This window comes from Sandarakinorhabdus glacialis, from assembly GCF_014643455.1.
GTDB lineage: Bacteria > Pseudomonadota > Alphaproteobacteria > Sphingomonadales > Sphingomonadaceae > Sandarakinorhabdus > Sandarakinorhabdus glacialis.
In genome coordinates this window covers 54196-95426 of record NZ_BMJM01000010.1, presented here as the reverse complement: position 1 = coordinate 95426, position 41231 = coordinate 54196, and the positions used below count along the sequence as shown (strand labels likewise).

The 41231-nt window shown below is 65.9% G+C and carries 43 protein-coding genes, 1 tRNA gene and 2 pseudogenes (1 of these 46 running past the window's edge); 22 read left to right on the top strand and 24 right to left on the bottom strand.

Translation table 11 applies throughout. The features are described from left to right. Window positions 1-431 precede the first annotated feature (431 nt). The 5 genes from IEW98_RS13300 to IEW98_RS13280 all read right to left on the bottom strand — a co-directional run bounded on the left by IEW98_RS13300 (window position 432) and on the right by IEW98_RS13280 (window position 2850). Window positions 432-508, bottom strand: a tRNA-Arg gene (locus IEW98_RS13300). Between the two features lie 46 nt (window positions 509-554). Beyond that, complete coding sequence (locus IEW98_RS13295) at window positions 555-995, bottom strand: DUF1178 family protein (RefSeq protein ID WP_188763506.1); 441 nt, start codon at window positions 993-995, stop codon at window positions 555-557. After that, on the bottom strand, window positions 992-1807 hold the full coding sequence (locus IEW98_RS13290) for a carbon-nitrogen hydrolase family protein (protein ID WP_188763528.1): 816 nt from the start codon (window positions 1805-1807) through the stop codon (window positions 992-994). The genes IEW98_RS13295 and IEW98_RS13290 overlap by 4 nt, the downstream gene beginning before the upstream one ends. A 2-nt stretch (window positions 1808-1809) precedes the next feature. Further along, the gene (gene grxC / locus IEW98_RS13285; RefSeq protein WP_188763503.1) at window positions 1810-2067 is read right to left on the bottom strand and encodes a glutaredoxin 3; all 258 of its coding nucleotides are present in this window, start codon (window positions 2065-2067) and stop codon (window positions 1810-1812) included. A 54-nt stretch (window positions 2068-2121) separates the two neighbouring features. Continuing rightward, window positions 2122-2850, bottom strand: coding sequence for a ComF family protein (locus IEW98_RS13280; protein WP_188763502.1), 729 nt, complete (start codon window positions 2848-2850; stop codon window positions 2122-2124). A 167-nt stretch (window positions 2851-3017) separates the two neighbouring features. Here IEW98_RS13280 and IEW98_RS13275 point away from each other — a divergent pair, with 167 nt between their 5' ends. Together IEW98_RS13275 and IEW98_RS13270 are read left to right on the top strand one after the other, a co-directional pair. Continuing rightward, entirely contained in the window at window positions 3018-3860 is an 843-nt protein-coding gene (locus tag IEW98_RS13275) for a methyltransferase domain-containing protein (protein ID WP_188763500.1), read from the top strand. A 76-nt stretch (window positions 3861-3936) separates the two neighbouring features. Then, complete coding sequence (locus IEW98_RS13270) at window positions 3937-4407, top strand: globin (RefSeq protein ID WP_188763498.1); 471 nt, start codon at window positions 3937-3939, stop codon at window positions 4405-4407. Here the strand turns inward: IEW98_RS13270 and pgeF are convergent. Genes pgeF through lgt form a run of 4 tightly spaced genes read right to left on the bottom strand, consistent with a single transcriptional unit; the run spans window position 4404 to window position 7574 of the window. Further along, the gene (pgeF, locus tag IEW98_RS13265) at window positions 4404-5159 is read right to left on the bottom strand and encodes a peptidoglycan editing factor PgeF (protein WP_243450762.1); all 756 of its coding nucleotides are present in this window, start codon (window positions 5157-5159) and stop codon (window positions 4404-4406) included. The two genes, IEW98_RS13270 and pgeF, sit on opposite strands and share 4 nt — an antisense overlap. Next, window positions 5156-5671 carry a GNAT family N-acetyltransferase gene (locus IEW98_RS13260; protein WP_188763494.1) on the bottom strand — a complete coding sequence of 172 codons (516 nt, stop codon included), beginning with the start codon at window positions 5669-5671 and terminating at the stop codon, window positions 5156-5158. The genes pgeF and IEW98_RS13260 overlap by 4 nt, the downstream gene beginning before the upstream one ends. Continuing rightward, window positions 5668-6657, bottom strand: coding sequence for a class I SAM-dependent methyltransferase (locus IEW98_RS13255; protein ID WP_243450761.1), 990 nt, complete (start codon window positions 6655-6657; stop codon window positions 5668-5670). Before IEW98_RS13255 ends, IEW98_RS13260 begins: the two co-directional genes overlap by 4 nt. Continuing rightward, window positions 6654-7574 (bottom strand): prolipoprotein diacylglyceryl transferase, encoded by a 921-nt coding sequence (gene lgt / locus IEW98_RS13250; protein WP_188763491.1) that lies wholly within the window; start codon window positions 7572-7574, stop codon window positions 6654-6656. The genes IEW98_RS13255 and lgt overlap by 4 nt, the downstream gene beginning before the upstream one ends. 39 nt (window positions 7575-7613) lie before the next feature. Between lgt and IEW98_RS13245 the strand changes: the two genes are divergently transcribed. The 5 genes from IEW98_RS13245 (at window position 7614) to IEW98_RS13225 (ending at window position 12717) form a co-directional block, all read left to right on the top strand. Further along, the gene (locus IEW98_RS13245) at window positions 7614-8792 is read left to right on the top strand and encodes an acyl-CoA dehydrogenase family protein (protein ID WP_188763489.1); all 1179 of its coding nucleotides are present in this window, start codon (window positions 7614-7616) and stop codon (window positions 8790-8792) included. 3 nt (window positions 8793-8795) lie between these two features. Continuing rightward, on the top strand, window positions 8796-9935 hold the full coding sequence (locus tag IEW98_RS13240) for an acyl-CoA dehydrogenase family protein (protein WP_188763487.1): 1140 nt from the start codon (window positions 8796-8798) through the stop codon (window positions 9933-9935). Between the two features lie 92 nt (window positions 9936-10027). Then, a complete protein-coding gene (locus IEW98_RS13235; RefSeq protein WP_188763485.1) occupies window positions 10028-11755 on the top strand; it encodes a class I adenylate-forming enzyme family protein in 1728 nt (575 codons plus the stop codon). A 1-nt stretch (window position 11756) separates the two neighbouring features. Continuing rightward, on the top strand, window positions 11757-12302 hold the full coding sequence (locus IEW98_RS13230; RefSeq protein WP_188763483.1) for an HD domain-containing protein: 546 nt from the start codon (window positions 11757-11759) through the stop codon (window positions 12300-12302). Window positions 12303-12339: 37 nt separating this feature from the next. Beyond that, window positions 12340-12717: a VOC family protein gene (locus IEW98_RS13225; protein ID WP_188763481.1), complete on the top strand. Its 378-nt coding sequence runs from the start codon at window positions 12340-12342 to the stop codon at window positions 12715-12717. Between the two features lie 31 nt (window positions 12718-12748). On the opposite strand, the gene IEW98_RS13220 is transcribed toward IEW98_RS13225, so the two are convergent. Beyond that, window positions 12749-14245 (bottom strand): replicative DNA helicase, encoded by a 1497-nt coding sequence (locus tag IEW98_RS13220; protein WP_188763479.1) that lies wholly within the window; start codon window positions 14243-14245, stop codon window positions 12749-12751. Window positions 14246-14410: 165 nt separating this feature from the next. Between IEW98_RS13220 and nusB the strand changes: the two genes are divergently transcribed. The 4 genes from nusB (at window position 14411) to IEW98_RS13200 (ending at window position 18602) form a co-directional block, all read left to right on the top strand. Beyond that, window positions 14411-14863: a transcription antitermination factor NusB gene (nusB, locus tag IEW98_RS13215; RefSeq protein ID WP_188763477.1), complete on the top strand. Its 453-nt coding sequence runs from the start codon at window positions 14411-14413 to the stop codon at window positions 14861-14863. 3 nt (window positions 14864-14866) lie between these two features. Further along, window positions 14867-15820, top strand: a complete 954-nt coding sequence (gene thiL / locus IEW98_RS13210) for a thiamine-phosphate kinase (protein ID WP_188763476.1) — start codon at window positions 14867-14869, stop codon at window positions 15818-15820. Further along, a complete protein-coding gene (locus IEW98_RS13205) occupies window positions 15820-16374 on the top strand; it encodes a cysteine hydrolase family protein (protein WP_188763474.1) in 555 nt (184 codons plus the stop codon). Before thiL ends, IEW98_RS13205 begins: the two co-directional genes overlap by 1 nt. 101 nt (window positions 16375-16475) lie before the next feature. Further along, window positions 16476-18602: a sodium-translocating pyrophosphatase gene (locus IEW98_RS13200; protein WP_188763472.1), complete on the top strand. Its 2127-nt coding sequence runs from the start codon at window positions 16476-16478 to the stop codon at window positions 18600-18602. A 31-nt stretch (window positions 18603-18633) separates the two neighbouring features. Here IEW98_RS13200 and IEW98_RS13195 read toward each other — a convergent pair whose 3' ends face one another. Continuing rightward, the gene (locus IEW98_RS13195; RefSeq protein ID WP_188763470.1) at window positions 18634-19071 is read right to left on the bottom strand and encodes a hypothetical protein; all 438 of its coding nucleotides are present in this window, start codon (window positions 19069-19071) and stop codon (window positions 18634-18636) included. Window positions 19072-19324: 253 nt separating this feature from the next. Between IEW98_RS13195 and IEW98_RS16555 the strand changes: the two are divergent. Next, window positions 19325-19969, top strand: a pseudogene (locus IEW98_RS16555) (6TM ABC transporter family protein); the annotation flags it as partial. A gap of 313 nt (window positions 19970-20282) precedes the next feature. Beyond that, window positions 20283-20810 (top strand): annotated as a pseudogene (locus tag IEW98_RS16550) (ATP-binding cassette domain-containing protein); the annotation flags it as partial. A gap of 303 nt (window positions 20811-21113) precedes the next feature. Here the strand turns inward: IEW98_RS16550 and IEW98_RS13185 are convergent. Together IEW98_RS13185 and IEW98_RS13180 are read right to left on the bottom strand one after the other, a co-directional pair. After that, a complete protein-coding gene (locus IEW98_RS13185) occupies window positions 21114-22664 on the bottom strand; it encodes an ABC transporter permease/substrate-binding protein (protein WP_188763468.1) in 1551 nt (516 codons plus the stop codon). Continuing rightward, window positions 22661-23422 carry an ATP-binding cassette domain-containing protein gene (locus IEW98_RS13180; protein WP_188763466.1) on the bottom strand — a complete coding sequence of 254 codons (762 nt, stop codon included), beginning with the start codon at window positions 23420-23422 and terminating at the stop codon, window positions 22661-22663. Before IEW98_RS13180 ends, IEW98_RS13185 begins: the two co-directional genes overlap by 4 nt. 157 nt (window positions 23423-23579) lie before the next feature. Here IEW98_RS13180 and lnt point away from each other — a divergent pair, with 157 nt between their 5' ends. Then, window positions 23580-25124, top strand: a complete 1545-nt coding sequence (lnt, locus tag IEW98_RS13175; protein ID WP_188763464.1) for an apolipoprotein N-acyltransferase — start codon at window positions 23580-23582, stop codon at window positions 25122-25124. Window positions 25125-25348: 224 nt separating this feature from the next. After that, entirely contained in the window at window positions 25349-26599 is a 1251-nt protein-coding gene (gene metK, locus IEW98_RS13170; protein ID WP_188763462.1) for a methionine adenosyltransferase, read from the top strand. A gap of 109 nt (window positions 26600-26708) precedes the next feature. Here the strand turns inward: metK and IEW98_RS13165 are convergent, their stop codons facing one another. The 6 genes from IEW98_RS13165 to alr all read right to left on the bottom strand — a co-directional run bounded on the left by IEW98_RS13165 (window position 26709) and on the right by alr (window position 31340). Beyond that, the gene (locus IEW98_RS13165) at window positions 26709-27287 is read right to left on the bottom strand and encodes a fasciclin domain-containing protein (protein ID WP_188763460.1); all 579 of its coding nucleotides are present in this window, start codon (window positions 27285-27287) and stop codon (window positions 26709-26711) included. 142 nt (window positions 27288-27429) lie between these two features. Further along, window positions 27430-28179: an anti-sigma factor gene (locus IEW98_RS13160; RefSeq protein WP_188763458.1), complete on the bottom strand. Its 750-nt coding sequence runs from the start codon at window positions 28177-28179 to the stop codon at window positions 27430-27432. Beyond that, window positions 28176-28754, bottom strand: coding sequence for a sigma-70 family RNA polymerase sigma factor (locus IEW98_RS13155; protein ID WP_243450759.1), 579 nt, complete (start codon window positions 28752-28754; stop codon window positions 28176-28178). Before IEW98_RS13155 ends, IEW98_RS13160 begins: the two co-directional genes overlap by 4 nt. Continuing rightward, window positions 28751-29509: an ABC transporter ATP-binding protein gene (locus IEW98_RS13150; protein ID WP_188763456.1), complete on the bottom strand. Its 759-nt coding sequence runs from the start codon at window positions 29507-29509 to the stop codon at window positions 28751-28753. The genes IEW98_RS13155 and IEW98_RS13150 overlap by 4 nt, the downstream gene beginning before the upstream one ends. Next, on the bottom strand, window positions 29506-30303 hold the full coding sequence (locus IEW98_RS13145) for an MlaE family ABC transporter permease (protein WP_188763454.1): 798 nt from the start codon (window positions 30301-30303) through the stop codon (window positions 29506-29508). Before IEW98_RS13145 ends, IEW98_RS13150 begins: the two co-directional genes overlap by 4 nt. After that, window positions 30300-31340 (bottom strand): alanine racemase, encoded by a 1041-nt coding sequence (alr, locus tag IEW98_RS13140; RefSeq protein WP_188763452.1) that lies wholly within the window; start codon window positions 31338-31340, stop codon window positions 30300-30302. The genes IEW98_RS13145 and alr overlap by 4 nt, the downstream gene beginning before the upstream one ends. A 122-nt stretch (window positions 31341-31462) precedes the next feature. Between alr and IEW98_RS13135 the strand changes: the two genes are divergently transcribed. Next, window positions 31463-31681, top strand: coding sequence for a hypothetical protein (locus IEW98_RS13135; RefSeq protein WP_188763451.1), 219 nt, complete (start codon window positions 31463-31465; stop codon window positions 31679-31681). An 83-nt stretch (window positions 31682-31764) separates the two neighbouring features. On the opposite strand, the gene IEW98_RS13130 is transcribed toward IEW98_RS13135, so the two are convergent. The 5 genes from IEW98_RS13130 to trmB form a co-directional block, all read right to left on the bottom strand. Continuing rightward, window positions 31765-32700 carry a ribose-phosphate pyrophosphokinase gene (locus IEW98_RS13130; protein WP_188763449.1) on the bottom strand — a complete coding sequence of 312 codons (936 nt, stop codon included), beginning with the start codon at window positions 32698-32700 and terminating at the stop codon, window positions 31765-31767. Between the two features lie 67 nt (window positions 32701-32767). After that, on the bottom strand, window positions 32768-33130 hold the full coding sequence (gene mutT / locus IEW98_RS13125; RefSeq protein WP_243450764.1) for an 8-oxo-dGTP diphosphatase MutT: 363 nt from the start codon (window positions 33128-33130) through the stop codon (window positions 32768-32770). A gap of 122 nt (window positions 33131-33252) precedes the next feature. Further along, the gene (locus IEW98_RS13120; protein ID WP_243450758.1) at window positions 33253-34677 is read right to left on the bottom strand and encodes a M48 family metalloprotease; all 1425 of its coding nucleotides are present in this window, start codon (window positions 34675-34677) and stop codon (window positions 33253-33255) included. A 141-nt stretch (window positions 34678-34818) separates the two neighbouring features. Beyond that, a complete protein-coding gene (locus IEW98_RS13115) occupies window positions 34819-35808 on the bottom strand; it encodes an acetyl-CoA carboxylase carboxyltransferase subunit alpha (RefSeq protein WP_188763447.1) in 990 nt (329 codons plus the stop codon). Window positions 35809-35840: 32 nt separating this feature from the next. After that, the gene (gene trmB, locus IEW98_RS13110) at window positions 35841-36557 is read right to left on the bottom strand and encodes a tRNA (guanosine(46)-N7)-methyltransferase TrmB (protein ID WP_188763446.1); all 717 of its coding nucleotides are present in this window, start codon (window positions 36555-36557) and stop codon (window positions 35841-35843) included. A gap of 108 nt (window positions 36558-36665) precedes the next feature. On the opposite strand from trmB, the gene IEW98_RS13105 reads away from it, so the two are divergent. The 6 genes in view from IEW98_RS13105 to IEW98_RS13080 are tightly spaced (at most 41 nt apart) and all read left to right on the top strand, a layout consistent with a single transcriptional unit that may run on beyond the window. Beyond that, window positions 36666-37109: an SUF system Fe-S cluster assembly regulator gene (locus tag IEW98_RS13105; protein WP_308785504.1), complete on the top strand. Its 444-nt coding sequence runs from the start codon at window positions 36666-36668 to the stop codon at window positions 37107-37109. A 41-nt stretch (window positions 37110-37150) separates the two neighbouring features. Further along, a complete protein-coding gene (gene sufB / locus IEW98_RS13100) occupies window positions 37151-38632 on the top strand; it encodes a Fe-S cluster assembly protein SufB (RefSeq protein ID WP_188763517.1) in 1482 nt (493 codons plus the stop codon). After that, window positions 38629-39042: a hypothetical protein gene (locus tag IEW98_RS13095; RefSeq protein WP_188763444.1), complete on the top strand. Its 414-nt coding sequence runs from the start codon at window positions 38629-38631 to the stop codon at window positions 39040-39042. Before sufB ends, IEW98_RS13095 begins: the two co-directional genes overlap by 4 nt. Next, window positions 39042-39782, top strand: coding sequence for a Fe-S cluster assembly ATPase SufC (gene sufC / locus IEW98_RS13090; RefSeq protein WP_188763442.1), 741 nt, complete (start codon window positions 39042-39044; stop codon window positions 39780-39782). Before IEW98_RS13095 ends, sufC begins: the two co-directional genes overlap by 1 nt. After that, complete coding sequence (locus IEW98_RS13085; RefSeq protein WP_188763439.1) at window positions 39779-40522, top strand: SufD family Fe-S cluster assembly protein; 744 nt, start codon at window positions 39779-39781, stop codon at window positions 40520-40522. The genes sufC and IEW98_RS13085 overlap by 4 nt, the downstream gene beginning before the upstream one ends. Window positions 40523-40524: 2 nt before the next feature. Further along, window positions 40525-41231, top strand: partial view of an aminotransferase class V-fold PLP-dependent enzyme gene (locus IEW98_RS13080; protein WP_188763515.1) — the 5' portion only. Its footprint extends 514 nt past the window's final position; 707 of the gene's 1221 nt are visible here — the first part of the coding sequence; the start codon lies at window positions 40525-40527; its stop codon lies beyond the right edge, outside the window.

The window sequence follows — 41231 nt, the reverse complement described above, 5'->3', positions numbered from 1 at the left end:
GTCGTCCAACCAAAACTCGCCTGCCATGCCGCGCTCCCGATGCCTCGGAAGCTTGAATCACACCTCAGACCAGATGTGAATCCTGTTTATGGGTCCCAACCCTAGACCGAGACCCTGTCGTGCGCTCATACTGTTCGCGCAGGGAATGCGATCAATGATCACCATGAGGCTTCGAGCCGCTATGAAGGCTGCGATCCTTTCAGAAACAAGGCGCCCGAAGGGCCTTATCTAAGGGTCTGTGACATCGAACAACGACTCGGCTGGCGGATACGTGTTTGGGGCCAGGGCTGCGGTGACCTTGACGGTTATCGATCGTCCGATCCTGACCGCCAGTGACCGATCCTCACCTATCTGCTTCTGCAGCCAGCAAGCTGACGAAGCGCAGGCATCTGCAAAAAAAGCGCATGCTTCATGCAAACGGACAAAAGCGGTGGTGCACCCGGCAGGAATTGAACCTGCGACCTCCGGTTTAGGAAACCGTTGCTCTATCCTGCTGAGCTACGGGTGCGGTTCACTTGCCATCGCCGCGCCGCGCCGACAGTTCAAGCGAAAACTCACGCGTCCGATCGGACCAGCGGCGTGAACGGCAGCGGCATCACCGCGATTCCGTCCTCCGCCAATGCTCGTGCCTCGTCGATCGTCGCTTCGCCGTAGATGCCGCGTACCGGCGCATCGCCCGCGTTTTTGGCACGCTCGGCGTCGCCGAACCGCGCCCGCGCCGCCACCGCGAAATTTCCGCCGACATAGTCCGACGCCGCCTCCATCGCCCGCTGCGCCGCCAGCATCTCGGCGCGCCCGGACGGAGACACTGCAGAAGCCGCGCGATTGCCCTTGGCCCCCACCGCCGGCGCCATCACTGCCTTGGAAATCCCGCCATCGCCGCATAACGGGCACGCGATCAGCCCCCGCGCGCGCTGCGATTCATAGTCGTCCGACGACCCGAACCACGCCTCGAAAACATGGGCTTGCCCGCACAGCAGGTCGAACACGATCATGCAGGCAGGCTGAACCGGCGCGCATGCTCCAGGGCCGGCACCTTGCCGCGCGCCTCGCCGACCGCGTCCAGGTCGATCTCGACCAGCGCCGTGCCCGCTGCCTCGCCCATGTCGAGCAATATCTCGCCCCAGGGCGCAATCACCAGCGAATGGCCATAGGTGGCGCGCCCATCGGCGTGGATGCCGGTCTGCGCCGCCGCGATCACGAAACATCCGGTTTCGATCGCCCGCGCCCGCAGCAATATGTGCCAGTGCGCCGCTCCTGTCGGCCGGGTGAACGCCGCCGGCACCGACAGCATCACCGCCCCGGCCTCGGCCAGCGCCCGGTGCAGCGCCGGAAACCGCACGTCGTAGCAGATCGTCAGCCCCAGCCCGCCCCACGGCGTCCCGGCAACGACAGCGGCCTCGCCAGGACGATACGCCGATGATTCGCGATAGCTTTCGCCGCCCGCCAGCGTCACGTCGAACAAGTGGATCTTGTCGTAGCGCGCCCGGATCTCGCCTTCATCGTCGATGACGAAGCTGCGATTGGCAAACAGACTCGTCTCCTGTCGCAGCGCCAGGCTGCCCAGCTGCACCCAGACCTTGTGCTCGCGCGCGGCGTCGCGCACCGCCGTCAGCACGATATCATCGGCCTCGAAACCGATGTTACCCGCCGCACGCTTGCGATCGCGATCGAGATAACCGCTCATTTCCGGAGTGAAGACGATCTGCGCGTCCTGCGCCGCCAGCGCGCCGATCGCGTCGGACAAGGCCCGCGCCTCCGCCGCCGGGTCGATCCCCGTCGTCGCCTGCACGATCCCTATGCGCAGCATCAGGCCGCCAGCAATTCGTCCAGCTTGCCGGCCTTTTCGAGCGCCGCGAGATCGTCGCTGCCGCCGATATGCGCGCCATCGATGAACACCTGCGGCACCGTCGACTTGCCGCCGGCGCGCTCGAGCATCTCGGCCCGCAGGGGGCCGCCCATCGAGATGTCGTACTCCTCGAACGGCACGCCCTTGGCGCTCAGCAGCGACTTGGCGCGCGAGCAGTAAGGGCAGAGGAACTTGGTATAAATCTCGATCTTGGCCATGACTCGTCCTCGATATCTTTGATCGGATATGGGGCTGCGCCGCCGATCCGCCAACTACAAGCTGCCAGCATCTCGCACGACCCGCGCAAACGTCAATACATGAACTTCCCGGGCGCCCGCCCGCCGCAGCACGCGCGCGCACGCTTCGGCCGTCGCCCCGGTGGTCAGCACATCGTCGACCAGCACAACGCAGGCGCCGCGGATGCGGTTGCGATCCTTGACCCGAAACGCGCCGCGCACATTCTTCGCCCGCGCCCGGCGGCCCATGCCCGCGCTGCTGCCCGTCGGCTTGGGCCGCTCCAGCGCATCGATCGCCAGTTCAGCGCCGCTGATCCGCGCCAGCGCCTGCGCCAGCAACGCCGCCTGGTTGAAGCCCCGCCGCCACAGCCGCCGCCAGTGCAGCGGCACCGGCACCAGGATCGTGTCGGCGGTCAGCAGCGCCGCCCCGGCGCGGGCCATGTGCGGCGCCATTACCCGTGCCAGATGCTGGCGATCGCCATGCTTCAACGCCAGCAACACCGTCCGCGCCGGCCCGCCATAGGCCAGTGCCGCCCGCGCCGAATCGAACCGCGGCGTGTCGGCGAGGCACGGGCCACATTCCGCCCCCGCACCGCGATCGTGGTCGAAGGGCGTCCCGCACCGCGCGCACACCGGCTCCGTGATGAACACCAGCTCCTGCCAGCATTTAAGGCAGAACCGCCCGTCATCCGCCACGATCACCCGGCAAGCCGGACACCGCGGCGGCAACACCAGGTCGACCACAGCTTGCAAAGGCCTGAACATGCGCGACCCTAGACGAAGTCGAGCCTTTCTACCCTCTCCCTTTAAGGGAGAGGCGACTCGCCCCTGAGGCGAGCGGGTGAGGGTAGCCCGCACGTCCCGAATGAAGCCCACTCTCCGCGACCACACCCCGCCTTCTCACCCGCCCCCCGATCCGCTACCTCCCGCCCATGTCCGCCGCCCCCGAACCCTTCGACCGCAGCCTGCGCCGCCGCCGCCACGCCGCCGCGCAAAGCAGCTTCGCTACCGCCGATTTCCTCCACGCCGCCATGGCCGACGAAATCCGCGAGCGCGTCGCCGCCATCAAGCGCGACTTCACCGCCGTCCTCGATCTCGGCGGCCCGGCCCCGATCTGGCCCGGCGCCACCCGCCTCGCTCTCGCCCCCCGCGCAATCAGCATCGTCGCCGACGCCCCAGATGTCGTCGCCGACGAGGATCGCCTCCCCTTCGCCGACGCCAGTTTCGACCTCGTCGTCTCCGCGGCCGGCCTCGCCAGCGTCAGCGACCTGCCCGGCGCCCTCGTCCAGGCCCGCCGCGTCCTCAAGCCCGACGGACTGTTCGTCGCCGCCTTTGTCGGCGGCATGACCCTTCACGAGATGCGTGCCGACCTCATCGAGGCCGATATTGCTGGCACAGGAGGAGCAGCAGCCCGCCTCGCCCCGATGGTCGAGGCCCAGGCTGCCGCCGCCCTCCTGCAACGCGCCGGCTTCGCCCTCCCCGTCGCCGACGTCGATCGCCTGACGGTGCGCTACAGTTCGCTGTTCGCGCTCTTCGACGACCTCACCGCCATGGGCGCCCGCTCGCCTTTATCGTCGCGCACACCCCTGCGCCGAGACGTCCTCGCCGAAGCCGCATCGCGCTTCGCCGCCCGCGCCGCCCCCGACGGCAAGACCGCCATAACCGTCGAAATCATCCACCTAGCCGGCTGGGCCCCCGCCCCGAGCCAGCAGGTCCCCCTTAAACCCGGCAGCGCCACCAACAGCCTCGCCAAAGCCCTGGGTAGCAAAATCTAGTCTTCCCTCTCCCCTTGAGGGAGAGGGCGACTCGCACCCTTGTGCGAGCGGGGAGAGGGGTGCTTACTTGCCTAAGATGCCAGACCCCGCCGCAATCGAGTCCAGCCTGACCCTCGCGGCCGACCGCGCCGGCGACCCGACCCCCCTCGTCTACGCCCGTCTTTTCGCCCAGCACCCCGAAATGGCCGAACTCTTCTGCCAGGATCGCAGCAACGCCGTAAAAGGCGAAATGCTCACCCGCGTCTTCGAAGCCATCCTCGATTTCATCGGCCCGCGAAACTACGCCGACCACCTCATCCGCTCCGAAGGCGCCGCCCACGACGCCTATGGCGTCCCGCCCGCCGTCTTCACGACTTTCTTCAAGGTCATCGCCGACACCCTCAGCGACACCCTCAGCGACATCCTCGGCCCCGACTGGACCCACGAGTTCGAAACCGCCTGGCAATCCCTACTGCTGGACCTCGAAGCCCTGACTCCTTCCGTCACCCCGGCGAAGGCCGGGGCCCATCTCCCGCCCTCCGAAAACCAGGCCCAATCTTCGCGCTAAAGCGAAATCACCGAAACCTGCCGCCCGTAATCCAGCTCCCCCCGATGCGTCTTGCGCCGGAAACTGAACCACCGCCCATCGTCCGGACAGGTATCGATCCCCAGCGCCGCCACCTGCCGCACCCCCGCCGCCGCCAGCCGCATCGCCACGAACCCTTCCAGATCGAACTGAAACCGGTCCCCGCGCCCCCGCGCAAAAAACCCGTCGTGCGCCGCATCCTGCTCGGTGAACCGATCCCGAAACCCGCCATCGACCTCATAACTCGCCCGCGCGATGCAGGGCCCGATCGCAGCCGCGATCCGCTCGCGCCGCGCCCCCAACGCCTCCATCGCCGACACCGTCGCTCCGGCAATATCGTTCAGCGCACCCTTCCACCCCGAATGCGCCGCGCCGATCACCCCGGCCTCGGCATCACAGAGCAAAATTGGCGCACAATCGGCAGTCAATATCCCCAGCGCCAGCCCCGGCGTCGCCGTCACCATCGCATCGGCATGCGGGCGCTCGGCGTCGGGGAATGCCGCGGTCACCGGCACTGCGATATTCGAATGGACCTGGTGGAGCGTCACCAACACCGCGCCCGGCGCCACCGCCTCGACCGCGCGGCGGCGGTTCTCGCGCACCGCCTCGGCATCGTCCGACGACCCCAGTCCGACGTTCAGGCTCTCGAAGATCCCGGCCGAAACGCCGCCCTGCCGCCCGACGAAGCCGTGGCGCACGCCGATCAAAGGCGTCGTGACAAAATTAAGGCTCACAGCATCGCCCGGCACAAGATATCGACGTCGGCCTGCTTGCCGACCATGAATTCATACGGCGCCACCTCGGCAAACCCATGCCGCGCATAAAACCGCCGCGCCCGGTGATTGTCAGTGAACACCGACAGCCACAGTTCCGACGCCCCCCGCGCCCGCGCCGCATCCTTGGCCCAGTCGGTCAGCACATCGGCAATGCCGACCCCATGCCAAGGCCGATAGATATACAGCTGCCGCAGTTCCGCCGCATCGGCACTGGCGCCATGCTCATCGGCCGGCAGCTTCAACCCGCCGATCTTGGCGAACCCGACCTGCGCGGTCCCGGCCTCGGCAAACCGCACCGCGATATCGGGATCGGCCAGCTCGTCGGCATAGGCCGCGTCGCTGCCCTTGTTCACGAACGCCGTCAAATCCTCGAGCGAGTAAAGATTGCCGAACGTCTCGATGAACGTCGCCCGGGCAATGCCGCCCAGGATCGCGCCATCTGCCGGCGCGGCATCACGGTAAGTAATCATGCGTCGAACCCCGCCGGTACCGGCCAATCGCGCGACGACAGCGCCATGACCTTGAATAACGCCCCCATCGTCGTCGGCGCCGTCAACCGGACCAGCGCCGCCTCGATGCCCGCCGCCTGCGCCGGCGTCGCCCGCCGCTTGAGCGCCGCCGCGCGCGCCTCGATACCCAGCCGCCCGAGCCAGACGCCTTGCGGCAACGGCCCCGAAACCCGCACATCGCCGGCCGCCCGCGCCAGCGCGGCAAAATCGACATGCGCAGTCAGATCGCTCTCCCCCGGCGCCGCGAAAGGATCGGCGCTTTCGTGATGCCGCAGCGCCTGCAGGCTGTCGACGCCTTGCGCCTGCCAATAGCCGTAATCGATAATGAGCGCCGCGCCGCCATGCCTCCGCAACCGCTCGCCGACCAATGCCATGATCGCCAGTCCCGGTTCGCAGACTTCCCCCGGCGGCGCGTCGGACGGCAACGTCGCCGCGACGAAACCGTCGCCGTCGACATCCACGACCCGCTCCGCTCCGCCCAGAAATTGCCGGATCGGCAACGCATCGAAAAACTCGTTGGCGACGACGATCATCGGCTTGTCATCCGGCAAATCCTGGACTCGGTCATGCCAGGTCGCCGGCAAATGCGTCTGTGCTGCGCGCAAAACCGGGCTGGTTTCGACCAAATGCAGGTCCAATGTCCCCGGACCTGCCGGCAAAGTACCGAGGACTCGCTGCAAATCGCCCATCAAAGTCCCGCGGCCGGGTCCAAACTCGCTCAGCACCGCCTCCGGACAGCCCGCCCGTGTCCACAAATCCCCCACCCAGCCGCCGATCAGTTCGCCGAACATCTGGCTGATCTCGGGCGCCGTGACGAAGTCTCCTGCCGCCCCGAACGGGTCGCGGCCGGCGTAATAATGGCCGTTGCAAGCCGCCATCCAGTCATCGAGCCGCAGCGGTCCGCCAGCTGCGATCCGCCCCCGCAGCGCCTCCGCCAGCCCGCTCACGCCGCCAGCGGCGCCGTTAGTGGCAAGGGCGGCCGCGATACCGCCCGCAGGATCAGGATACCCCCGATAATCACCATCGGGATCGTCAAGGTTTGCCCCATCGTCAGCCCCGACGACAGGAACCCGAGCTGCCGGTCCGGCTCACGGAAAAACTCGACGATGAATCGCGAAATCCCATAGCAGACCCCGAAAACGCCAGCCAGCAGCCCCGGCCGCAACCGCGCCCGCGTCCCCCAGAACAGCGCCAGCATGACCGACAACAGGATCGCGCCCTCCAGCGTTGCTTCAAACAATTGAGAGGGATAGCGCGGTTCTGGCCCCGCATCGGGAAAGATCACACCCCAGTTGGTCCCCGTCGGTCGGCCCCAAAGCTCGCCATTGACGAAGTTCGCCAGCCGCCCGAGCCCGAGCCCGAGCGGCGACACGACAGCGACGAAATCGAGCGTCCGCAGCCCCGAAACCTTGTTCGCCCGGCCAAAACCGAAACATGCGATCAACACCCCGGCAATGCCGCCGTGCGACGACATCCCGCCATCCCACAACCGCAGGATCGACAGCGGTTCGGCCATATATTGATCGGGATTATAGAACAGCACATAGCCCAGCCGCCCGCCGATGATGACGCCCAGGGTCGCCCAGGTGATGAAGCTGTCGAGCTGTTCCGAATTCATCGGGCTGCCCGGCAATTTGATCATCTTGGCCAGCATGCACCAGCCGAGCACGATCGCCGCGATATAGCTAAGGCTATACCAGCGCAGAGAAAATGGCCCCAGCTCTCGCCCGAAAGCGACGAAGGCGTCGATCGTGAAAACATCCGGCCGCAGCGGCAAGGTGGTGAAATCGACCGCGATCTGTAGTTCACCGAGCAATGCTTCACGCCTTTTTGTCAGCTTGCCGTCCCCGGCTGGCCGCACCATAAAGCGACAAGACAAATACACCAGTGGGGAGACAGGCACATGGCCGATCTGGAACAATTCCGCGCCGAAACGCGCGCCTGGCTGGAGGCCAATTGCCCCGCCGAAATGCGCCTGCCAATCGCCCGCGACGCCGATGTCTGCTGGGGCGGCCGGGGCGTCCAATTCACTGGCGAAGCACAGAAAACCTGGCTCGAACGCATGGGCGCAAAGGGCTGGACCGTCCCCGAATGGCCCAAGGCCTATGGCGGCGGCGGCCTCACCAAGGACGAAGCCAAGGTGCTCGGCTCCGAAATGCGCCGCATCAAGGCGCGCTCGCCTTTGTCGTCGTTCGGCATCTGGATGCTCGGGCCGGCGCTGTTGAAATACGGCAACGAAGAACAGAAGCTCGAGCATCTGCCGAAAATCGCGCGCGGCGAAATCCGCTGGTGCCAAGGCTATTCCGAACCCGGCGCCGGCTCCGACCTCGCCTCGCTGCGCACCTCGGCCGAGGACAAGGGTGATCATTATCTCGTCAACGGCCAGAAGGTCTGGACCAGCTATGCCGACAAGGCCGACTGGATTTTCTGCCTGGTCCGCACCGACCCGGCCGCGGCCAAGCACCTCGGCATTTCGTTCTTGCTGTTCGACATGGCCAGCCCCGGCGTCTCGACGTCGCCGATCAAGCTGATCTCGGGCGCCTCGCCGTTCTGCCAGACGTTCTTCGACGATGTAAAAGTGCCCAAAAACAACCTCATGGGCGAAGCCGGCAAGGGATGGGACATCGCCAAATACCTGCTCACTCACGAACGTGAGATGATCGGCGACACGGAGATGGGCGGGCGCGATTCGGTCAGCGACATCGCCCGCAAAACGCTTGGCCTGGAGAATGCGATTCTGTCCGACACCGGCCTGCGCACCGATGTCGTCCGCCACGAAATCAATGCCTGGGCGTTCGCGCTGACCATGGAGCGCGTCAAGGACGAGGCCAAGGCCGGGCAGGGGGTCGGCGCCCTGTCGTCTATGCTCAAATATTTTGGCACCGAGCTTAACAAGGACCGCCAGCAGCTGCTGATGAGCATCGCCGGCTCGGATGGCCTGACCTGGGCCGGCAAGACCGAGGGGGAGGGAGACCTCGCTCGCGGCTGGCTGCGCAGCCGCGCCAATTCGATCGAAGGCGGCACGTCCGAAATCAACCTCAACATCATCGCCAAGCGCGTGCTTGAATTGCCGGGAGCCTGACGCGTGGCACTAGTCCTTACCGACGACCAGAAGATGATCCGCGATTCAGCGGATGGCTTTTTCAAGACCGAGGCGCCTGTCGCCCAGCACCGCAAGCTGCGCGACGACCATGACGCCACCGGCTTCGACCGCGGCACCTGGGCCAAGATGGCCGAGATGGGCTTTGCCGGGGTGCTGGTGCCCGAGGAGCACGGCGGCGCCGGCTTCGGGCATGTTGCCGCCGGATTGATCATGGAGGCCATCGGGCGCAATTTGTCGGCGGCGCCGATGCTGTCGACGGCGGTGCTCGGCACCACGGCGCTGGTCACCGGCGGCACCCCGGAGCAGCAGGCGAAATATTTGCCGCTGATTGCCGAGGGCAAGCGGCTGTTTGCGCTGGCGGCCGACGAGGCTTCGCGGCATTCGCCGGCGCAGGTCGCGACGACGGCGACGCCTTCGGGTAATGGTTTCAAGCTGAATGGTACCAAGGGCTTCGTGCTCGATGGCCATGTCGCCGACACGCTGATCGTCGCGGCGCGTACTGCCGGCGAGACCAGCGACAAGGACGGCATCACGCTGTTCCTCGTCGATGCCAAATCGGCGGGTATCAGCACCGAGCGCCGCTCGCTGATCGACAGCCGGAATGCCGCGCGGGTGACTTTCGAAGACGTCCAGGTCGATGGTGCCGATGTGCTCGGCGAGGTCGGTGGCGGCTTTGCCATCCTCGAGAAGATGCTCGATGCGGGGCGTGCCTGCCTGGCCGCCGAAATGCTTGGGGTCAGCTCGGAAAGCTTCACGCGAACAATCGATTACCTCAAGCAGCGTGAGCAGTTCGGCCAGAAGATCGGCAGTTTCCAGGCGTTGCAGCACCGTGCCGCGCACCTGTTCTGCGAAGTCGAACTGGCCCGCTCGGCGACGCTGCGTTCGCTGGTGGCGCTCGACGAGAAGGACGAGCGGGCGTCGTTGTTCGCCAGCCTTGCCAAGGCGAAATCGGGGGAAGTTGCCAAGCTGGCCACCAACGAAGGCGTCCAGATGCACGGCGGCATCGGCATGACCGACGATTTCGATATCGGTTTCTACATGAAGCGGGCCCGCGCCGCGCAGGAGACCTTCGGCGACGTCGCTTTCCAGGGGGACCGGCTGGCGCGGATGATGGGATATTAGGGGCGCACCGTTGCAAATGGCGCGGAGCCTGTCATTTAGGCGAGCAACAAGAGGCGAATAAAACGCCCGTGTAACTGGCCCTGGGGATTGTCATGAAGTCTGCGCTCGATACCGCACTCGATTCCGTCGTCGAGGGCATCACCGCCCCGGGCGGCCAACTCGGGATCGGCACCGCCACCGTCCGGGGTGCCGTCTTGCCGGTCTTCACCGCCGCGCCGCCATCGATGCGCGAATATTTCGCTTTCTTTTTCACTGCCAATGGCCCGCGCGAATTCCTGGTGTTCGGCGAAGAGCGAGCGACCTTCGCCGACGTCTATGCCCGCGGGCTGAAGATGGCCGCCATGCTCCAGCATCGGCACGGCATCGCCAAGGGCGACCGCATCGCCATCGCCATGCGCAACTATCCCGAATGGATCGTCGTCTATGTGGCGATCCTTCATCTGGGCGCCGTCGCCGTGCCGATGAACGCTTGGTGGACCGCCGAGGAACTTGATTACGGCCTCAAGGATTCGGGCGCGCGGATGGTCATCGCCGATGAGGAACGCGCCCGGCGGATGGCCACCCTGGGTTGCCACGCCGTCGTGCTGACAGTGCGGACCTCCGCCGACGTCGCCGCCGGTTTCGGCTTCGCCCGCGTTGAGGACGAGGTCGCCGCATCCCCCGATACCATGTGGTACCAGCCTGAAATCGCGCCCGAAGACGATGCGACGATTATGTACACATCCGGTTCGACGGGCAGCCCGAAGGGCGCGGTCTCGACACACCGCGCGCTGGTTTCCGGATCGATGAACTATCTCGTCACCGGGCTCGCCCTGCTCGAACTGTCGGCGCAAGCCGGGGCCCCGCCCGCCGACCAGCAGGTCATGCTGCTCAATGTGCCGCTGTTCCACATCACCGGTTCGGTGCCGGTCCTGCTTGTCTCGATCGCCATCGGCCGCAAGATGGTGATCATGCACAAATGGGATGCCGGCGAAGCCCTGCGGCTGATCGAGAAGGAGCGCGCCACCTATTTCGTCGGCGTGCCGACGATGAGCCTCGAGCTGATGCAGCATCCCGACCACGACAAATACGACCTGTCGAGCCTCGTCGATATCGCCAGCGGCGGTGCCCCGCGCCCCCCCGAGCACGTTGAGCGCCTGGCCAATACCTTTGTCGGCAAGAACCCTGTCCAGGGCTATGGCCTGACCGAGACCAACGGTGTCGGCGCCGGCAACATGCGCGATAACTACCGCGCCAAACCGGCTTCGACCGGTCGCGCTGCAGCACCCCTGGTCGAATTGCGTATCGATGCGGGTGATGGCCCGGTTGGGCCGGGCCTGCCATCGGGCAGCGTCGGCGAAGTCTGCATCCGCACGGTGTGCAATTGCCGCGGTTATTGGAACAAGCCCGACGCGACTCTGGCGGCGTTCCCCGGCGATGGCTGGTTTCGCTCGGGCGATCTTGGTTACCTCGACGAGGAAGGCTATTTGTTCATTGTCGATCGCAAGAAGGACATCATCATCCGCGGCGGCGAAAACATCAGCTGCCAGGAAGTCGAATCGGCGCTCTACACCCACCCGGCCGTTGCCGAGGCCAGCGTCTTCGGCCTTCCCGACGAACGACTCGGCGAAATCGTCGGCGCGGTCGTTTACGTCAAGCCGGGAGCGCAACTCGAACCCGATGCGCTGCACGATTTTGTCGCACGCGACCTGTCCGCCTTCAAGGTGCCGGCGCGAATCTGGATTTCCGCCGAGCAATTGCCGAAATTGGGCTCGGGAAAGATCGACAAAGTCACGCTCCGGACGCAATATCGCGCAATCCACGCAGGAAAGGCGGTCTGAAATGTTCACGACCATGCTCGAAGGCACGAAGGAAGACTGGGGCCATATCGCCCAGGAACATATGAAGCACCAGGTTTCGGCTGCGCCGGCGCAGATCATGGAATCGCTCCGGCGACTCGAGGCGATCGAAGTCGGTTTCGGTGCCAACCAGCTCGAACACAGCCTGATGACGGCGACACTGGCGCGGCAGGACGGCGCCAGCGACGAGGAGGTCGTCGCGGCACTGTGCCACGACATCGGCAAGCTGATGAGCATCCCAAACCACGGGGCGATCGCTGCCGAGATTTTGAAGCCCTATGTCTCCGACGAACTCTATCATGCCGTCAAATGGCACCAGGATTTCCAGGGCCGTTATTATTACGAATATCTCGGCAAACCCACGGACATGCGCGACCGGTTCAGGGACGAGCCATGGTTCGCGACAGCCGAAAAGCTCGTCGATCGCTGGGATGCGCCGGCCTTCGATAAGGACTTCAAGGCCGATAGCCTCGAGAGTTTCGAGCCGGAAATCGTCAAGGTGTTTTCACGGCCGGTACGCGCATACTGAAACGCGCGGTTGGTACTCAACAAGGGGAGGACGACAGATGTTCAGCCATATCATGGTTGGAGCGGACGATATCGCGGCATCGAAAGCGTTTTACGATGCGACGCTGGGCGCTATCGGCGTGGCGCCGGGGTCGACCGACTCGCACGGCCGCGTCTTCTACATGACCCCAACCGGCGTCCTCGCCATCACCAAGCCGATCAACGGCGCCCCGGCATCATGCGCCAACGGTGCCACGATCGGCTTTGCAGCTGTCTCGACCGAACAGGCCGACGCCTGGCATGCGGCGGGTGTCGCGGCCGGCGGCACGACCTGCGAAGATCCGCCGGGCGTGCGTGAAGGCGAGATGGGCAAGCTGTATCTTGCCTATCTGCGCGATCCCGCCGGCAACAAGCTGTGCGCGTTGCACCGGATGTAGGACGAGGGGAGGGGCACGCGGCCCCTCCCGTTTATTCGCCGATCTCTTCCGGCATATATTCGCCCTCGGCACGGTCGGCGAACTTGGTGATCGACTTGTGGAAGGTCAGCGGCACGCTGCCGGTCGAACCGTGGCGCTGCTTGGCGACGATGACTTCGGCGAGCCCGAAGATCTTTTCGGCCTTTTCGCGCCATTTCAGATGCTTGTCGGCTTCCTCGGGGTCGGGCTGCTTGAGCGCGTGGTAATATTCCTCGCGGTAGACGAACAGCACGATGTCGGCGTCCTGCTCGATGGTGCCCGACTCGCGAAGGTCCGACAGCTGTGGGCGCTTGTCCTCGCGGGCTTCGACGGCGCGGCTGAGCTGTGACAGCGCCAGCACCGGGACTTGAAGCTCCTTGGCGAGCGTCTTCAACCCGCGGGTGATCTCGGAGATTTCCTGGACGCGGTTTTCGGCGCCGTTCTTGGCCGACCCCTGCAACAGCTGGAGATAGTCGACGACAATCAGCCCGATATCGCGCTGGCGCTTGAGCCGCCGGGCGCGGGTGCGCAGCGCGGCGATGCTCAGCGCCGGGGTGTCGTCGATGAACAGCGGCAGGTTGGTCAGGTCGCCGGCAGCGCGGGCGAGGCGGTTAAACTCGTCCTGGCTGATCTTGCCCATGCGCAGGCTTTCCGAATTCACCCCCGACTGTTCGGCGAGCACGCGCGTCGCGAGCTGGTCGGACGACATTTCGAGGCTGAAGAAAACCACCGCGGTGCCGCTCGACTTGCCTGGCTCGATGCCGTGCGCAGCGTCCTGGACCAGCCGCTGGGCGCAGGCAAAGGCGATGTTGGTCGCCAGCGCGGTCTTGCCCATGGCCGGACGGCCGGCAAGGATGACCAGATCCGACTTGTGCAGCCCGCCGATCTTGGCGTTCAGCGCGTTGAGCCCGGTGGTGTAGCCCGACAAATGCCCGCCGGATTTCATCGCGCGATCGGCCATTTCGATGGCTTCGCGGGTGGCCTGGCCAAAGGTCTTGACGGCGCCGGCGACTTCGCCTGCCTCGGCGACCTTGTAGAGCGCCATTTCGGCGGTTTCGATCTGGGCCAGCGGCGCAACGTCGGTCGAGGTATCGGCAGCGCTGACCGCCATTTCGCGGCCGACGCGGATCAGTTCGCGCAGCAAGGCGAGGTCATAGATTTGCTGGGCGAAGTCCCTTGCTGCGATGAGCGCGCCCGAATGTTGCGTCAGGCTAGCGAGATAGGCGGGGCCGCCCATCTCGATCATGGCAGGATCAGCCTCGAACAATGGCTTCAGGGTGACGGGGGTTGCGGCCATCTTGCGGTCGCCGAGGCGCAGGATGGCGTCGTAGATGCGGCCGTGCAGCGGTTCGGCGAAATGATGCGAAGCCAGCCGCATCATCACGTCTTCCACGAGCCGGTTATCAATCATCAGCGCGCCGAGCAGCGCCGCCTCGGCCTCGAGGTTCTGGGGAAGGGTGGCGGCGTCGGCGGCGGGTTCGATGACACGCAGGGGCAGGGGGGAAAGCATTGCGCATAGTCGCGCATCGCGCCGCAGGGGGCAATCCGGGGCGGTGATTTGGATGGGGACTTCCCTGTGGACAATGGTGGGACAAGCCGCGCTGGCCGGCGATGCCCCAGGTGCCGCGCGCCCCGAAGCGTGACTTTCTTCCGGCTGGCAGCTAGAGCCTGCGCGGTGTCCAATCTCCCCGCCAATACCGCCCAATCCGCCGCCCGCCTCGGCGCCGTCCAGGCGTTGTACCAACGCGAAATGGGCGGTGATTCCGTGGCCAAGCTGCTCCACGAGTTTCACTCGCACCGGCTGGGACAGGAAATCGAGGGCGCCGACTATGCCGACGCCGACACGGCGCTGTTCGACGATATCGTCGCCGGCGTGGCGGCCCGCGAAGCCGAGCTCGACACCTTGATCAGTGCTGCATTGGCCGCAGGCTGGAGCATGGACAGGCTCGACAAGCCGATGCGAGCGCTGTTGCGAGCTGCGACCTATGAATTGGTGGGGCGCGCCGATATCGCCGCAGCGACCGTCATCAACGAATATATCGACGTCAGCCATGCCTTTCATGACGAGAAAAAGGCCAAGTTCGTCAACGGCCTGCTCGATACCGTGGCCCGGCGGGTGCGCGGCTGAGGCATGGGCGGCGAACGCGAATTCATCGCGTCGTTGCTGGTGCCGCTCGCGAATACGCCGGCCGCGCGGGGCCTTGCCGACGATGCCGCAGTGTGGACGCCGCCGCTGGGCCGCGACCTGGTCGTTACCCACGACGTGCTGGCGTGCGGGGTGCATTACCTGCCCGGTGATCCGCCCGGCGATGTCGCGTGGAAGCTGCTGGCGGTAAACCTGTCCGACCTGGCAGCGATGGGGGCGACGCCGGCCGGTGTCCTGATGGGCCTCGCACTTTCGGCAGCCGAGGACGGCGCCTGGCGGGAGGCTTTCGTCGCGGGGCTTGGACGAGCAATGACGCATTTCGGCGTTGCAATGTGGGGCGGCGATACGGTGACCGGCATCGATCGCGCCGTGCTCGGCTTGACAGCGGTGGGGTTCGTCGAGCCCGGGCAAGCGCTTGCGCGCAGCGGCGCGAGCGTCGGGGACGATCTGTGGGTTTCGGGGACAATCGGCGACGCGGGTCTGGGGCTGGCGATTGCCTTGGGGGAGGCGCCGGGGGACAGCTATTTGCTCAATCGATTTCGGCGGCCTTTGCCGCGGCTGGCGTTGGGGCAGGCCCTTGCCGGGATTGCGACCGCCTGCATGGACGTCTCGGATGGTCTGCTGATCGATGCCGACCGGATCGGCCGCGCCAGTGGTGTGCGGCTGTCGATCGTGCTGGCAGACGTGCCCTTGTCGGGGCAAGCCCTGGCGCGGACGGATGGCGATGCCGGGATGCTGGCGCGGGCTACGGCAGGTGACGATTATGAGTTGCTGTTCACGGCGCATCCAGACCGGCGCGTTGATGTCGCTGCTGCAGCGACCGCGTCGCGCACGCCGGTGACACGGATCGGCCAGATTTTCGAGGGAGTTGGCGTTGCTGCCGTGAACAATGCTGGGGTCGATATCACGCCCGCGCGGCTGGGATGGGAGCATAGTTGATGGCGGCGGCCCTGTTGCTGATCGATCTCCAGGAGGCCATCCGCGACCCGGCCTGGGCTCGCCACGGACCGCGCAACAATCCCGGGGCCGAGTCCAACCAGGCGGTGCTGCTCGCGCTTTGGCGGGCGCGGGGTGATCCGGTGATCCATATCCGGCATGACTCGAAGGTAGCCGGTTCGGCATACCGCGCTGGAACGCCGGGTCATGCATTCCTCGATCATGCCCGGCCGCTGCCTGGCGAGACGATCGTCGCCAAGACGGTGAATTGCGCCTTTATCGGCACCGATCTCGAGGCGCATCTGCGCAGCCGGGGGATCGAAGTGCTGGTCGTGGCTGGCGTCATCACCAACAATTCGGTGGAAGCGACGGTGCGCGTCGCCGGCAATCTGGGGTTCGACGTGCGGCTGGTTGGCGATGCGTGCTTCACCTTTGCCGTCAGGGATGGCGATGGCCGGGTCCATGCCGCCGAAAACGTCCATGCCCTGTCGCTCGCCAATATGGCCGGGGAATATGCCGAGATCGTCGGCACCGCTGCGGTGCTGCACGACTGTTAATTCGCGCCGGTTGCTTTCCCCGATTCGCTGGCTAATGTTGCCGCAACGACTGCGGTGCATCGATCCCGATGAATTCTGCGGCGAGTTAGGGGAGGACGCGAATGGACGTCGTATTGATCGCAATTTTCTGCGGTCTGGCAGCTGTCTTATACGGCATCATCACGTCGAGGCAGGTGCTTGCCGCGTCGCCGGGCAATGCCCGCATGCAGGAGATCGCCAAGGCGATCCAGGAAGGTGCCGGCGCCTATCTCAACAAGCAGTACACTGCGATCGCCATCGTCGGCGTGATCGTCGCCGTACTGGTATTTTTCTTGCTCGGCACAATTCCTGCGGGCGCGTTCGTGCTCGGTGCGGTGCTGTCGGGGCTTACCGGCTTTATCGGCATGAATATCTCGGTACGCGCCAACGTGCGGACCGCTGAGGCGGCGCGCAATTCCTTGCAGGCAGGGCTGACGATGGCATTCCGGTCGGGAGCGGTCACCGGCATGCTCGTCGCTGGACTGGCATTGCTTGCCATCGCCGGATATTTTTATGCGCTGGTCGCCAGTGGTCTCGAGCCAACCAGCCGCGCGGTCGTCAACGCATTGATCGCGCTTAGTTTTGGCGCATCGTTGATTTCGATCTTTGCGCGGCTCGGGGGTGGTATCTTTACCAAGGCGGCCGATGTCGGTGCCGACATGGTCGGCAAGAACGAGCTTGGCTTCGACGAGGATGACGATCGCAATCCTGGCGTTATCGCCGATAACGTCGGTGACAATGTCGGCGATTGCGCAGGTATGGCAGCCGATCTTTTCGAAACCTATGTGGTCACCATCGGCGCGACGATGGTGCTGGTGGCACTGCTCATCAGCGGGCCCGACGCGGCATCTCTTATGACCCTGCCGCTGCTGGCGTGCGGCGTCTGCATCATCACCTCGATTATCGGCACCTACTTTGTTCGGCTCGGCAAGGGTTCCATAATGGGGGCACTTTACAAGGGCTTGCTCGTCACTGGCTTGCTGTCGATCCCGGCGCTCTGGTTTGCTACGGCGGCAATCTTCCCCGATATGAATGCCGTCATTGGGCTCGACCAGGTGGCTGTCGCGAACGAGGCGCCAACGATCGCCGGCGTGGTTGGCGGCTTTACCGGCCGTGCGCTGTTTTACTGCATGCTTGTCGGGTTGGCAGTCACTGCGCTTATCGTGTGGATCACCGAATATTATACCGGCACCGAGTATCGCCCGGTGCAGTCGATCGCCAAGGCATCGGATTCGGGCCATGGCACCAATGTCATCCAGGGTCTTGCGGTGTCGATGGAGTCGACCGCGTTGCCAACGCTGGTCATCGTTGTCGGCATCATCGCGACCTACAAATTGGCAGGCCTGATCGGCATCGCCTTTGCAGCGACGGCGATGCTGGCGCTGGCTGGGATGATCGTGGCGCTCGATGCCTATGGACCGGTTACCGACAACGCCGGCGGCATCGCCGAAATGGCAGGGCTCGAGGGTGAAGTGCGCCAACGCACTGACGCGCTCGATGCCGTCGGCAACACGACAAAGGCCGTCACCAAGGGCTATGCCATCGGTTCGGCGGGGCTCGCGGCACTTGTGCTGTTCGCCACCTACACCGAGGACCTGTCGCAATTCTTCGGGAATGTGACGGTCGATTTCTCGCTGTCCAATCCTTACGTAGTCGTCGGGCTGCTGCTCGGGGCGTTGTTGCCTTACCTGTTCGGCGGCATGGCGATGACGGCTGTTGGTCGGACGGCGCAGGCTGTGGCGCAGGATATCCGGGCGCAGTTCCGCGAGAACCCGGGCATTGCCGATCGCAGCGTGCGGCCGGATTATGCACGGACGGTCAGCCTGGTGACCGCAGGCGCGATCCGCGAAATGATCATCCCGTCGCTGTTGCCGGTGCTGGCGCCGGTCGTGGTGTATTTCGCGATCACGGCCGTGGCGGGGCAGGGCAATGGCTTTGCGGCGCTCGGCGCGTTGCTGATGGGGGTAATCGTTTCCGGCCTGTTCGTCGCCATCTCGATGACGTCGGGCGGCGGCGCTTGGGACAATGCCAAGAAGGTCATCGAGCAAGGTGCCTATGGCGGCAAGGGGTCGCCGGCGCACCAGGCGGCGGTGACCGGCGATACCGTGGGTGATCCCTACAAGGATACCGCGGGCCCGGCAGTCAACCCGATGATCAAGATCACCAATATCGTCGCGTTGCTGTTGCTGGCGTCGCTGGCCGGACATTGAGTTGCGGCGGCGGCGGGCTATCCCGCCGCCGTCAGCCGGCTTCGTCTTCGAGGGAGCGGGCGCGCAGGGCCCTTGCGTCGTGGAGGGCGTTGTGCGGCACGGCACTTGTCACCGCCGCGTCGAAATCGAAGATATAGATCAGCTCGAAGCGCAGTCGCGGTACGCCGAGCATGCGGCCGGGACCGGTGACCAGCAGGAGCGCCGCATGGGCGATGTCCTCGGGCCAGTCGGCGATGATGACCGGGTCGTTGGCTGCACCGAGGAAATCGGCAAAGGCGTGGGCGACTTCGGCATTGGACAGCGGCACAATTTGCAGGGCGGGGAGGATGTTGGCGGCGACCCAGGGCTGGGGATTCGTGCACGTAATCGCTGCATAGAATGATGGTGCGGCTTCGTCCTCCGGGACAAGCGCCAGCGAGATCAGTTCGCCGCCGAAGCCGTTAAACTCGGCATCGATAAAATAGCGCATGTTCGGCCCCCATGTTGCCGCGCCACTGTCGCGGTTGTTTCGGCGCGGCGCATCTGGTAAATGATGGCCGTCCATCGGCAAGGGAGGGGCAAGGTTGATCGATACCACCATGCTCGCGGCCTCCCGGCGCCGTTATTGCGCGCGGCGCAAACCGGCCTGACCTGGCGCTACGGCGCCATATATACGGCGGGCGCCTTGGCGCCTTCTTCCACCGATAGACAGGGACGCATGGCCAAGGCCGTGCGAAAAGATCATGAACCCATCGCAGGATCAGGGCACGGCGTCGATGCGCCAGGTGTTCGCATTTGTTTTCAGCCACTGGTCGCAGCAGCGCGGCCGGGCGTGGTTGATTGCCGGCATGATGTCGCTGGCGACGGTCACCGAGGTCTTCGTACCGGTAGAAGCCGGCCGACTGGTCGATGCCTTGGCGCTTGGCACCGAAGGCCGGGCGACGGCGCTTAAGGCATTTGCGACCATGGCGTTGCTGGGCGGCGCGATGGTGGTGCTGCGCCATATTGCCTGGTGGAATGTCGTGCCGTTCACGCTCAGCATTATGCGGAATGTTGCAGAGGACGCTTTCCAGCGGGTGCAACGGCTGTCGACGGACTGGCACGCCAACAGCTTTTCGGGCTCGGTGCAGCGCAAGATCACGCGCGGCATGTGGGCGTTCGATTCGATCAACGATGTGCTGCTGCTGGCGCTGTTGCCGTCGCTGACAGTGTTGGCGGGATCAATGCTGCTGATGGGCGCGCGGGCGCCGGTGCTGGGCATCGTGATGGCCGTAGGGGCGATTGCCTATGTGGCGATGACGGTGGCGCCGGCGGCGCGGTGGATTGCGCCGGCTTCGCGGCTGTCGAATGCCTGGGACACGAAGATCGGCGGCGTCCTTGCCGACGCGATCGGCAGCAATGCGGTCGTCAAGGCCTTTGCCGGCGAATCGCGCGAGGATGCGCGGCTGTCGCGGACGGTCGGCAAGTGGCAGGGGCGAACGCGGCGGACGTGGATGCGCCACACCTGGGCCGGCAGCGGGCAGTTGCTGTTGCTGTGGCTGACGCGGGCTGGCGGTGACCGGGACGGCGTTGTGGCTGTGGTGGCAGGGCAGGGCGACGCCGGGCGACGTGACTTATGCCATCACTGCCTATCTGGTGGTGCACGGGTATCTGCGCGACATCGGCCAGCATGTTCACCATCTGCAGCGCGCCGTGAACGAGATGGAGGAACTGGTGGTGCTGCACGATGTGCCGCTGGGGATTGCCGACCATGCCGGCGCGGTGCCGATCGTGATCGAACATGGCGAAATCCGGTTCGAGGATGTGACGTTCCGCTATGGCTCGCACGCGGTGCCGCTCTACGAGGGGCTGAGCGTGACGATTCCGGCGGGGCAGCGCGTCGGGCTGGTCGGGCGGTCGGGGTCGGGCAAGACGACGTTCGTCAAGCTTATCCAGCGGTTGTACGAAGTCAGCGAGGGCCGGCTGAGCATCGACGGGCAGGAGGTGACGCGGGCGACGCAGGTATCGCTGCGCCAGCAGATCGCCATCGTGCCACAGGAGCCGGTCCTGTTTCACCGCAGCCTGGCCGAGAATATCGCCTATGCGCGGCCGGATGCGACGATGGCCGAGATCGAGGCAGCGGCGCGGCTGGCCAATGCGCATGATTTCATTGCGAAATTGCCGCGTGGGTATCTGACGCCGGTCGGCGAGCGCGGGGTCAAGCTGTCGGGTGGCGAGCGACAACGGGTGGCGTTGGCGCGGGCGTTTCTGGCGGATGCGCCGGTGCTAATCCTCGACGAGGCGACGTCGAGCCTCGATTCAGAGAGCGAGAGCCTGATTTCCGAAGCGATGGAGCGGTTGCTGGTCGGGCGGACCTCGATCGTGATTGCGCATCGGTTGTCGACGGTGCGGAACCTCGATCGGATCCTGGTTTTCGATCATGGCCGGATCGTCGAGGACGGGACGCATGATGGGCTGCTGTTGAAGGCCGATGGGCATTACCGGCGGCTGTTCGACCATCAGGCGGGGGCAGTGGCGATCGCGGCGGAGGAGCTATTTCAGCTGCTTCGCCAGCCACTTGGCGGCTTGCTGGGGGGTCTGTTTGTCGGTGTCGCGGTCAGCTTGCCAATTGGCCTGGCGCATTTTTTCGACCGGGATGGCGTTCTGCAAATTGTCGAGTTTTGCCGTCAGGTCGGGGCGGTGGGGGCCGACGAGCAGCAGTGCGTCATAGGCGGGCAGGGCGCCGCGGGGGTCGGTTAGCAGGACGAGGTCGTCGGCGGCGATGCGCCCGTCGGAGGAGAAGGCGGTGATGACATCGGCGTCGCCGCCGCCGAGGGCGCGGACCATCAGGGTGGGGGTGTAGGCGGTCAAGGTCTTGAATTTAAGTCCGTATGTTTTCTGGAGAGAGGCCCATTCGGGGCGCTGCTGGAACTCGATATCGGTGGCGAGGCGGAGCTGGGAGGCGTGGGCGGTAAGGTCGGCGAGGCTGGTGATGCCGAGGCGGGTGGCGTCGGTGCGCTTCATGGCGAGAGCGTAGGCGTTCTCGAAGCCGAGGGAGGCTGCGACCTCGACTTTGGCGCGGGTTGGGAGTTCGCTGCGCAGGGTGGCAAGCATCTGCGATCGTGGGACAATGTCCTTGCGGCCGAGGACATTGTCCCAGAGCGTGCCGGAATAATCGACATAGACATCGATGTCGCCGGCGGCGAGGGCGCGGAAGGCGACGGCGGAGCCTAGGCCCGAGCGGATGGTGACGGGCAGGCCCTGGGCGCGGAGGCGGTCGGCGATGAGTTCGGCGAGGATATATTGCTCGGAAAAATTCTTGGCACCGACCACGATCGCGGCTGTTTGGGTGGCTGAGGGGCGGGTGGCGAGGTGCCAGCCGATGATGCCGGCGACGAGGGCGGTGAGCAGGACGAGGCCAGACAAGCCCTTGTTAATGCGGCGTTCCTTGAGACCGGTTTCGGCGTTGGCGAGGGCGCTATCGACGAGGATTGCGAGGCCGGCGGCGGCGAGGCAGCCGGTTACGACGAGAGTCCAGTCCTCGAGCTGGAGGCCGGCGAAAATCAGGTCGCCAAGGCTTTTCTGGCCGACGGTGGTGGCGAGGGTGGCGGCGCCGATGGTCCAGACCGCGGCGGTGCGCAGGCCGCCCATGACGATGGGGGCGGCGATGGGGAGTTCGACCTGGAGGAGGCGCTGGCGGCGGGTCATGCCGATTCCGTCAGCGGAATCAAGGATTTCGGGTGGAATGCTGCCGAGGCCGTCGATGCCGCCGCGGAGTAGCGGGAGGAGGGCGTAGAGCGACAAAGCGAGGAGCGAGGGGAGCAGGCCGAGGGCGGGGATGCCGAAGCCGGCGAAGCGCTGGGTGAGGCCGCCGAGCAGGAGAAGCAGGGGGTAGAAGAGCGCAAGCAGGGCGAGTGCCGGGATTGTCTGGAGGATGCCGGCGGTACTTATGAGGGCGGTTTTCCACGCGGGACGGGAGATGGCGAGCATGCCGAGGGGCACTGCGATCAGAATGGCGAGCGCGAGTGCCGCCGCGCTGACGCCGAGATGCGCGGCGAGGCGATCGGGGAGCATGGCGAAAGCGCGCGACCATTGTTCGTTCATGCCAGCAGGTCCGCCAGGCGCCGGGCCTGGGCGAGCGGGCTGGCAATGAGGGCGCGGACGGCGGGGTGGTCGCTGGCGACGATACCGGCGGGGGCGGCGTCGGCCACGATACGCCCCTTGTCGAGGACGATGACGCGGTCGGCGCGGAGCAAAGCGTCGGCGAGGTCGTGGGTGACCATCAGGGTGGTGAGGTTTTGCTCGCGGTGGAGGGCGACGAGGCGGTCGCCGAGGTTGGCGCGGGTTTCGGGATCGAGCGCGCCAAAGGGTTCGTCGAGGAGCAGGAGCGGCGGCTTGGCGGCAAGGGCTCGGGCGAGGCCGACGCGGCTGGCCTGGCCGCCCGACAATTGGCGCGGGTAGCGGGCGGCGAAGTCGCGGGGGAGTTCGACGAGTTCGAGAAGCTCGGCGACGCGGGCGGCGAGGCCGGTGTGGCCGAGCAGGCGGGGCACGGCGGCGACGTTTTCGGCGATCGTCCAGTGCGGGAACAGGCCGACGCCCTGGATGGCGTAGCCGATGCCGCGGCGCAGGGTGGCGGGGTCTCCGGCGGCGACGTTTTTGCCGGCGACGCGGACTTCGCCGGTGTCGGCGGTTACGAGGCGGTTGGCGAGGCGGAGGAGGGTGGTCTTGCCGGCGCCGGAGCTGCCGGTGAGGGCGACGAAGCTGCCGGTGGGGATGGCGAGGGTGATGTTCTCGAGCAAGGTCGCGGTGCCGCGGCGGACGCTGACGTCGGCGTATTCGAGCATCGGCGCGGGGGTTGCCATGGGGGTGACAGTGGCGGGTAGGGGAGGCCGGCGCAATGGGGCTGTGTTTACAACATTTGGGCATGGCTGGACGGTGGATGCTGAAACAAGTTGAGCATGACCAATGGTTATTTGAAGGTGCTGGCGCTGTCCGGCGGTTTCGGGCTAACGCCGCCTCATGTTGCATGCTCGCCTGTCGAATCCGCTTGCTGCGCTGTGTGCGATCCTTGCCGGCGGCGTCGCGGCGCTGGGGTTCGAGCCGTGGAATTTGGTGCCGTTGACGGTGCTGGGGATCGCCGTGCTGACGGCGTTGGTCGACACGGCGCCGTCGGTTCGCGCTGCGGCGAAGCGCGGCTGGCTGTTCGGGGCCGGGCATTTTGCCGCCGGGCTGACCTGGATCGCGACGGCGTTCACCTTCCAGGCCAAGATGCCGGCCGGGCTGGGCTGGGTCGCGGTGATCGGGCTGGCGATGTTCCTGGCGATCTATGTGGCGCTGGCGGCGGCGCTGGCGCGTGGGTTTGCAAAGGGGCCGCTGGGGCGCGTGCTGATTTTGGCGGCGGCGTGGATGCTGGCCGAATGGCTGCGCGGCTGGGTCTTGTCGGGTTTTGCCTGGAACCCGCTGGGCGCGGCGTGGGTCGATGTACCGGGCGTGCGGCAGATGGCGCAATATGGCGGGGCGCTGGCCTTGTCGGGCATCACCGTGCTGCTGGGCGGCGGGCTGTGGCTGATGGCGCGGCCGGGGGCGCTGCGGCGCGAGCGGCTGGTCGGCGTCGGCGTCGCGGCGGCGGTGCTGGTCATGGGCCTTGCCGGCACGGGGCTCGACCGGCCGCAGTATGACCCCGATGGCCCGGTCGTGTTCCTGGTGCAGCCCAATATCGGACAGGACGTGAAATATTCGGAAGGTGCGGGACAGCGTCATCTGCAGGTCTATCTCGACCTGACGCGCAGCGCGCTGGGGGCGGCAGCGGCGGACCGCGACGCGGGGGCGCTGGTGCTGTGGTCCGAATCGTCGGTGCCCTATGCCGTCGAGGAGGACCCCGAGGCGCGCGCCTTGCTGGCATCGGTGCTGGGGCCGCGCGACCTGTTGCTCTTCGGCGGCGTCGCGGTGATCCGCGACAAGGGCGGCGAGGTGACGGCGTTGACCAACAGCCTGTTCGTCATCGATGCCAGCGGTCGCTTGCTGGGGCGGTACGACAAGGCGCACCTCGTGCCGCTGGGCGAATATGTGCCGGCGCGGCCGCTGATGGCGCGGCTGGGGTTGACGCGATTGACGCCGGGGGATGTCGATTTTGCGGCGGGACCGGGGCCGCGGACGCTGGCGCTGCCGGGGTTTCCGTCGGTTGGTGTGCAGATCTGTTACGAGATCATTTTTCCGGGAGCGGTGGTCGATCCCGGCGACCGGCCGGCGTGGATCGCCAATATTTCGAACGATGCCTGGTTCGGCGCCAGTGGCCCGCCGCAGCATCTGGCGCAGGCGCGGCTGCGGGCGATCGAGGAAGGGCTGCCGGTGGCGCGGGCGACGCCGACCGGGATCAGCGCGATGATCGACGCGGGCGGCAATGTGGTGGTGAGCCATCCGGCGGGGACGCAGGGCGTGGTGTCGTCGGCACTGCCGCCGGCGCTGGCGCCGACCGTGTTTGCACGGTGGGGGCATGGCGTGACGTTGGGGTTCGGGTTGTTGCTGGTGTGTGTGGGGGTTTGGGTGGATCGGCGGCGGGGTTGAGGGGTGAGTTGGGTGGCGCGGAGCTGCGGGGCACGGAGAGGTTTGGGTGGCTCGGAGGTTTGGAGCTGGTCGGCGCGTTCCGGAGATGGGCCCCGGCCTTCGCCGGGGTGACGGGGAGGACCGAAATACTCTCCATCATATAAAGCTATCTTTATGCCCCTTGCGTGGGCGGGCGCTGCCGCCTAGACGCGGGCTTGGTTTTCCATGACACGGACAGGTCCCAGATGGCGCGCTCCAGCTTTCTCTTTACCAGCGAATCGGTTTCCGAAGGGCATCCCGACAAGGTCGCCGACCAGATTTCGGACGCGGTCGTCGACCTGTTCCTGTCGAAAGATCCCGAGGCGCGCGTTGCCTGCGAGACGCTGACGACGACCAATCGCGTCGTGCTGGCGGGCGAAGTCCGTGGGCTCGGCATGATCGATACCGATGGCAATTGGGCGCCCGGCGCGCAGGAGGAAATCCAGACCGTCGTGCGCGAGACGGTCAAGCGCATCGGTTACGAGCAGGACGGCTTTCACTGGCAGAACCTGCATTTCGAGAACCACCTCCATCCCCAGTCGGCGCATATCGCGCAGGGCGTCGATGCCAGCGGCAACAAGGACGAAGGCGCCGGCGACCAGGGCATCATGTTCGGTTATGCGACCGACGAAACGCCCGACCTGATGCCGGCGACGCTGTATTATTCGCACAAGATTCTCGAGCGCATGGCTGCCGATCGTCATTCGGGCAAGGCGCCGTTCCTCGAGCCCGATGCCAAGAGCCAGGTGACGTTGGCCTATGAAAATGAAATTCCGGTGCGGGCGACGGCGCTGGTGGTGTCGACGCAGCACGCGGTGGATTATTGCACACCGTGGGAGAGCGACGGCGAAAAGGGCGGCGATGCGGCCAAATATGCCGTGCTGCGCGGTTATGTCGTCGGCGTGTTCAACGAGATTTTGCCGCAGGGCTTCATCACCAACGAGACGGTGATTCACGTCAACCCGACCGGGCGTTTCGAGATTGGCGGGCCGGATGGCGATGCGGGCGTGACGGGTCGCAAGATCATCGTCGACACTTACGGCGGCGCCTCGCCCCATGGCGGCGGTGCGTTCAGCGGCAAAGATCCAACGAAGGTCGATCGTTCGGCGGCATATATCACGCGGTATCTCGCGAAGAACATCGTTGCGGCCGGGCTGGCGCGGCGCTGCACGATCCAGCTGTCGTATGCGATCGGCGTTGCCGAGCCGCTGTCGGTGTATGTCGATTTGCATGGTACGGGGACGGTCGACGAGTCGGTTATCGAGGCGGTGCTGGCCGACAGCGCCAAGCTGGGGTTCCGGCTGACGCCGCGCGGGATCCGGACGCATTTGGGGCTGAACAAGCCGATCTACCAGCGGAGTGCGGCCTATGGGCATTTCGGGCGCCAGCCTGATGCCGATGGTGGGTTCTCGTGGGAGAAGACCGATCTGGTTGGAGCGTTGAAGGCAGCTGTTTGAGGGCAGTTACCCCTCACCCGGGCCGCGCAAGGGCGCGTCTCTCGACCTCTCCCGCAGGGGGAGAGGTGATGATAGAAAAGGGCGAGCCTTGTGGCTCGCCCTTCTTCGTTCAGGGCATCATGACGGTGTCGACGACGTGGATGACGCCGTTTGACTGGTTGACGTCGGCGATCGAGACCATCGACATGCCGCCCTTGGCATCGGTGAGCATGACCTTGCCGCCCATCATCGAGACGGTCAGCTTGCCGCCCTCGACGGTGGTCAGCACGGCTTTACCCTTGCCGGCCTTGATGGCGGCAGCAATTGCCTTTGCGCCCATCTTGCCCGGCACCACGTGGTATGTAAGGATCGATGTTAATGCCGCTTTATTTTCGGGCTTGACCAGGGTGTCGACGGTGCCCGCCGGGAGCTTTGCAAAGGCGGCGTTGGTCGGCGCGAAGACAGTGAACGGACCCGGGCCCGACAGGGTGGGGACGAGACCGGCTGCCTTGATCGCGGCGACGAGCGTCGTGTGATCCTTCGAATTGACGGCGTTTTCGATTATGTTCTTGTTGGGATACATCGGCGCGCCGCCGACCATCACGGTTTTGGTTTCCATGTGCGACGCAGCCTGTAGGGGCGCCGTCACGAGTCCGGCTGCGGCGAAGGCGAACAAAGCGCGGCGAATCGTGGGTTTGGCGAATGTCATTGTAAACTCCTGTTGGCAGGCTGTCCTCTGCTCGGACAAATTAGTTACGCGGTCAGGGGTAAAGTGGTTTCGTCGCTGCGCCGCGCGTCAGTGTCGCACTGCGTAACGAACCAGCCTTGCGGCGACCCGAGCCGGAACCGGCCTAGATCGCGCTCAGCTTCCCCGTGGCGATCACAGGGCCGGTAGGCGTGCCCGTGGGCGAACCACCGCGTGGCTCGACGGAGATGGCGAGCGTGGCGCCGGGCTGCAAGCCCTCGAGGCGCTGCGACGAGATCGCATAGGCGTTGCCCTCGGTGATATCGACGATGCCAAGCGAGCGTGGCGGCTTCTCGCCCTCGATGACCCAGAGCTGGACGTCCTTGTCGGTGGCGCGGGCCTCGCCTTCCCTGGCGGCGGGGGTGATGACCACAGCGCCGCGCAGGGCATCATAGGCCGCCGAGAGCAGGGGTTCGCCGTTTTCGCCGGAGAGCGAGGCGACAAGGATTTTCGGTGGCGTGCCAAGAGCGGGCGGCGTCTCGCCATGGGTGGCCAGGGCAACGACGGCGGCGGCGGTGCCGGCCAAGGCGAGGCCACGCCAGAGCGCGAGGCTGTTCCACCAGCCGCTGCTGGCGGGTGCGCGGGCAATAGCCGGGCGGGGGGGCAATTCGGCGTTGATGGCCGCCCAGACGCTCGCGGGGGGCGGTACCGGGGTGGTATCGTCGCCAAGAGGGGACAGGGTCTCTTGCCAGACTTCGACCAAGGCGCGGAAACCGGGATCGGATCGGAGCCGCCGCTCGGTGTCGCGCCGTTCGGCGCGGCCGAGAGCGCCGATGGCATAGTCCATGGCAAGCTGATCGTCGGGGGAAACGCCGGGGAACATGTCGTAGGGGCCCAGATTCTCGTCTGCGCTCATTGCGCATGCTCCGCCATCGACAACTTCATGCGCAGCAGTCCGCGGCGGACCCAGCTTTTGAGGGTGCCGACGGGGATGCCTTCGCGGACGGCGAGACTTTCGTAGGTCAGGCCCTCGAAATAACAGCTGCGAATGGCGGCGGCATGGCGCGGTTCGAGATCGGCGAGGGCGGCGTGGATGCGGCTGGTGTCGCGGTCGGCATCGATGCGGGCATCGGCAAGCGGGGCCTCGTCGCGGACATCGGCGGCTTCATCGAGGGGCGCCGACGGGCGGCTGCCGCGGGCGCGCAGCCGGTCGATGGCGCGGTTGCGGGCGATGGTCGCGGTCCATGTCACCGGGCTGGCGCGCGCGGCGTCGAATTCAGCCGCCTTTCGCCAGATCGTCACATAAACCTCCTGAAGAACATCCTCGGATTCGCCGCGTTCAACCAAGATACGCAGTATGATGCCATATAGTTTAGCAGATGTGCGATCGTAAAAGTCGCGGAATGCTGCAGTGTCGCCGTCGGCTGATCGAGCCAGGAGTTCGACAAGGACAACGCTGCCGTTCGAGGGGGGCAAACCGTTGCGGCTCACAGACTGTGCAATTGCATCTTGATCGGCCCTTCTGCTCGGCCATTAACGAATTGGTCGACATATGGGTTCCCTGCCGTATCGATCTCGGCGCGGGGGCCGTGCCAGATGATCTTGCCCTGGTAAAGCATGGCGACCTGGTCGGCGATCTTGCGGGCGCTCGCCATGTCGTGGGTTATGGTGAGGGCGGTGATCCCGAGATCGGTGACGAGGGTGCGGATGAGGTCGTTGATGACGTCGGCCATGATCGGGTCGAGGCCGGTGGTGGGTTCGTCGAAGAACAGGATCTCGGGCTTGGCGGCGATGGCGCGAGCGAGGGCGACGCGTTTCTGCATGCCGCCGGAGAGTTCTGACGGGCGCAGGTCGGCGACGTCGGCGCCGAGGCCGACGCGGGCGAGATTGTCGATGGCGGCGGCGCGGCGTTCCCGCGCAGGGCCGGAAAGTGCGAAGCTGATGTTGCGCCAGATGGGGAGCGAATCGAAAAGGGCGCCGCCTTGGAAGAGCATGCCGAAGCGCGCCTGGTGATCGGCGAGGGCGCGGCCACGAAGCCCGGTGACCTCGCGGCCGTCGACGGTGATGCTGCCCGATTCGGGTCGGATGAGGCCGAGGATCGACTTGATCATCACCGACTTGCCGGTGCCCGAGCCACCGATGATGACCATCGATTCGGCGGGGGCGATGGACAGGTCGACGCCATCAAGGACGACCTTCGCACCGAAGCGCTTGCGGACGTTGGCGAGGGCGATCTTGGCGGTCATGAGCCGAAGACAATGACGGTGATGATGAGGTTCGACAGCAGGATGAGGATGAAGGCCGAGACGACGGCGTTGGTGGTGGCGCGGCCGACGCCGGCTGCTCCGCCTGAGGAATGGTAGCCGTGGTAGCAGCCCATCAGCGCGATGAAGAAGCCGAAGACGGCGGCCTTGACCATCGAGGACATGACATCGTCGAGCTTGAGGTAGTTGGCTGTGGTGTTTAGATATTGGGCGGAGTTGAAGCCGAGCCGCTGGGTGGCAAGGAGCCAGCCGCCCATGACGCCCAGCGCGTTCGAGACCAGCACGAGGACGGGCATGACGAGGACGGCGGCGACGATGCGCGGCGCGACGAGGTAGCGGAAGGGGTCGGTGCGCAGGGTGGTGAGGGCGTCGATCTGCTCGGTGACGCGCATGGTGCCGAGCTCGGCGGCCATGGCGCTGGCGACGCGGCCGGCGACCATCAGGCCGCCGAGGACGGGGCCGAGTTCACGGACGATGCCGATGACGGTGACGGCGGGGACGGTGGCGGCGGCATTGAAGCGGGCGCCGCCGATGTAGATCTGCTGGGCGAGGGCGGAGCCGGTGAACAGCGCGGTGAGGCCGACGACGGGGAGCGAGAAATAGCCGATGACGAGCATCTGTTCGAACAGCTGGGCCGGGTAGTACGGTGGGCGGACGAGGCGCGACAGGGCGGTGCCGGCGAAGCGGGTCAGCCGGCCGATCGAGCCGAACAGGCCGATGACGACGGTGCCGAGGGCGATCAGCGCGTGCGCGAAGGTGGTGAAGAGGCCGGTCATCTATAAATGCGGGCATAGCGGGCGCCGAGGCCGGTAAGCAATTCATATTCGCTGTGGCCCGATGCAGCAGCGGTTTCGGCGAGGTCGAAATCGATATCGAGGAAACTGCCCTCGGCGACCTGGGGGGCGTCGGTGACGTCGAAGATGGTCAGGTCCATCGAGACGCGGCCGACAAGGGGGCAGGGGATGCCGGCGACATGGGCGCGGCCGTGGTTCGACAGGGCGCGGGGGTAGCCATCGGCATAACCGAGCGCGGTGGTGGCGAGGCGGGTGGGGCGGGCGGCGGTGAAGGTAGCGCCGTAGCCGACGCAGGCGCCGGGGGCGATGTCGCGGATTTGCAGGATGCGGGCGGACAGCGCGGCGACGGGCTGGAGGGGCATGATGCCGGGCGATTGGCCGCCGCCGTAGAGGCCGATGCCGGGGCGGGTGAGGCCGAGGTGATAAGGGGCGCCGAGGCCGATGCCGGCGGAGTTGGCGAGGGCGAGGCGGCGAGCGGGGATTTTGCTGCAGATTTCGGCGAAGGTGCGGCGCTGGGTTTCGTTGAGCTGGTGGGCGCGGTCTTCGGAACAGGCGAGGTGGCTGTGGAGGGTGTGGATTTCTAGGTTGTCGAGCAGGCCGGAAAGGGCATCGGCGGGGGCGAGGCCGAGGCGGTTGAGGCCGGTGTCGATCATCACGTCGCATGGGCGGCCGGTGGATTTCCAGGCGGCGACTTGCGCGGGGGTGACGAGGACGGGGACGGCGTTGATGGATAGGGCGAAGGGAATGTCGGCGGCGTCGGCGCCGTGGAGGACGGCGAGGCGGACGCCTTGCGGGAGGAGGCCGAGCGCGGCGACTTCCTGCCATTGGGCGACGAACAGATCGCGGCAGCCGGCGGCGGTGAGGGTGTCGGCGACCTCGCGCGCGCCGAGGCCGTAGCCGTTGGCCTTGATTGCGGCGCCGCAGTCGGCGGGGCCGCTCGCGGCGGCGAAGACGCGCCAGTTGGCGGCGAGTGCGGCAGTGTCGACGGTGAGAAAGGCGTTGGGGGGAGGGGTCTGCATCGGTGGTCGGGCTTAGCGGGCGGGGGCTGGGCTGTCACGTTGAGGATGGTTGTTAATGAGGGTGAAAGCGTTATCTTCCTATAACGAATGCAGGCGGATGACCGCCGTTTTTGGACATTGTGATGAAGACGAAGATTGTTCTTGCTACGCTGATGATGGGCTTTGGCATGGTCGGTGCTCCGGCGCTGGCGCAGGCGCCGCGGCCGGATACCGAGTTTTGCGCCAAGGCGCGCAAGGCCGATCCGGGCGGGATTTGTACGCCCAAGGGTGAGTATGTGACGGCTTCCAAGGTTTATTTGCCGGATGGGCGGGTTGTTGCTCGGACGACTGGGGGGGAGTAGGGCGCGTTCTGGGAGGGGGGACACCCCCACCCGGGCCGCCGAGAGGCGTCTCTCGCCTCCCCCCTTGAGGGGGAGGGCAAGAATTAGTCGAACAATGAGCTGACTGAGCTTTCTTCGCTGGTGCGGCGCATGGCTTCGGCGAGGAGCGGCGCGATGGTGATGCGGCGGATCTTGTTCGCACCGCGGACCGAGGCGACGGCGGCGATCGAATCGGTGATGACGAGTTCGGTGAGTGCCGAGCCTTCGACGCGGGCGACGGCGCCGCCGGACAGGACTCCGTGGGTGACATAGGCGGTGGCACCTGTGGCGCCGGCCTGGATGAGGGCGGCGGCGGCGTTGCACAGGGTGCCGGCCGAATCGACGATGTCGTCGACCAGCACGCACATGCGGCCGCTGACATCACCGATGATGTTCATGACCTCGGATTCGCCGGCGCGTTCGCGGCGCTTGTCGACGATGGCCAGCGGGGCGTTGCCGAGGCGCTTGGCGAGCGCCCTTGCCCGCACCACGCCGCCGACGTCGGGGGAGACGACGACGATGTCCTGCCGGGCGAGGCGCGATTCGATATCGGCGGCGATGACCGGGGCGGCGTAAAGATTGTCGGTCGGGATATCGAAGAAGCCCTGGATTTGGCCGGCGTGGAGATCGACCGAGAGGACGCGGTCGGCGCCGGCGACGGTGATCAGGTTGGCGACGAGCTTGGCCGAGATGGGCGTGCGCGAGCCGGATTTTCGATCCTGCCGGGCGTAGCCGAAATAGGGCACGACGGCGGTGATGCGCTTGGCCGAGGCGCGGCGCAGCGCATCGATGCAGATGAGCAATTCCATGAGGTTGTCGTTGGCGGGCGCGGCGGTCGGCTGGACGACGAAGACATCCTCGCCGCGAACGTTTTCGTGGATCTCGACGAAGATTTCTTCGTCGGCGAAGCGGCGCACCGAGGCGCTGGTCAGCTTGAGATCGAGATAGCCGGCGATGGCCTGGGCCAATTCGGGATTACCGTTTCCGGCGAGTATCTTCATGTACGGTGCGCCCCTGCAACTTGGGTGGGGCCATAGCCTCGCTGTCACGCGCCCGCAACATGACTCGTTACAGCGCGCGGCCGGCTGGTCGCATAAATCGGCCGAGCGCGGCGATGACGGGCAGGTCGGCGGGCGGCATCGGGAGAGCGGCGAGGTCGTCGTAAAGCGTCCAGACGAGCGGCTGGCCCTCGCGGCCATGGGCGGTGCCTGACCATCTGCGGCAGGCGTGGACGGTCATCACCAGGATGAAATCGGGGTAGTCATGTTGCACGACGACCAGCGGCACCAGGTCGGCGATGGCGACGTGGATGCCGAGTTCCTCGTCAAGTTCGCGGACCAGTGCCGCCTCGGGGGTTTCGCCGGGCTCGATCTTGCCGCCGGGAAATTCCCATAGCCCGGCGAGCGATTTGCCGGTGGGGCGCTGTGCCATCAGGATGCGGCCAGCGGCGTCGATCAGCGCGGCGGCGGCGACGTTGACGGTGCGCCCCACCGCGGCTGGTGCGGTCACCCCTGCCGCGGCGGCGGCGCTCACCCCTGCCGCGGCGGCGGCGCTCACCCGCGCACGATCAGCTTGACGCGGGTACCGGGCTGCAGGCGATCATCGGCTTCGAGGCCGTTGAGGATGGTGAAGCGCGCGACCTGGTTGTCGGCATAGGCCATGCGCGCCGCCATGCTGGCGATGGTATCGCCGGGCTTGACGGTGACGACATCGACGCGGCGGCCCCGGATGGCGCCGGCTTGCACCGGGGTGAGGCGGCGGACCGATGTCACCATCGGTTCGAAGGTCGCGGCGCTGCCGCCGGGGGCGAGCATCAGCAGGTGATAATAGCGATCGGGGCCCCAGCGATAGACGGCAAGCGTCGCGTCGACGGTGCCGTTGCGGCTCTCGACGTGAGCCTGGCTGACGCGGGCCTCGATGCCGTTGACGGTGGTGGCGCGGGGTTGCGGGGCGGTCGCACCGGCGGCCTGCCAGACCTTGGCACTGTAGCTTTCGATATCGGGCGCAGTGCCGCCGGCGAACTGGAATTGCCCGGCGCCGGGCTTGATGCCGATAACGGCGGCCGGGGAGTTCTGCATGGTGAAGCCGGCGGGTGCATCGAAGGCGATGCCGAGCGGGCCGTGGCGAAAGCTGCGACCCTCGATGATGCCCTGCGCCGGGTCGTCGTCATAGGCCATGCCGTCGATGGCGTTGAGGAAGGCGTCGCGGTTGGTGGCACGCTGGCCCGTCGTGGCGACCTTCGCGGCCTCGCGGCGGATGCGGGCGACGCGCTCGGCATTGGCGGGATGGGTGGAGAGCCAGCCGACCTGCTTGTCGTTGCGCCCCGCGAGGCGTGCTTCGAGGCTGGTCTGGGCACCGAGTTCGGCGAGGATGTCGCCGCTGGCGAACGGGTCGTAGCCGGCCCGGCTGAGATAGCGGACGCCGAGGCTGTCGGCCTCGCGTTCCTGGTCGCGCGAATAGCCCAGCGTATAGGCCTGCGCCCCGGCGCCGGCGAGGCTGCCGACGATGTTGGAGCCGCTGATGGCGCCGGCCAGCCCGGCAAGCACGCTGGCCAGCCCCGAGGCGCGCTCGCGCTTGCGGCCGTGCTGCGCGGCGACGTGGCCGATCTCGTGGCCGAGGACAAAGGCCAGCTCGGCTTCGTCGTTCATCAGCGCGACGAGCTGCCGGGACACATAGACATAGCCCCCGGGGATGGCGAAGGCGTTGTTCACGTTCGAATTGAGCAGGGTGACGGTATAGTCGCGCGGGTTGGCGGCGAGGCCCGATTGCGCGGCGATACGCTGGCCGACGGCGCGGACATAGGCGGATTGCGGACCGGGATAGACGCCGCCGAACTCGGCGATGAGCTGGGGGTTGACCTTGGCGCCCTCGGCACGCTCGGCGGCTGAGAAGCCGGGGGCCTGGGCGCTGGCGCCGACGGCGAATATCGCCGCCGTGGCGGCGAGGAGAAGGGCGATGTGTGGTGTGATTGGGTGCATGAGGATGTCTAACGCTTTGCGGGGCGGTTGGATCATGGGTGCTTTTCGTCGACGGGGGGACACCCCCAGGTCCGCGAAGACGCGTCTCTCGCCTCCCCCGTTGACGCGAAGGCGTCGCCTACGGCTGAGGGGGAGGACAAGTTAGAGGAGGCGGCCCATTTCTACGAACTTGTTGCGGCGGTCCTTGCGCAGCGCAGCGGGGTCCATCGCGAGGAGGGGCGTGAGTTCGGCGGTGATGGCCATCGACAGCGCGGCGATGGCGGCGGGGTGGTCGCGGTGGGCGCCGCCCAATGGCTCGGAAACGATGGTGTCGATGACGCCGAGCTTCCTGAGGTCGGTGGCGGTGACGCGCATGGCCTCGGCGGCTTCGGGGGCGTGGCTGGCGGGGGCGACGGGGGCGTTTTTGGCGCCGGTGGGGACGGGCTTGGCCGCGGTGCGCCACAGGATCGAGGCGCAGCCTTCGGGGGTGATGACGGCGTAGATGGCGTGTTCGAACATGATCAGGCGATTGGCGGCGGCGAGGGCGATGGCGCCGCCGGACATGCCTTCGCCGGTGATGGCGGCGATGATCGGCACCGGGCTGTCGAGAAAGACCTGCGTCGACCGGGCGATGGCCTCGGCGACGCCGCGTTCCTCGCTGTCGATACCGGGATAGGCGCCAGGCGAATCGATGAGGGTGATGACCGGCACGTTGAACCTGCCGGCCATTTCGACGAGGCGGATGGCCTTGCGATAGCCTTCGGGGCGACCCATGCCGAAGTTGTGCTTGACGCGGGAAGCGGTGTCGTTGCCCTTTTCCTGGCCGATGACCATGACCGGGATATCCTGGCCGCGCAGACGGCCGATGCCGCCGATGATGGCTGCGTCCTCGCCGAAGGTGCGGTCGCCGGCGAGCGGCGTGAAGTCTTCGACCAGTGACTTGACGATATCGGTGAAATGCGGCCGCGACGGGTGGCGGGCGACCTGGGTTTTCTGCCACGGAGTCAGGCGCGCATAGGTTTCGGCCATCAGCCGGCGGGCGGCGCCGTCGGCATGCCGGGCGGCGGCCTCGTCACCGGCGGCGCGATAGTCCACCGCGCGCGCCTGGATCGCCGCGAACGGCTTTTCGAATTCGAGAATGGCGAGTGTCACGGTGCGTGGCCTAAAGCGCCGCGCGGCGCTGGTCAATCGACCGTCGTTAGCGATGTGCCGGTCCGGCGGTAGCGGAAATACCAGACCTCGTGGCCGAGGCGGCGGGCCTTGGCTTCATAGCGGGTCTGCGGCCAGTCGTCGGGGCGGACCTGCCAATCGGCAGGGGTTTCCGCGAGCCATTCGAAATCGGCGGTGCGGGCCATCTGCATCAGTGCCCAGCGGCAATAGACCGGGTGATCGGTGCCGAGGCGGAATTCGCCGCCGGGCTTGAGGACGCGGGCGACCATCGCCAGCGGGCCGGGGTTGACGAAACGGCGGCGGGCGTGGCGGAGTTTTGGCCAAGGATCGGGGTGGAGCAGGAAGACCTTGTCGACGCTGGCTTCGGGCAGGCGATCGAGCACGTCGAGCGCGTCGCCGTTGTGGAGGCGGATGTTGGTGAGGCCGTGTTCCTCGATCTCGATGAGGGCGCCGACGACGCCATCGAGGAAGGGTTCGGCGCCGATGATGCCGACCTGGGGGTTGGCGCGGGCCTGGCCGGCCATGTGCTCGCCGCGGCCGAAGCCGATCTCGAGCCATAGGGGCCGGTCGTCGCCGAACAGGATTTGCGGGGTGAGGGTGCCGGCGTCGGGGAGGATGAGGCCGGGGAGGCGGTTTTCGACAAGCGCGGCCTGGCCGATGCGCAGCTTGTGGCCGGTGCGGCGGCCGTAGAGGCGGCGGGTGGTGGCGGGATCGGTCGCGATAGGGCTCATGGCGGGGGCATAGGGGAATGTGGGGGCGAGCGGAAGTTGGGCGTTGACTTGGCGCGTGGGCTTCCCACATAAGCCGGACGAAATTGCTCCACTTTAGGAGGATCGTCCTTGATCCGGCTGACCAACCTTGCCGATTATGCCGTGGTCGTGATGACCGCGGCGGCGCGTGTGCCCGATGCGCGGCTGTCGGCGGCGCGGGTGGCGGAGGTAACGTCGATCCCGGTGCCGACGGTGGCCAAGCTGATGGGAACATTGGCGCGGGGCGGGTTGTTGACGGCGTCGCGCGGTGTTGCCGGCGGCTTTTCGCTGGCGCGGGCGCCGGGCGAGATCAGCGTTGCGGCGATCGTCGAGGCTGTGGATGGACCGATTGCGTTAACGAACTGCCTGACCGGCGAAAGCCAGGATTGTACGATGGAGGGCCATTGTGCGGTGCGCGGGCATTGGGGGCCAATCAACCGCGCCGTGCGTGATGCGCTGGCGGCGGTGAGTCTGGCGGATTTATTGATGCCTGTGGCGGCGGTTGCTGCCGTGCAGGTCGAGGTGATGGCATGACTGACGATAGTGGTTCGATGGCGGCTGAGGCGGCGTTCGCAATGGCGCAAGAGGCGCCGGTGCAAGATGCGGAAGCCCGCGCCGCGGTGGCCGACCTGGCGACGTACAAATGGGGCTTCATTTCGGATATCGAGTCCGAGATGGCGCCGAAGGGGCTGAACGAGGACACGGTTCGCTATATTTCGGCGAAAAAAGGCGAGCCGGCGTGGCTGCTCGAGTGGCGGTTGAAGGCGTTTCGGCGCTGGTTGACGATGGAGGCGCCGGATTGGGCCAAGCTCGATCTGAAGCCGATCGATTACCAGGACGCCTATTATTACGCGGCGCCGAAATCGAAGCCGACGATCGGGTCCTTGGACGAGCTGGATCCCGAGATTCGCCGGACGTACGAGAAATTGGGGATTCCGATTGCCGAGCAGGAGATGCTGGCCGGCGTTGAAGGCTCGCGTCGGATTGCCGTCGATGCGGTGTTCGATTCGGTGAGCGTGGCGACAACCTTCCGCGCCGAGTTGGAGAAGGCCGGGGTGATCTTCCGGTCGATCAGCGAGGCGGTGAAGGAATATCCCGACCTGGTGCGCAAGTGGCTGGGTAGCGTAGTGCCGCAGCATGATAACTTCTTTGCGTGCCTGAATTCGGCGGTTTTTTCGGATGGGACGTTCGTTTACATTCCCGAAGGCGTGCGCTGCCCGATGGAGTTGAGCACGTATTTCCGCATCAATGCGGCGAATACCGGGCAGTTCGAGCGGACGCTCATCATCGCCGAAAAGGGTTCGCATGTGTCGTACCTGGAAGGGTGCACGGCGCCGATGCGCGACGAGAACCAGCTGCATGCGGCGGTCGTCGAATTGGTGACGATGGACGATGCCGAGATCAAATATTCGACGGTGCAGAACTGGTATCCGGGCGATGCGAACGGTCTGGGCGGGATTTATAATTTCGTGACCAAGCGGGCGAACTGCCTGGGCAAGCGTAGCAAGGTGAGTTGGACGCAGGTCGAGACCGGGTCGGCGATTACGTGGAAATATCCGTCGTGCGTGCTTTCGGGAGAGGATTCGGTTGGCGAATTTTATTCGGTGGCGGTGACGAATAATCGTCAGCAGGCCGATACCGGGACCAAGATGATCCATCTCGGCAAGGGCACGCGGTCGACGATCGTGTCGAAGGGGATTTCGGCGGGACGGTCGCAGGGGACGTATCGCGGGCTGGTGCGGGTCGCGGCTTCGGCCGAGGGTGCGCGGAACCATACGCAGTGCGATTCGCTGCTGCTAGGGTCCGAATGCGGGGCGCATACGGTGCCGTATATCGAGGTGCGCAACCCGTCGGCGATCATCGAGCATGAAGCAACGACGTCGAAGATTTCCGAGGACCAGCTGTTCTATGCGCAGTCGCGTGGGCTCGATGCCGAGGCGGCGGTGGCGTTGATCGTCAATGGCTTTTGCAAGGAAGTGCTGCAGCAACTGCCGATGGAATTTGCCGTCGAGGCGCAGAAGTTGCTGGGGATTTCACTCGAGGGGAGTGTCGGGTGATGCGGCGTTTGCTGGTTTTAGCGGCGTTCGGGCTGGCGGCTTGCAACCAGGTGCCGGCGCCTCGCGTCGATAGCGAGGGCATGGCGGCGCAGAAGGTAATGGATGCGGCGACCACGGTCTATGCCGAGTGTATTTCGGGGCACGCGGCGGCGATCCCGGTAGGTGACGAGGCGGCTGGATCGCTGGCGCTTGGCATCCTGAAGACCTGCAAGGCGGCGCGTGACGATCTGTTGGTCAAGGTCGCGAAATTTCGCCTGATCGGGCATCCCAAGGACGGACAGCCGATGGCGGACGCGGTGGCGGAAGCTTCGGTTCAGGCGATCGACGATGAATTGCGCGGCAACGCGGTGGTGACGATCGTCAAGCGCCAGACGGCGGCGGCGACGGTAAAAACGGATACGAAAATCTGATGTTGAAGATCGACAATCTGCACGCCGAAATCGACGGCAAGGAAATCCTCAAGGGGCTGACGTTGAACGTCGGCGCGGGCGAGGTCCATGCCATCATGGGGCCGAATGGCGCGGGGAAATCGACGCTTTCGTATGTGCTGGCGGGCCGCACCGGGTACGAGGTTACGGCTGGGTCGGTGACGTTCGATGGCCAGGATCTGCTGGCACTGGCGCCGCATGAGCGAGCGGCGGCGGGGGTGTTCCTCGGATTGCAGTATCCGGTCGAGATTCCGGGCGTTTCGAACCTGATGTTCCTGCGGACGGCGCTTAATGCCCAGCGGGTTCAGCGCAGCGAGAAGGAAGCTTCGGGCGCCGAGTTCATGAAGCTGGTGAAAGCGGCGGCGGGCGAGTTGGGGCTACCGTATGAGATGCTCAAGCGGTCGGTGAACCAGGGGTTCTCGGGCGGCGAGAAGAAGCGCAACGAGATGGTGCAGATGGCGGTGCTCGAGCCCAAGCTGGCGGTGCTCGACGAGACGGATTCGGGGCTCGATATCGATGCGCTGCGGGTGGTTTCGGACGGGATTAACCGGATGCGGTCGCCAGACCGGGCGACGCTGCTGATTACGCATTATCAACGGCTTCTGGACTATGTGGTGCCTGATTTCGTGCATGTGCTGGTCGATGGACGGATCGTGCGGACCGGCGGTGCTGAGCTTGCGCATGTGCTGGAGCGTGATGGTTATGTGAGCATTGCGGCATGAGCGCGTTGCCGACCCGAAGGGATGAAGCTTGGCGGTATAGCGACCTGGCGTCGGTGGCGCGGGTGTGGCCGGTGGCTTCGCCAGAGCTGATATTGGTGGCGGCGGGGACGCGGGTGACGCGGTTGCTGGTACAGGATGCAGCATCGGATGCGGTGGCGGTTCATGATTTTGCGGTGACGGTCGAAGCTGGGGCGAGCCTCGATTTTCGGATCGTCAATTCGGGCGGGTCTTATGGGCGGGTGGCGCTCGATGTGGCGTTGCATGAGGGTGCCGTTTTCGATCTTGGTGGGATCATAATTGGCGGAAATACGCAGAATCTGGAGATTGTGACGACGGTGCGGCACCTGGGGCCGGCGGCGGTCAGCCGGCAAGTCGTGCGGTGCGTCGTTGGCGGCAGTGCAGTCGGGACATATCTCGGCAAGGTGGCGGTGGCTCGCGAGGGTCAGAAGACCGATGCGGCGCAGTCGTTCAAGGCGTTGCTGCTTGAGCGTGGGGCGACGGCGAATGCCAAGCCCGAGCTCGAGATTTTTGCCGATGATGTGAAGTGTGCGCATGGCGCGACGGTTGGGGAACTCGATCGTAACGCATTGTTTTATCTGGAAAGCCGCGGTGTCCCGCCGGTACAGGCGCGGGCTTTGCTGATGCGGGCGTTCTTGTCGGATGCCCTCGAGGGCATGGACGAGGGCGAGCGCGAAGCGGTCGAGGTGTTGGTGACGGATATTCTGGCGGGTGCCTTGTGAACGTGACTGTGGCGCTTCCCGTCGCCGCGAGCCGGAAGGATGATTTTCCGGGGTTGGCGGGGAATTGGGCGTATCTGGATACAGCGGCGACGGCGCAGAAGCCGCAGGTTGTTATCGATGCGATAGCAAAGGCTTATGGGCCGGATTATGCGACGGTGCACCGCGGCGTCTACGAGCGTTCGGCGACGATGACGTTGCGTTTCGAGGAAGCGCGCGAGTCAGTGGCGCGGTTCATCGGGGCGGCTTCGGCGAGCGAGATCGTGTTCGTGCGCGGGGCGACCGAGGGCATCAACCTGGTGGCGCAAAGCTGGGGCCAGCGGCTGGTGGCGGGCGACCGGATATTGCTTTCGGCGTTGGAACATCACAGCAATATCGTGCCCTGGCAGTTGCTCAGGGACCGGACGGGCATCGAGATCGATGTGGCGCCGCTGACGGTGGATGGCCGGATCGATGTCGATGCGCTCGAGGCGTTGCTGACGCCGCGGACGAAGTTGGTCAGCATCGCGCATGTTTCCAATGTGTTGGGCAGTGTTGCCGATGTGGCGCGGATTTCGCGGGCGGCGCATGCGGCTGGCGCTTTGGTGCTGGTCGACGGTTGCCAGGCGGCGGCGCGGATCGTGATCGACGTGCAGGCGCTGGGCGCTGATTTCTATGTCTTTTCAGGGCACAAGCTGTACGGCCCGACGGGTATCGGGGTGCTGTGGGGGCG

What these genes read in the sequence shown, in the direction of transcription:
- IEW98_RS13275 (WP_188763500.1), top strand. Translation starts at nt 3,018, where the DNA reads ATGTCCGCCGCCCCCGAACCCTTCGACCGCAGCCTGCGCCGCCGCCGC.
- IEW98_RS13165 (WP_188763460.1), bottom strand. Translation starts at nt 27,287, where the DNA reads ATGACATTCGCCAAACCCACGATTCGCCGCGCTTTGTTCGCCTTCGCC.
- IEW98_RS13245 (WP_188763489.1), top strand. Translation starts at nt 7,614, where the DNA reads ATGGCCGATCTGGAACAATTCCGCGCCGAAACGCGCGCCTGGCTGGAG.
- IEW98_RS13220 (WP_188763479.1), bottom strand. Translation starts at nt 14,245, where the DNA reads ATGCTTTCCCCCCTGCCCCTGCGTGTCATCGAACCCGCCGCCGACGCC.
- IEW98_RS13205 (WP_188763474.1), top strand. Translation starts at nt 15,820, where the DNA reads ATGGCGGCGGCCCTGTTGCTGATCGATCTCCAGGAGGCCATCCGCGAC.
- IEW98_RS13230 (WP_188763483.1), top strand. Translation starts at nt 11,757, where the DNA reads ATGTTCACGACCATGCTCGAAGGCACGAAGGAAGACTGGGGCCATATC.
- IEW98_RS13120 (WP_243450758.1), bottom strand. Translation starts at nt 34,677, where the DNA reads ATGCACCCAATCACACCACACATCGCCCTTCTCCTCGCCGCCACGGCG.
- sufB (WP_188763517.1), top strand. Translation starts at nt 37,151, where the DNA reads ATGGCGCAAGAGGCGCCGGTGCAAGATGCGGAAGCCCGCGCCGCGGTG.
- IEW98_RS13200 (WP_188763472.1), top strand. Translation starts at nt 16,476, where the DNA reads ATGGACGTCGTATTGATCGCAATTTTCTGCGGTCTGGCAGCTGTCTTA.
- IEW98_RS13135 (WP_188763451.1), top strand. Translation starts at nt 31,463, where the DNA reads ATGAAGACGAAGATTGTTCTTGCTACGCTGATGATGGGCTTTGGCATG.
- IEW98_RS13270 (WP_188763498.1), top strand. Translation starts at nt 3,937, where the DNA reads ATGCCAGACCCCGCCGCAATCGAGTCCAGCCTGACCCTCGCGGCCGAC.
- IEW98_RS13180 (WP_188763466.1), bottom strand. Translation starts at nt 23,422, where the DNA reads ATGGCAACCCCCGCGCCGATGCTCGAATACGCCGACGTCAGCGTCCGC.
- lnt (WP_188763464.1), top strand. Translation starts at nt 23,580, where the DNA reads ATGTTGCATGCTCGCCTGTCGAATCCGCTTGCTGCGCTGTGTGCGATC.
- IEW98_RS13085 (WP_188763439.1), top strand. Translation starts at nt 39,779, where the DNA reads ATGAGCGCGTTGCCGACCCGAAGGGATGAAGCTTGGCGGTATAGCGAC.
- metK (WP_188763462.1), top strand. Translation starts at nt 25,349, where the DNA reads ATGGCGCGCTCCAGCTTTCTCTTTACCAGCGAATCGGTTTCCGAAGGG.
- lgt (WP_188763491.1), bottom strand. Translation starts at nt 7,574, where the DNA reads ATGGTGCGGCCAGCCGGGGACGGCAAGCTGACAAAAAGGCGTGAAGCA.
- IEW98_RS13235 (WP_188763485.1), top strand. Translation starts at nt 10,028, where the DNA reads ATGAAGTCTGCGCTCGATACCGCACTCGATTCCGTCGTCGAGGGCATC.
- IEW98_RS13225 (WP_188763481.1), top strand. Translation starts at nt 12,340, where the DNA reads ATGTTCAGCCATATCATGGTTGGAGCGGACGATATCGCGGCATCGAAA.
- IEW98_RS13160 (WP_188763458.1), bottom strand. Translation starts at nt 28,179, where the DNA reads ATGAGCGCAGACGAGAATCTGGGCCCCTACGACATGTTCCCCGGCGTT.
- sufC (WP_188763442.1), top strand. Translation starts at nt 39,042, where the DNA reads ATGTTGAAGATCGACAATCTGCACGCCGAAATCGACGGCAAGGAAATC.
- IEW98_RS13185 (WP_188763468.1), bottom strand. Translation starts at nt 22,664, where the DNA reads ATGAACGAACAATGGTCGCGCGCTTTCGCCATGCTCCCCGATCGCCTC.
- IEW98_RS13150 (WP_188763456.1), bottom strand. Translation starts at nt 29,509, where the DNA reads ATGACCGCCAAGATCGCCCTCGCCAACGTCCGCAAGCGCTTCGGTGCG.
- alr (WP_188763452.1), bottom strand. Translation starts at nt 31,340, where the DNA reads ATGCAGACCCCTCCCCCCAACGCCTTTCTCACCGTCGACACTGCCGCA.
- IEW98_RS13145 (WP_188763454.1), bottom strand. Translation starts at nt 30,303, where the DNA reads ATGACCGGCCTCTTCACCACCTTCGCGCACGCGCTGATCGCCCTCGGC.
- IEW98_RS13130 (WP_188763449.1), bottom strand. Translation starts at nt 32,700, where the DNA reads ATGAAGATACTCGCCGGAAACGGTAATCCCGAATTGGCCCAGGCCATC.
- thiL (WP_188763476.1), top strand. Translation starts at nt 14,867, where the DNA reads ATGGGCGGCGAACGCGAATTCATCGCGTCGTTGCTGGTGCCGCTCGCG.
- IEW98_RS13195 (WP_188763470.1), bottom strand. Translation starts at nt 19,071, where the DNA reads ATGCGCTATTTTATCGATGCCGAGTTTAACGGCTTCGGCGGCGAACTG.
- trmB (WP_188763446.1), bottom strand. Translation starts at nt 36,557, where the DNA reads ATGAGCCCTATCGCGACCGATCCCGCCACCACCCGCCGCCTCTACGGC.
- grxC (WP_188763503.1), bottom strand. Translation starts at nt 2,067, where the DNA reads ATGGCCAAGATCGAGATTTATACCAAGTTCCTCTGCCCTTACTGCTCG.
- IEW98_RS13295 (WP_188763506.1), bottom strand. Translation starts at nt 995, where the DNA reads ATGATCGTGTTCGACCTGCTGTGCGGGCAAGCCCATGTTTTCGAGGCG.
- IEW98_RS13280 (WP_188763502.1), bottom strand. Translation starts at nt 2,850, where the DNA reads ATGTTCAGGCCTTTGCAAGCTGTGGTCGACCTGGTGTTGCCGCCGCGG.
- mutT (WP_243450764.1), bottom strand. Translation starts at nt 33,130, where the DNA reads ATGGCACAGCGCCCCACCGGCAAATCGCTCGCCGGGCTATGGGAATTT.
- IEW98_RS13260 (WP_188763494.1), bottom strand. Translation starts at nt 5,671, where the DNA reads ATGATTACTTACCGTGATGCCGCGCCGGCAGATGGCGCGATCCTGGGC.